This is a genomic window from Pseudomonas savastanoi (genome assembly GCF_020917325.1).
Lineage (GTDB): Bacteria > Pseudomonadota > Gammaproteobacteria > Pseudomonadales > Pseudomonadaceae > Aquipseudomonas > Aquipseudomonas amygdali.
This window is the reverse complement of sequence record NZ_CP076652.1, coordinates 1,036,544-1,092,930: the sequence shown is the minus strand read 5'-3', so window position 1 is coordinate 1,092,930 and position 56,387 is coordinate 1,036,544. Positions and strand designations below refer to the sequence as shown.

General features: G+C 57.2%; 58 protein-coding genes and 1 tRNA gene (1 of these 59 cut by a window edge). 34 read left to right on the top strand and 25 right to left on the bottom strand.

The features are described 5' to 3' along the window. Positions 1–69: 69 nt before the first annotated feature. Positions 70–654 (top strand): TMEM165/GDT1 family protein, encoded by a 585-nt coding sequence (locus KP808_RS04830; RefSeq protein WP_002552184.1) that lies wholly within the window; start codon positions 70–72, stop codon positions 652–654. Positions 655–708: 54 nt separating this feature from the next. Here the strand turns inward: KP808_RS04830 and KP808_RS04825 are convergent, their stop codons facing one another. The 4 genes from KP808_RS04825 to KP808_RS04810 form a co-directional block, all read right to left on the bottom strand. After that, positions 709–1,527 carry a M48 family metallopeptidase gene (locus KP808_RS04825; protein WP_003365550.1) on the bottom strand — a complete coding sequence of 273 codons (819 nt, stop codon included), beginning with the start codon at positions 1,525–1,527 and terminating at the stop codon, positions 709–711. 183 nt (positions 1,528–1,710) lie between these two features. Continuing rightward, complete coding sequence (locus tag KP808_RS04820) at positions 1,711–2,340, bottom strand: SOS response-associated peptidase (RefSeq protein WP_230017544.1); 630 nt, start codon at positions 2,338–2,340, stop codon at positions 1,711–1,713. Positions 2,341–2,369: 29 nt separating this feature from the next. Next, complete coding sequence (locus KP808_RS04815) at positions 2,370–2,630, bottom strand: putative signal transducing protein (protein WP_057421880.1); 261 nt, start codon at positions 2,628–2,630, stop codon at positions 2,370–2,372. After that, positions 2,630–2,812: a CPXCG motif-containing cysteine-rich protein gene (locus KP808_RS04810; RefSeq protein WP_002552181.1), complete on the bottom strand. Its 183-nt coding sequence runs from the start codon at positions 2,810–2,812 to the stop codon at positions 2,630–2,632. Before KP808_RS04810 ends, KP808_RS04815 begins: the two co-directional genes overlap by 1 nt. Positions 2,813–2,918: 106 nt before the next feature. Here KP808_RS04810 and KP808_RS04805 point away from each other — a divergent pair, with 106 nt between their 5' ends. Continuing rightward, positions 2,919–4,082 (top strand): 1-acyl-sn-glycerol-3-phosphate acyltransferase, encoded by a 1,164-nt coding sequence (locus tag KP808_RS04805; protein ID WP_010192881.1) that lies wholly within the window; start codon positions 2,919–2,921, stop codon positions 4,080–4,082. A gap of 305 nt (positions 4,083–4,387) precedes the next feature. Continuing rightward, positions 4,388–4,594: a hypothetical protein gene (locus KP808_RS04800; RefSeq protein WP_057413506.1), complete on the top strand. Its 207-nt coding sequence runs from the start codon at positions 4,388–4,390 to the stop codon at positions 4,592–4,594. Positions 4,595–4,681: 87 nt separating this feature from the next. Here KP808_RS04800 and KP808_RS04795 read toward each other — a convergent pair whose 3' ends face one another. Beyond that, on the bottom strand, positions 4,682–5,263 hold the full coding sequence (locus tag KP808_RS04795) for a YajG family lipoprotein (RefSeq protein ID WP_002552178.1): 582 nt from the start codon (positions 5,261–5,263) through the stop codon (positions 4,682–4,684). 228 nt (positions 5,264–5,491) lie between these two features. Here KP808_RS04795 and KP808_RS04790 point away from each other — a divergent pair, with 228 nt between their 5' ends. Together KP808_RS04790 and mqo are read left to right on the top strand one after the other, a co-directional pair. Continuing rightward, the gene (locus tag KP808_RS04790) at positions 5,492–5,725 is read left to right on the top strand and encodes a hypothetical protein (RefSeq protein WP_219171007.1); all 234 of its coding nucleotides are present in this window, start codon (positions 5,492–5,494) and stop codon (positions 5,723–5,725) included. A 721-nt stretch (positions 5,726–6,446) separates the two neighbouring features. Next, positions 6,447–7,955 (top strand): malate dehydrogenase (quinone), encoded by a 1,509-nt coding sequence (mqo, locus tag KP808_RS04785; protein ID WP_058407978.1) that lies wholly within the window; start codon positions 6,447–6,449, stop codon positions 7,953–7,955. A gap of 102 nt (positions 7,956–8,057) precedes the next feature. Here mqo and KP808_RS04780 read toward each other — a convergent pair whose 3' ends face one another. Next, a complete protein-coding gene (locus KP808_RS04780) occupies positions 8,058–8,954 on the bottom strand; it encodes a homocysteine S-methyltransferase family protein (RefSeq protein ID WP_058402417.1) in 897 nt (298 codons plus the stop codon). 110 nt (positions 8,955–9,064) lie between these two features. On the opposite strand from KP808_RS04780, the gene KP808_RS04775 reads away from it, so the two are divergent. Both KP808_RS04775 and KP808_RS04770 read left to right on the top strand, forming a co-directional pair. After that, positions 9,065–9,886: an ABC transporter substrate-binding protein gene (locus KP808_RS04775; RefSeq protein ID WP_002552174.1), complete on the top strand. Its 822-nt coding sequence runs from the start codon at positions 9,065–9,067 to the stop codon at positions 9,884–9,886. Next, the gene (locus KP808_RS04770; protein ID WP_005746208.1) at positions 9,883–10,716 is read left to right on the top strand and encodes an amino acid ABC transporter permease; all 834 of its coding nucleotides are present in this window, start codon (positions 9,883–9,885) and stop codon (positions 10,714–10,716) included. The genes KP808_RS04775 and KP808_RS04770 overlap by 4 nt, the downstream gene beginning before the upstream one ends. A 173-nt stretch (positions 10,717–10,889) precedes the next feature. Here KP808_RS04770 and KP808_RS04765 read toward each other — a convergent pair whose 3' ends face one another. From KP808_RS04765 to KP808_RS04755, 3 genes are all read right to left on the bottom strand, one after another. Then, complete coding sequence (locus KP808_RS04765) at positions 10,890–11,177, bottom strand: PA4642 family protein (protein WP_002552173.1); 288 nt, start codon at positions 11,175–11,177, stop codon at positions 10,890–10,892. 66 nt (positions 11,178–11,243) lie between these two features. After that, positions 11,244–11,738, bottom strand: a complete 495-nt coding sequence (locus KP808_RS04760; RefSeq protein WP_230017543.1) for a hypothetical protein — start codon at positions 11,736–11,738, stop codon at positions 11,244–11,246. A 66-nt stretch (positions 11,739–11,804) separates the two neighbouring features. Beyond that, positions 11,805–12,362: a hypoxanthine-guanine phosphoribosyltransferase gene (locus KP808_RS04755; RefSeq protein WP_002552171.1), complete on the bottom strand. Its 558-nt coding sequence runs from the start codon at positions 12,360–12,362 to the stop codon at positions 11,805–11,807. A gap of 207 nt (positions 12,363–12,569) precedes the next feature. On the opposite strand from KP808_RS04755, the gene upp reads away from it, so the two are divergent. Next, positions 12,570–13,208: a uracil phosphoribosyltransferase gene (gene upp, locus KP808_RS04750; RefSeq protein ID WP_002552170.1), complete on the top strand. Its 639-nt coding sequence runs from the start codon at positions 12,570–12,572 to the stop codon at positions 13,206–13,208. 4 nt (positions 13,209–13,212) lie between these two features. Continuing rightward, positions 13,213–14,490, top strand: coding sequence for a uracil-xanthine permease family protein (locus KP808_RS04745; RefSeq protein WP_002552169.1), 1,278 nt, complete (start codon positions 13,213–13,215; stop codon positions 14,488–14,490). A 188-nt stretch (positions 14,491–14,678) separates the two neighbouring features. On the opposite strand, the gene hemH is transcribed toward KP808_RS04745, so the two are convergent. Beyond that, positions 14,679–15,701: a ferrochelatase gene (gene hemH, locus KP808_RS04740; RefSeq protein WP_058407982.1), complete on the bottom strand. Its 1,023-nt coding sequence runs from the start codon at positions 15,699–15,701 to the stop codon at positions 14,679–14,681. A gap of 22 nt (positions 15,702–15,723) precedes the next feature. Next, on the bottom strand, positions 15,724–16,626 hold the full coding sequence (locus tag KP808_RS04735) for a TIGR01777 family oxidoreductase (RefSeq protein ID WP_058407983.1): 903 nt from the start codon (positions 16,624–16,626) through the stop codon (positions 15,724–15,726). A gap of 288 nt (positions 16,627–16,914) precedes the next feature. Between KP808_RS04735 and KP808_RS04730 the strand changes: the two genes are divergently transcribed. The 12 genes from KP808_RS04730 to KP808_RS04675 all read left to right on the top strand — a co-directional run bounded on the left by KP808_RS04730 (position 16,915) and on the right by KP808_RS04675 (position 26,976). Next, a complete protein-coding gene (locus KP808_RS04730; RefSeq protein ID WP_122281304.1) occupies positions 16,915–17,901 on the top strand; it encodes an NAD(P)/FAD-dependent oxidoreductase in 987 nt (328 codons plus the stop codon). Further along, the gene (locus KP808_RS04725) at positions 17,898–18,113 is read left to right on the top strand and encodes a TIGR02450 family Trp-rich protein (RefSeq protein ID WP_230017542.1); all 216 of its coding nucleotides are present in this window, start codon (positions 17,898–17,900) and stop codon (positions 18,111–18,113) included. The genes KP808_RS04730 and KP808_RS04725 overlap by 4 nt, the downstream gene beginning before the upstream one ends. Positions 18,114–18,346: 233 nt before the next feature. Next, positions 18,347–19,303, top strand: coding sequence for a YbgA family protein (locus tag KP808_RS04720; RefSeq protein WP_230017541.1), 957 nt, complete (start codon positions 18,347–18,349; stop codon positions 19,301–19,303). Between the two features lie 3 nt (positions 19,304–19,306). Then, a complete protein-coding gene (locus KP808_RS04715; RefSeq protein ID WP_230017540.1) occupies positions 19,307–20,209 on the top strand; it encodes a MerR family transcriptional regulator in 903 nt (300 codons plus the stop codon). A gap of 9 nt (positions 20,210–20,218) precedes the next feature. Then, a complete protein-coding gene (gene phrB / locus KP808_RS04710) occupies positions 20,219–21,667 on the top strand; it encodes a deoxyribodipyrimidine photo-lyase (RefSeq protein WP_230017539.1) in 1,449 nt (482 codons plus the stop codon). After that, on the top strand, positions 21,660–22,082 hold the full coding sequence (locus tag KP808_RS04705) for a nuclear transport factor 2 family protein (protein WP_058402378.1): 423 nt from the start codon (positions 21,660–21,662) through the stop codon (positions 22,080–22,082). Before phrB ends, KP808_RS04705 begins: the two co-directional genes overlap by 8 nt. Continuing rightward, on the top strand, positions 22,079–22,867 hold the full coding sequence (locus tag KP808_RS04700) for an SDR family NAD(P)-dependent oxidoreductase (RefSeq protein WP_044294119.1): 789 nt from the start codon (positions 22,079–22,081) through the stop codon (positions 22,865–22,867). The genes KP808_RS04705 and KP808_RS04700 overlap by 4 nt, the downstream gene beginning before the upstream one ends. After that, the gene (locus KP808_RS04695) at positions 22,864–24,111 is read left to right on the top strand and encodes an NAD(P)/FAD-dependent oxidoreductase (protein ID WP_230017538.1); all 1,248 of its coding nucleotides are present in this window, start codon (positions 22,864–22,866) and stop codon (positions 24,109–24,111) included. Before KP808_RS04700 ends, KP808_RS04695 begins: the two co-directional genes overlap by 4 nt. Beyond that, the gene (locus tag KP808_RS04690; protein ID WP_058402375.1) at positions 24,108–24,908 is read left to right on the top strand and encodes a DUF1365 domain-containing protein; all 801 of its coding nucleotides are present in this window, start codon (positions 24,108–24,110) and stop codon (positions 24,906–24,908) included. The genes KP808_RS04695 and KP808_RS04690 overlap by 4 nt, the downstream gene beginning before the upstream one ends. Next, entirely contained in the window at positions 24,895–26,163 is a 1,269-nt protein-coding gene (locus KP808_RS04685; RefSeq protein WP_122259508.1) for an SAM-dependent methyltransferase, read from the top strand. The genes KP808_RS04690 and KP808_RS04685 overlap by 14 nt, the downstream gene beginning before the upstream one ends. Then, entirely contained in the window at positions 26,156–26,665 is a 510-nt protein-coding gene (locus tag KP808_RS04680) for a DUF2878 domain-containing protein (RefSeq protein ID WP_230017537.1), read from the top strand. The genes KP808_RS04685 and KP808_RS04680 overlap by 8 nt, the downstream gene beginning before the upstream one ends. Further along, positions 26,620–26,976 carry a YkgJ family cysteine cluster protein gene (locus KP808_RS04675; RefSeq protein WP_058402372.1) on the top strand — a complete coding sequence of 119 codons (357 nt, stop codon included), beginning with the start codon at positions 26,620–26,622 and terminating at the stop codon, positions 26,974–26,976. Before KP808_RS04680 ends, KP808_RS04675 begins: the two co-directional genes overlap by 46 nt. 418 nt (positions 26,977–27,394) lie before the next feature. On the opposite strand, the gene KP808_RS04670 is transcribed toward KP808_RS04675, so the two are convergent. The 7 genes from KP808_RS04670 to hemA all read right to left on the bottom strand — a co-directional run bounded on the left by KP808_RS04670 (position 27,395) and on the right by hemA (position 34,479). Continuing rightward, positions 27,395–28,825 carry an IS1182 family transposase gene (locus tag KP808_RS04670; protein WP_230017536.1) on the bottom strand — a complete coding sequence of 477 codons (1,431 nt, stop codon included), beginning with the start codon at positions 28,823–28,825 and terminating at the stop codon, positions 27,395–27,397. Between the two features lie 254 nt (positions 28,826–29,079). Next, on the bottom strand, positions 29,080–29,598 hold the full coding sequence (locus KP808_RS04665; RefSeq protein ID WP_002552154.1) for an acyloxyacyl hydrolase: 519 nt from the start codon (positions 29,596–29,598) through the stop codon (positions 29,080–29,082). 118 nt (positions 29,599–29,716) lie between these two features. Beyond that, positions 29,717–30,532: a glutamate racemase gene (gene murI, locus KP808_RS04660; protein WP_230017535.1), complete on the bottom strand. Its 816-nt coding sequence runs from the start codon at positions 30,530–30,532 to the stop codon at positions 29,717–29,719. Then, on the bottom strand, positions 30,525–31,295 hold the full coding sequence (locus KP808_RS04655; protein ID WP_162181469.1) for a molybdopterin-synthase adenylyltransferase MoeB: 771 nt from the start codon (positions 31,293–31,295) through the stop codon (positions 30,525–30,527). Before KP808_RS04655 ends, murI begins: the two co-directional genes overlap by 8 nt. Further along, positions 31,289–32,122: a peptide chain release factor N(5)-glutamine methyltransferase gene (gene prmC, locus KP808_RS04650; protein ID WP_230017534.1), complete on the bottom strand. Its 834-nt coding sequence runs from the start codon at positions 32,120–32,122 to the stop codon at positions 31,289–31,291. The genes KP808_RS04655 and prmC overlap by 7 nt, the downstream gene beginning before the upstream one ends. Next, positions 32,123–33,205: a peptide chain release factor 1 gene (prfA, locus tag KP808_RS04645; RefSeq protein WP_003404940.1), complete on the bottom strand. Its 1,083-nt coding sequence runs from the start codon at positions 33,203–33,205 to the stop codon at positions 32,123–32,125. Further along, positions 33,202–34,479, bottom strand: coding sequence for a glutamyl-tRNA reductase (gene hemA, locus KP808_RS04640; RefSeq protein ID WP_002552149.1), 1,278 nt, complete (start codon positions 34,477–34,479; stop codon positions 33,202–33,204). Before hemA ends, prfA begins: the two co-directional genes overlap by 4 nt. A 226-nt stretch (positions 34,480–34,705) precedes the next feature. Here hemA and KP808_RS04635 point away from each other — a divergent pair, with 226 nt between their 5' ends. The 8 genes from KP808_RS04635 to ychF all read left to right on the top strand — a co-directional run bounded on the left by KP808_RS04635 (position 34,706) and on the right by ychF (position 41,630). Next, positions 34,706–36,433, top strand: a complete 1,728-nt coding sequence (locus KP808_RS04635) for a tetratricopeptide repeat protein (protein WP_219170997.1) — start codon at positions 34,706–34,708, stop codon at positions 36,431–36,433. A gap of 4 nt (positions 36,434–36,437) precedes the next feature. Beyond that, on the top strand, positions 36,438–37,055 hold the full coding sequence (lolB, locus tag KP808_RS04630; protein WP_058407996.1) for a lipoprotein insertase outer membrane protein LolB: 618 nt from the start codon (positions 36,438–36,440) through the stop codon (positions 37,053–37,055). 20 nt (positions 37,056–37,075) lie between these two features. Then, positions 37,076–37,924 (top strand): 4-(cytidine 5'-diphospho)-2-C-methyl-D-erythritol kinase, encoded by an 849-nt coding sequence (gene ispE, locus KP808_RS04625; protein ID WP_230018812.1) that lies wholly within the window; start codon positions 37,076–37,078, stop codon positions 37,922–37,924. Between the two features lie 37 nt (positions 37,925–37,961). Continuing rightward, positions 37,962–38,036: transfer RNA gene (locus KP808_RS04620), tRNA-Gln, on the top strand. A gap of 45 nt (positions 38,037–38,081) precedes the next feature. Then, positions 38,082–39,023: a ribose-phosphate pyrophosphokinase gene (locus tag KP808_RS04615; protein ID WP_002552145.1), complete on the top strand. Its 942-nt coding sequence runs from the start codon at positions 38,082–38,084 to the stop codon at positions 39,021–39,023. Between the two features lie 124 nt (positions 39,024–39,147). Next, positions 39,148–39,759 (top strand): 50S ribosomal protein L25/general stress protein Ctc, encoded by a 612-nt coding sequence (locus tag KP808_RS04610; protein WP_058400566.1) that lies wholly within the window; start codon positions 39,148–39,150, stop codon positions 39,757–39,759. 164 nt (positions 39,760–39,923) lie between these two features. Next, positions 39,924–40,508: an aminoacyl-tRNA hydrolase gene (pth, locus tag KP808_RS04605; RefSeq protein WP_003317127.1), complete on the top strand. Its 585-nt coding sequence runs from the start codon at positions 39,924–39,926 to the stop codon at positions 40,506–40,508. Between the two features lie 21 nt (positions 40,509–40,529). Further along, on the top strand, positions 40,530–41,630 hold the full coding sequence (ychF, locus tag KP808_RS04600) for a redox-regulated ATPase YchF (protein WP_058400565.1): 1,101 nt from the start codon (positions 40,530–40,532) through the stop codon (positions 41,628–41,630). 126 nt (positions 41,631–41,756) lie between these two features. Here ychF and KP808_RS04595 read toward each other — a convergent pair whose 3' ends face one another. Continuing rightward, the gene (locus tag KP808_RS04595; protein ID WP_058407997.1) at positions 41,757–42,335 is read right to left on the bottom strand and encodes a TetR/AcrR family transcriptional regulator; all 579 of its coding nucleotides are present in this window, start codon (positions 42,333–42,335) and stop codon (positions 41,757–41,759) included. A gap of 182 nt (positions 42,336–42,517) precedes the next feature. Between KP808_RS04595 and KP808_RS04590 the strand changes: the two genes are divergently transcribed. Continuing rightward, positions 42,518–43,174, top strand: coding sequence for a glutathione S-transferase (locus KP808_RS04590; protein ID WP_177342358.1), 657 nt, complete (start codon positions 42,518–42,520; stop codon positions 43,172–43,174). A gap of 94 nt (positions 43,175–43,268) precedes the next feature. Here KP808_RS04590 and KP808_RS04585 read toward each other — a convergent pair whose 3' ends face one another. After that, entirely contained in the window at positions 43,269–44,687 is a 1,419-nt protein-coding gene (locus KP808_RS04585) for a mannose-1-phosphate guanylyltransferase/mannose-6-phosphate isomerase (protein ID WP_230017533.1), read from the bottom strand. A 278-nt stretch (positions 44,688–44,965) separates the two neighbouring features. Here KP808_RS04585 and KP808_RS04580 point away from each other — a divergent pair, with 278 nt between their 5' ends. The 4 genes from KP808_RS04580 (at position 44,966) to KP808_RS04565 (ending at position 50,629) form a co-directional block, all read left to right on the top strand. Then, positions 44,966–46,114 carry a glycosyltransferase family 4 protein gene (locus tag KP808_RS04580; protein ID WP_230017532.1) on the top strand — a complete coding sequence of 383 codons (1,149 nt, stop codon included), beginning with the start codon at positions 44,966–44,968 and terminating at the stop codon, positions 46,112–46,114. A 569-nt stretch (positions 46,115–46,683) separates the two neighbouring features. Next, a complete protein-coding gene (rfbD, locus tag KP808_RS04575) occupies positions 46,684–47,589 on the top strand; it encodes a dTDP-4-dehydrorhamnose reductase (protein WP_230017531.1) in 906 nt (301 codons plus the stop codon). A gap of 8 nt (positions 47,590–47,597) precedes the next feature. After that, positions 47,598–48,479 carry a glucose-1-phosphate thymidylyltransferase RfbA gene (gene rfbA, locus KP808_RS04570; RefSeq protein WP_230017530.1) on the top strand — a complete coding sequence of 294 codons (882 nt, stop codon included), beginning with the start codon at positions 47,598–47,600 and terminating at the stop codon, positions 48,477–48,479. A gap of 242 nt (positions 48,480–48,721) precedes the next feature. Beyond that, complete coding sequence (locus KP808_RS04565) at positions 48,722–50,629, top strand: hypothetical protein (protein WP_326839563.1); 1,908 nt, start codon at positions 48,722–48,724, stop codon at positions 50,627–50,629. A 75-nt stretch (positions 50,630–50,704) separates the two neighbouring features. Here KP808_RS04565 and KP808_RS04560 read toward each other — a convergent pair whose 3' ends face one another. The 5 genes in view from KP808_RS04560 to KP808_RS04540 are tightly spaced (at most 30 nt apart) and all read right to left on the bottom strand, a layout consistent with a single transcriptional unit that may run on beyond the window. Continuing rightward, complete coding sequence (locus KP808_RS04560) at positions 50,705–52,627, bottom strand: hypothetical protein (protein ID WP_230018804.1); 1,923 nt, start codon at positions 52,625–52,627, stop codon at positions 50,705–50,707. A 28-nt stretch (positions 52,628–52,655) separates the two neighbouring features. Further along, on the bottom strand, positions 52,656–53,957 hold the full coding sequence (locus tag KP808_RS04555; protein WP_057401274.1) for an NAD(P)/FAD-dependent oxidoreductase: 1,302 nt from the start codon (positions 53,955–53,957) through the stop codon (positions 52,656–52,658). 30 nt (positions 53,958–53,987) lie between these two features. Beyond that, complete coding sequence (locus KP808_RS04550; RefSeq protein ID WP_230017528.1) at positions 53,988–55,022, bottom strand: lysylphosphatidylglycerol synthase transmembrane domain-containing protein; 1,035 nt, start codon at positions 55,020–55,022, stop codon at positions 53,988–53,990. Next, the gene (gene rfbF, locus KP808_RS04545) at positions 55,003–55,770 is read right to left on the bottom strand and encodes a glucose-1-phosphate cytidylyltransferase (RefSeq protein WP_011167815.1); all 768 of its coding nucleotides are present in this window, start codon (positions 55,768–55,770) and stop codon (positions 55,003–55,005) included. Before rfbF ends, KP808_RS04550 begins: the two co-directional genes overlap by 20 nt. 9 nt (positions 55,771–55,779) lie before the next feature. Beyond that, positions 55,780–56,387: the 3' portion of a glycosyltransferase family 2 protein gene (locus KP808_RS04540; RefSeq protein WP_011167814.1), read on the bottom strand. 355 nt of this gene lie beyond the right edge of the window; 608 of the gene's 963 nt are visible here — the last part of the coding sequence; its start codon lies off the right edge, out of view — the gene reads right to left on this strand; the stop codon is at positions 55,780–55,782.

Genomic DNA, 56,387 nt, shown 5'->3' with positions numbered 1-56,387 from the left:
GAACACCTTACCCGGGGCGGGGAGGTCGTACGTGTCATAGCCGTGTCGACCCGCCCCTTAGGAAACCTGATGCTGGAATCATTCTTAATCCCCACCGCTGTGGTTGCGCTCGCCGAAATCGGTGACAAGACGCAATTGCTCGCACTCATTCTCGCCGCACGCTTTCGCAAACCCTGGCCGATCATTGCGGGCATTGTCGCCGCAACCCTGGCCAATCATGCGGCAGCAGGCGCTGTAGGTGCATGGTTCAGCAGCTTCCTGTCAGACGCAGTGCTGCACTGGATCCTTGCCGCCAGCTTTACCGCCACGGCACTGTGGACACTGGTGCCGGACAAGATGGACGATGACGAAGCCAGCACGGCGCGCAAGTTCGGCCCGTTCATGACCACGCTGATTACGTTCTTCATCGCTGAAATCGGTGACAAGACGCAGATCGCCACGGTGATGCTGGCGGCGCAGTATTCCTATCTGTGGCTGGTCATTCTGGGCACCACGGTGGGCATGCTGCTGGCCAACGTGCCGGTGGTACTGGCGGGCAATTTCGCCGCCGAGAAACTGCCGCTGACCCTGATCCGCCGACTGGCTGCCTGCGCGTTCTTCGTGCTGGCGCTGGTGGCGGTTTACAAGGCAATGCAAGTCAGCGGCTGGGTGTAATGCTGGCCCGTAGCGTTGCAAAGACACTCGCAACGCTACGGGCGACTCATTCACTCAGGATTTGGGGGCAGCCTGATACAGCGGCATGACTTTCGGAATCGCAGCCTGCAACGAAGCGATGCGACTTTCCGAGGCCGGGTGAGTGCTCATGAACTCAGGCTGCGAACCACCGGAGTTCTGGGTCATCTTCTGCCACAGGGTGATCGCCGCATTCGGGTTGTAACCGGCACGTGCGGCCAGTTCCAGACCGAGCAGATCGGCTTCGTTCTCGTTACTGCGGCTGTTGGGCAGTGTCAGGCTGTAGTTGACCACGGTATCTGCCAACGCCAGGCTGTCCTGTCCCAATCCCAGCAAGGCACCTGCGCCCTGCTTGGCCATTGAAACGCCGTATGCCTTGGACATCGCTTCACGCCCGTGCTCGCGCAGGGCATGGGCGATCTCGTGGCCCATGACCGCAGCGATTTCATCGTCGGTCAGCTTGAGGGTATCAATCAGACCGGTGTAAACGAAAATCTTGCCGCCAGGACCACAATTGGCGTTCAGTTCGTCGCTCTTGATCAGGTTGACTTCCCACTGCCACTGCGCCGAATCAGGCCGCAATTTGGGCGCCTGGGCAATCAGTCGATTGGCGATTGCATGAACCCGCTTGGCATTGGCGCTGGTGGTGTCCAGCACCCCTTTGCTGGTCGCCTCGCCAACGGTCTGCTGGTAGGACTGGGCGTACATTTTGTTGACTTCATCCGTGGAGAGCATGCTGAACATGTACTGTTTGCGCTCCACACCGACCGAGTCGCCACTCGTGGTATTGACTGCCTGACACCCGCCGAGCAGCAACGCAGCGCTCAAGGCACAGAAGGCAAATGAAGGACGCATGGTGTATCTCCTTGTTTGTGAAACGGCCATTGCGGGGGCAGACCTCTGCGCCAGATACCGGCCAACTGGCATCTTGGTCTTTGACAGAGGTGGATGGTTCCCGCAGGTATGTCCAGTTTGTATCAGATGCGCTTCAAGGCGGATATCGGATTTGTCTGATTCATCGGTCTTATCCCTGCCCGCCTAACTCAATGGCGTCAGACACTCAGGTGCATTGAGCTTTGGATCGTTGACCAGATTGGCCAGTGGTCGCTCTCGCAATGCGGTCTGTGGGGCTGCCAGCAAGGCTTGCAGGGTCGGCAGCGGCGTGTCGGCGGCCAGCCAGTCTTTCTGGCCCTTGGCATCCAGAATCAATGGCCGACGCTGGGTCGCGGCCGCCTGGGTGACCACCGCGACGCTCAGGTACGTATGCCCCTGCACCGGATAGGCTTCCCAGATGGCGGCGAAAAACAGCGCGGCGCCCTCCCCCGGCGTCAGCCAGAACGGACGCTTGCGCAGCGTGCCGCGCCACTCGTAAAAGCCGTTGGCGGGCAGCAGGCAGCGGCGATGGGTAAAGGCGTCACGAAACATGGGTTGCTCGGCCACGGTTTCGGCGCGGGCATGGGCGGGAGTTTTCGACAGATCGGTGAGCCAGGCCGGGGTCAGGCCCCAGCGCGCGCGCGCCAGCTCGATACCGTCAGCGTTTTCGGCGGCGCGCATGATCAACACCCAGTCGGCTGGCGAAATGTTCCATTGCGCCTGCTGATCGGCGGGAAAACCGGGCAAGGCGGCAAAGGCAGGGGTCCAGCGAAACAGGGCGAAGCGTCCACACATGGGGGCTAATCAGACTCTATTGAAGGTGCTCAGCACACCAGTACATCGGGGAAGTCGTCCGGCTCATCGCCAGACAAGGGCGAAGCGCTATTGTACGCAGTGATCAGCTCGCGTGCCCGTTCGACCTGTGCATCGTCGACCTTGAGCGCCAGAAGCCCCAGCCCCGGCAGCTCGCCCATCGCACCGAGCAGGTCGCGACCGGCGAGATGCGCCTTGATGCCTTCGCTGGCGAGCATTGCCAGCAGCAACTCGGCCTCCATGAGGTTCTCGGGCTCGTAGATCTTTTGCATCACTCGTTCTCGCTGCGAACATCCAGGTTCCAGTCTTCGCCGTCGGTCTGCAGGTCGAAAATGATCGGGCGGCAACAGACCGGACAGTCTTCAATGTACTGTTGATCGCCACCGGACAGGTCCAGTACGGCCTCGACAGGCTCGCCGCAATAAGGGCAGTCGTAACTCTGTAATTCCTGCATCAAGGTCTCCGGGATCAGTTATGCGTATAATTGCCCCATTCTTCAGAAGGCTGTTTTAACAAGTACGTCTTCTTTTTACCCTATCCGATTCCAACAAGAGAGCATGATGGGCGAATTTGATGCCATCCGACCGTACAACGATGCAGAAGTCCCCGCCGTCTTGGCACGCCTGCTGAGCGACAAAGCCTTTCTCGCAATTCTGACCCGATTCCGTTTTCCCCGCCTGGCGGGCGCATTCGGCTGGCTGCTGCAGCCGACACTGGCGCGCAAGCTGCGTCGCGAGTTTGCCGGTATCGACTCGGTCGCCACGCTGCAGGACAAAGTCGAATATTACGTCGACCACACCATTGAGCGCGCCACGGACGGAGTCACCTACACCGGCGTCGAGCAGCTCAAGTCCGGTTGTGCCTATCTGTTTCTGGCCAACCACCGCGATATCGTCATGGACCCGGCGTTCGTCAACTATGCCGTGTACCACGCAGGCCTGCCAACTCCGCGCATTGCCATTGGCGACAACCTGCTGCAAAAGCCGTTTGTCAGCGACCTGATGCGCCTGAACAAGAGCTTCATAGTGCACCGCTCGATTATCGGGCGGCGCGAGAAAATGGCGGCTTACCAATTGCTGTCGGCGTATATCAACCACTCGATTACCAAGGATTGCCAGTCCATCTGGATCGCTCAGGCCGAAGGCCGCGCGAAGGATGGTGACGACCGCACCGAGTCGGCAATCCTCAAAATGTTCCACATGAGCCGCAAGGACGAGCCGTTTGGCGACGTGATTCGCTCTCTGAACCTGATCCCGGTTTCGATCAGCTATGAGTACGATCCGTGCGACAGCGCCAAGGCCCGCGAGCTGTACATTCGTGCAACTACCGGCTCATACACCAAGACGCCGGGCGAAGACGACGTGAGCATTGCATTGGGCATCACTGGCTATAAAGGTCGCGTGCATGTGAACTTCGCGCCGCCGATCACCGAGCACTTCGAGGACACCAAGCAACTGGCTATCGAAATGGACCGGCAGATTCTAGGCGGCTATCGTCTGTTCCCGGTGCATTACCTGGCGTACGCGCAATGGAGCGACGCCGACCCGAGCCTCGACGTACCGCCAGCGTCCGCAGTGTTTGCGGCCGACGAACTCGAACGCGCCAAAGATGAATGGGAAGGTCGCCTGGCAGGCGTGCCGACCGAGCATCGCCCTTACCTGATTCAGCAGTACGCGACACCGGTGCGCAACCAGTACCGGGTCAAGGCCGGGCTGGCGCTTTAAGAACTGCGAACGCCTATCGTGCCCATGCTCCGCGTGGGTACGCCGCTCTGAACGCTCTGCGTCCGGTCTTGAGCGCGTCAGCGCGCCGTGACGCAGAGCGTCACCCAAAATGCATTGACTGAAACACCGCCTTCGCAAGCAAGCGAAGCGTCGCCCGGCTCGCTCCCACAGGGCTTGTTCTGATCCAGGCGGTGTTCCAGAAACATCCTGCATGACAATTCGCTGCCACTGTCACCCAAGCGTAACGTGACACCCTCATTGTGTGGCTCCTCGAGAAACGGACTTCCCTCTTTTTGGAGCTTGTCATGCTGCACGCAAAAAATCAGGATCGCCTTTACCTCATCGCCCAGAGCGATGAACAGCAGGAGTTGATCGACGGTCTGGCCTTCAACGTTCAGGACCGCCATTGGCTGGTCTATTGCGCACTGGGCGGGCACGTTCATCATGACCTGCCGGATATGGATCAGGACACCGGTTTCAGTTTTCTGGATTTTTATCAGCAGGCAGCCTGAGCCTGACAACGACCTCACGGCCTATACCGAATAAAGCAAAAAGCCCGGCCCCCTCAACAAGGGCCGGGCTTTTTTTCGCTGCGGGGATTACTGCGCCAGGGTCGAACCGATGGTCGGGTCCTGGAAGACGCGGGTCAGTGCATCACTCAACACGTCACTCACCAGCTTGGTGTTGGTTTCCTGGTTCGGGGCCATGCCGAAACGCTGATCCAGCGATGCGGCGTAACGGCCACTGTAGCTGCGACCGTTATTGCGTACATCAGCGCGGAACGTCGAGCTGATGGTGGCTTCAGTCACGTACAGACCTTCTTTGGGCGACTGGTACTTCAAGTCTGCCAGGGTCACGGTCAACTGCGGAGCGTTGCCACCCTGAGTCGGCGTAAAGCCCAACAGGCGTACTGCCGCCTCGGCCTGAGCCTGGAGCTTGGGAACGATATCCGCCCCGTTCACGCTGATGGCGCTGGTTTCCGGGTACATGCCGCCACGCGTGCCCAGCGTCGGCCCAGGACGGCCGTCGACTACGCGCACCACCACAGGCTGACCACGCCCTACGGCCGCAAGCTGCGCGTTGAGCTTGGGAGTGGGGCTGAGTTGTTGCGGACTGTGGGCACAGCCCACCAGGGTCAAACTGCTTACAGCAAGCAAACCGAACAAAATGCGACGCAGCATGCTCATTTCTCCATGGGCCAGACACTGAATGTGCCGCAGTATAGCGGCCAGCAACAGCCGCTAACCAGAGGGCGCTGACCGTTAAGCCTCGGACATTCGGCACGTCTCGGGGTTCAGGCAGCAGCTTAGGCAATGATTCGTGCAGCGCAATGTAATCAGGGCGTCACATGCAGTTGGCAGACTCGCCCTCATCGCACAGACGCTCATCCACGTCACAGGAGCTGCGCCATGAATCTGTTCCGGTCTCTGTTCACCACACGCCACCAGCATCGTCATTACGCACGCATTGATCAGGCAGGCATCTGCTGCGCGTTCAAGCATTGTGCGCAACGCCCGTCTGGCGTCGAATGGGTGGAAGTGACCGAGCAACGACTTGCCTGGCTGAACCAGCCACTGCCCGCCAGCGCCCGGGTGACACAGCACAGCGCACGTTCAACGCGCGGCCAGTTGCTCACCGCCTGACCCGATAGAGAATAAAAGTCATTTAAAGCGATCAATTCCTGCCATTTCATCGCTATAATCTCCCCCCGATTATAAGGACGTCTCCTGATCGGGCCTCGCAGCATTGCTAATCACCGTATTAGCGCCTTCGTACTGCCCACAGAGAGCCGCCCACACAGGTCATGTGCGCACGAGTGTGCTCGATGAAAGGTGAAGAATGCTCGAATCGTATCGAACCTTTCTCGCCCGCCAGCGCCTCACTCTTGGTGCCCCTGACCTGCCAGCGCTGTCATCGCAGCCATTTTGAGGTTTGGTTCACGTTCCCAAAAGGACGTGAAAAACGGGTTTCACTACTTCACAAGAGTGTGGCGAGCAAATGAATAGGTACGCGTTTGTAAATGCACCATCAGCCTCTGAACCGGCTCTCTTGAACAGGACTGACCGCGACTGCGCCTCCATCACCGGAGCCTGACGCCATCGACAGGAGCCCATCGGGCGATGGGCTCCCTGACGATGGTCGAATGGCCTTGCGGGCCTGGAAATGCGTTCATGAAACATTGATGAACCATGACCGGGCCTGACCGGGACCTGCGCTTTAAATGCGGAAAATTGCGAAGAATCGGTCAGGCGATCCTGGCCAGGAAAGCGAGGGCACCCTTTTGATCCAGACCCCGAACACCTGGCAACCAGCCTCAGGATCGTATGCCGTCAATTTGGTGCTGCAGATTTTGGAGACGCGTTAATGGCGCATAACGAAGCAGTCGACGTAGTACTGGTCGGAGCGGGCATCATGAGTGCCACTCTGGCGGTATTGCTCAAGGAGCTCGACCCCGGCCTCAAGCTGGAAGTCGTTGAGCTGATGGATTCCGGTGCTGCGGAAAGTTCCAACCCATGGAACAACGCCGGCACCGGCCACGCTGGTCTGTGCGAGCTGAACTACACGCCACCTGCGGCTGATGGCTCTATCGACATCAAGAAAGCGGTGCACATCAACACCCAGTTCGAAGTCTCGAAACAGTTCTGGGCTTACCTGGCGCGCAAGGGCACCTTCGGTTCAGCCCGTTCATTCATCAATCCGGTCCCACACCTGAGCTTTGTGCAAGGCGAAAACGGCATCTCGTTCCTCAAGACCCGTTTTGAAGCCATGAGCAAGCATCACGCCTTCTCGTCGATGGAATACACCGAAGACAAGGCAAAGCTGGCCGAGTGGATGCCGCTGATGATGCCTGGGCGGCCGGCTGATGAAAGAATTGCCGCAACACGCATGATGAACGGCACTGACGTCAACTTTGGCGCACTGACCAATCAACTGCTTAGCCATCTGTCCAGCGCTCCGGGCACGCAGATCAAGTACCGCAGCAGGGTCACCAACCTTACCCGTAACGGCGCAGGCTGGACCGTGAGCGTCAAGGACGTGAACGGCGGCGGCACACGCGAGATAGATGCCAAATTCGTATTCCTCGGTGCAGGTGGCGCAGCATTGCCGCTGCTGCAACTGTCAGGCATCGAAGAGAGCAAGGGTTTTGGTGGCTTCCCGGTCAGCGGCCAATGGCTGCGTTGCGACAACCCGGAAGTGGTCAAACACCATCAGGCCAAGGTTTACAGCCAGGCAGCCGTGGGTTCGCCGCCCATGTCGGTGCCACACCTGGACACCCGCGTGGTCGATGGCAAGAAGTCCCTGCTGTTCGGACCGTATGCCGGCTTCACCACCAAGTTCCTCAAGCACGGTTCGTTTCTCGACCTGCCACTATCGGTACGCGTCGCCAACATCAAACCGATGCTGGCAGTGGCCCGCGACAACATGGACCTGACCAAGTACCTGGTCAGCGAAGTGATGCAATCGATGGAGCAACGCCTGGAGTCGCTGCGCCGCTTCTATCCGGAAGCGAAAGCCGAAGACTGGCGTCTCGAAATCGCCGGTCAGCGCGTGCAGATCATCAAGAAAGACGCGAAAAAAGGCGGCGTGCTGCAATTCGGCACCGAGCTGGTGTCCGCGAAGGACGGCTCGCTGGCCGCCCTGCTGGGTGCTTCGCCGGGGGCTTCTGTCACCGTGTCGATCATGCTGGAACTGCTGGAGCGCTGCTTCCCGGAGAAAACCCGCACCGAGTGGGCTGCCAAACTCGACGAGATTTTTCCGGCTCGGGAAAAGATCCTCGAAACCGATGCGCAGTTGTATAACCGCGTCCGCGCCCAGAATGACGAGGCGCTGGAGCTGGTCGAGAAAAGCAGTCAGGAGCAGAGTTTCGCCTGAGCTGATTGCGTTGCCATGAAAGCCCTGTGCATCTGAAACGCTGTATAAACAAAAAGCCCCGTGGCTCTACCGAGTCACGGGGCTTTTTGTTGCGAACGTCAGTCAGAGGCTTTTGGACAATACAGCGATGTGCTCCGGACCAATGCCGCAGCAGCCGCCGATGTGCGTGGCACCGCGCGTTACCCAGTCTGCCGCCCACTGCTGATAACCCTGCGGGTCAAGGTCTTCGCGCAGCTCATCCAGACCGTCGTTGGCCTTGGCGTCCTTGGGTTGCGGCGGGAAAGCGTTGGCGTAGGCACCAATGGCAATGTCGACGTTCAGGGCTTTGAACACCTCACGCGCCGCATCGATTGCACCACCAATCACCTCTGGCTGGCTGCAGTTGAACAGCAGCGTCGCAACGCCCATCCCGGCAGCAGCCTTTGCCGCATCGGCAACGGGCTCGCCTGAACGCAAACGCGGCACCTCATCGGTATCTTCATCCTGAAGAGTAAACGACAACCAGAACGGTTTGCCGTCATTGGGCAACCCGGCGCGGATGGTTTGCGCTTCAAGAATGCAGCTTTGCGTCTCGGCCAGCCACAGATCGACGTACGGCGACAAACCGGCAACCAGTGGTTTCAGAACATCGGCGGCCAGTTCCGGCTTGTACAGGTCAGGGCGATAGGAGCCGAACAGCGGCGGAATGGAACCTGCCACCTTTGCACGACCGCCAGAAGCGTCGGCCGACTCACGCGCCAGTCGCCCGGCCAGCGCTGCCAATGCCTGACCTTCGCGGGCAAAGCGCTCTTCGCCAATATGAAACGGCACGACGGCATAGCTGTTACTGGTGATGACCTGAGCGCCGCTTTCGATGTAAGCGGCGTGTACCGCACTGACGGCCTCAGGTGCTTCGCTCAATGCCAGAGCCGACCATTCAGGCTGGCGAAACGGGGCACCGCGGCGCTGCAGTTCACGGCCCATGCCGCCATCAAGAATTACAGTTGTGCCTTGCGTCATATGTGATCTGCTTATATGTATATGAAAAAAACTCATTATGAGTCAGTCTTGTATAACGTATTTAATACGGCCCTTTAATCAAACTACAAACACTTTTTCAGGGGATTTCTGTGAACTATCGCGCTCTGCTGGGCATTGGCCTGGTCACTCTGGCTGCCTCCACTCAAGCCCTGGCCGGTGCCACGCTGGATCGCGTGCAGAAAAACAAAGAGCTGGTCAACGTCCTCATGGAAAGTTACCCGCCCTTCTCTTTCCTGAATGACAAGAACGAACTCGACGGTTTCGACGTGGATGTCGCCAAGGCCGTGGCGCAAAAGCTGGGCGTCAAGTTGCGCCTCGAAACGCCCTCCTGGGATGTCATCGCCGCAGGCCACTGGAGCGGCCGTTACGACATCTGCGTGTGCTCGATGACCCCGAGCAAGGCACGCGCTGAAGTCTTCAACTTCCCGGTCGAGTATTACGCATCGCCTGCGGTGATTGTGGTCAATGCCTCGGATGATCGCATTCATTCGGCCAAGGACCTGAGCGGCAAGAAAGTCGGCCTGACCAGCGCCTCGAGCTACGAAAGCTACCTGAACAAGAATCTGGTCATCGATGGTGCGGAAGACAAGCCACTGCAGTACCCGTTCGACGATGTGCAGATTGCCCCGTACGACAACGACAATGTGGCGTTTCAAGACCTGGGGCTGGGCGCTGGCAAGCGGCTGGACGCCATATTGACCAATCTGGTGACGGCAAAACCGCGTCTGGACCAGGACAAGCGCTTCAAGCTGGCGGGCGAAACGCTGTACGAAGAACCCAACTCCGTGGCCATCGAAAAGGACGACCCGGAATGGGACGCCAAGGTTCGCGAAGTGTTCGCCGAACTCAAGAAAGACGGCACGCTGAGCAAGCTGTCGCAAAAGTGGATCGGTGCTGATATCAGCAAATGACTTCCTTCCAGCCCCAACGCCCACCCGAGCAGGCTGATCAAGGCCTGCTCAAGCGAGTTTTCGGTTTCCGTACGCGGCTGTACCTGACCTGGCTGGTCATGTTTGTGCTGTTCGCCGGCTTCTTTCTGAGTTTCGATCTGAAGCTTGCGATCATCCTCGACAAACTGCCCAACCTGATCGGCCTGCACCTGGCTCCCAACGGCTTTCTTCAGGGCGCTGCACTGACGCTGTTTGTTTCGCTGTGTTCGATTGTGGTTTCAGTGCTGCTGGGTTTTGTCACCGCACTGGCGAGGCTGTCCAGCAGTGCAGTGGCGTTCGGCATCGCCAGCTTTTACGCCTCGTTCTTTCGCGGCACGCCGCTGCTGATCCAGATTCTGCTGATCTATCTCGGCTTGCCGCAACTGGGCATCGTGCCCGGCGCCATCACGGCGGGCGTCATCGCGTTGTCGCTCAACTACGGGGCTTACCTGAGCGAGATTTTTCGCGCGGGAATCATCGGCGTCGCAGCCGGACAGCGAGAAGCCGCACTGGCCCTGGCATTGCGCCCTGCGCAGATATTCTGGCGCGTCACCCTGCCCCAGGCCATGCGCACGATCATTCCGCCGACCACCAACCAGTTCATCTCCATGCTCAAGGATTCGTCACTGATTTCAGTGATGGGCGTCTGGGAGGTGATGTTTCTGGCTCAATCGTATGGCCGCTCCAGCTATCGATACATCGAAATGCTGACCACCGCAGCGGTGCTGTACTGGATCATGTCGATCGGCCTGGAGCTGTTGCAGTCCAGGCTGGAACGGCATTACGGCAAGGCGTATCAGGCGCGCAAATAGGGCTGAAACGTTGGTTGATTAACGGATAATACATATTACTGTGGGAGCGAGCCGGGCGACGCTTCGCTTGCTCGCGAAGAGGCGCGTCATTCACAAAAGATTTATCGTCCGAAATAAAGCCTTCGCGAACAAGTTCGCTCCCACCTGAAAAGCGTTTCAGCCAAATTCAGGTTTCAACTACGGGCTTTCTCGATCAGTTCGATGTATTCATCAGCGTTGCGCTGATCCTTGATCAGGGCAATAAAGTCGTTGCCGTGCTCGTCCTTGCCGTCGAAGTCGTGGCCCGCCTCTCTGAAGAACACCAAAAAGCGTTCAAAATCGTTGATGCGCAGCCCACGGTAGGCCTTGATCAGTTTGTGCAGCGACGGCGAGGTAGCATCATACGGCTCGAAGTCGAGGAACAGTTTGATCTGCTCATCGCCGATCTCATCGCCAATCAACTGCTTCTTATCTTTACGCATTACAGGCTCCAGCAGGTCGCAGACACTTTCACGGGCGGGCAGTTTACCCCTCGGCAAGCACAGCGCTCAACGCGCACGTGCAGAGGTGGTATGCAAATCGGCCCAGATATGCCCGTTGGCGTAACTGAGGAACTGGCAATAAACCTTCTCGTTGCGCAGCAAGTCGACCAGTACGCGGTACTGGGCCAGTGGGTAATAAAGCGTCAGGGTGCTGGTTGGCTCGTCGTAGGTCGGCTTTTTCAGGCTTTTGCTATCGCCACCATCAAAGTGCACAAGCACCTGTGAAATGGACGCGCCCTTGTTCAGCGACTTGCCTTTGAGGCGCAGCGACAGCGGGGAAGTGACCGGAATCGGCTGCTGGCTGGATTGCCGCTGGTTACCGGCAACGATGGTGTATTCGGTGACACGCATCAACTGTTGCTGCTCGGGCGCACCCTCACGCAGGCTCAGGTCATCAGGCGGCAGATATTGCTCGTGCATCGGGCTGGCCGATACCGGCGCAGCAACTGTCAGACCAGACAACAGCACCAACGCCACAGCGCCGGGAATCATTAGCTTCATTGAGGGTTTCCATATAATCGCGAATCGACGACCGCCCCTGTTCGCAGAAGCGGTCGTCAGAATGCCTTACATCCCTTTGACGGCATAGATGCCGGCAGCATTACGCCAGTAGCCTTTGTAGTCCATACCGAAACCGAAGATGTAACGGTCGATGCATGGCAGGCCTACGTAGTCGGCCTTCAGGTCCGGGCGGGCCTTGCGGTCGTGGTCTTTATCGATCAGCACGGCAGTGTGCACAGCGCGGGCACCGGCGTGTTTGCAGAAGTCGATGATGGCGCCCAGGGTGTGACCTTCATCGAGGATGTCGTCGATGATCAGCACGTCACGGTCGATGAACGAGACTTCGGGTTTGGCTTTCCAGAACAGATCGCCGCCAGTGGTTTCGTTGCGATAGCGTGTTGCGTGCAGGTAGGACGCTTCCAGCGGGAAATTCAGATGAGTCAGCAGCTTGCCAGAGAAAATCAGGCCGCCATTCATCACGCAGAACACAACCGGGTTGCGTTCGGCCAGTTCGGCATTGATCTGCGCGCCGACGCGGGCAATGGCAGCATCCACTTCGGCCTCGGTGTACAGGCAGTCGGCTTCGCGCATGATTTGACGGATATGCTCGAGATCAGCGGACATGACGCTCTCCAGGTAAGGCAGTTTGAGAAAAGCGGGCAAAGGTACGCATCCGTTCAAGCCAGAGCAAGTGATTCTGGACTAACGTTGCGAGTGTCTTGCAAAAGCCGCGAACGTCGAAGCTTCGTAACGATACTGCACGTGCTTTAAGACAGTAACAGCTGAATAGATTAACCTAGACCGATTTTTGCCCCGCTGGAGCCTTTCCCCATGCCTATTCGTGAGATCCGTCACCCACTGATCCGCCACAAACTCGGCCTTATGCGCCGTGCCGACATCAGCACCAAGAATTTTCGTGAGCTGGCTCAGGAAGTCGGCGCACTGCTGACCTACGAAGCCACCGCCGACCTGACCCTGGAAAACTACGACATTCAGGGCTGGGCCGGTACGGTTTCAGTCGAGAAAATCGCGGGCAAGAAAATCACTGTCGTGCCGATCCTGCGCGCCGGTATCGGCATGCTCGACGGCGTCCTCAGCCTGATTCCGGGTGCCAAGGTCAGCGCGGTCGGCGTGGCCCGCAACGAAGAAACCCTGCAGGCACACACTTACCTGGAAAAACTGGTCCCGGAAATCGACGAGCGCCTGGCAATGATCATCGACCCGATGCTGGCCACCGGCAGCTCGATGGTCGCCACCATTGACCTGCTGAAGAAGGCTGGCTGCAAGGAAATCCGCGCGATGGTTCTGGTCGCGGCACCTGAAGGCATCGCGGCCGTAGAGAAGGCACACCCGGACGTGATGATCTACACCGCCTCCATCGACGAGCGTCTGAACGAACACGGTTACATCATTCCGGGCCTGGGCGATGCCGGTGACAAGATTTTCGGCACCAAACAGAAGGACGCGTAACCCGATGACGCAGCAGGAGTTCAACGATCCACTGTGGCGCACGATTCTTTCCGGCGCGCAAATGCTGTTCGTGGCCTTTGGCGCACTGGTATTGATGCCGCTGATCACCGGGCTCGATCCAAACGTGGCGCTGTTTACGGCAGGCCTTGGCACATTGCTGTTCCAGATTGTCACCGGGCGTCAGGTGCCGGTGTTTCTGGCCTCGAGCTTTGCGTTCATCACCCCGATCATCCTCGCCAAGGGCCAGTTCGGTCTGGCCGCGACCATGGGTGGCGTGATGGCGGCAGGCTTCGTCTACACCTTTCTCGGTCTGGCGGTGAAGATCAAGGGCACAGGTTTCATCGACCGGCTGCTGCCTCCGGTGGTGATAGGGCCGGTGATTATTTCCATCGGTCTGGCCATGGCCCCGATTGCGGCCAATATGGCGATGGGCAAGACCGGCGACGGCGTAGTGCTGATTCCTTATCAGACCGCCATGCTGATTTCGATGCCCGCGTTGCTCACGACTCTGATCGTGGCGGTGTTCGGCAAAGGCATTTTCCGTCTGGTGCCAATTATCTCAGGTGTGCTGGTGGGCTTTGCGCTGTCGTTCTACTTTGGCGTAGTCGACACTAAAAAGATTGCTGACGCGGCCTGGCTGGCACTGCCGCACTTCACCGCACCGGAATTCAATTGGCAGGCGATTCTGTTCATCGTCCCGGTTGCTCTGGCCCCGGCCATCGAGCACATCGGCGGCGTGATCGCAGTCGGCAGTGTGACCGGACGCGACTACCTGAAAAAGCCGGGCCTGCATCGCACGCTGTTCGGTGATGGCATCGCCACGACAGCGGCAGGCCTGTTTGGCGGCCCGCCCAACACCACTTACGCCGAAGTGACCGGCGCAGTGATGCTGACCAAGAACTACAACCCGCAGATCATGATCTGGGCGTCGTTCTTCGCCATAACACTGGCATTCATCGGCAAGTTCGGTGCGTTGCTGCAGAGTATTCCGGTGCCGGTAATGGGCGGGATTCTGTGCCTGCTGTTCGGTTCGATTGCAGCGGTGGGGATGAACACGCTGATCCGCCACAAGATCGACCTGGCCGAAGCACGCAACCTGGTCATCGTCTCGGTGACGCTGGTATTCGGGATCGGCGGCGTACTGATCGGCACCGGCAACGGTCCGAACGACTTTGGCCTGAAGGGCATCGCCCTGTGCGCCATTACCGCGATCATCCTCAATCTGGTCCTGCCAGGACATGACAGCTGGAAGCGCAACAAGCCGGATGATCAGCTGCTGTAATGGCTGGAGCGTGAGGCACGATAGTTTGACTATCGTGCGACGCTCCGCGTCGGCATGCCGTTCTGGACGCTTCGCGTCCGATTTTGAAGCTGTGGCGCTGCACAGATCTGTGACGCAGAGCGTCACCCAAGGCATTCCCACGCTGGAGCGTGAGGAACGATAGTTCTGCGACTATTGCGTGCGGCGCATCACAGCATCAGCGGTGCGCGCTCGCATAGTCTGTTCAGCTCTTTCGCCCAGTTGGGGTCGTCGTTCAGGCACGGTACCAGCACCAGTTCCTCTCCCCCCGCTTCCTTGAACTGCTCGGCACCACGGTCGCCGATCTCTTCCAGGGTCTCGATGCAGTCAGCCACGAATGCCGGGCACATGACCAGCAGCCTTTTCACGCCCTGCGCAGCCAGTTCATCGAGACGCGCCTCGGTGTAGGGTTCGATCCACTTGGCACGCCCCAGACGTGACTGAAACGACACAGACCATTTGCCGTCAGGAATGCCCATGCGCTTGGCGAACGCCGCCGCCGATTGTATGCACTGGGCGCGGTAGCAGGTGGCAAGCACTTCGGCCGGCGCGGTCATGCAGCAATCGTCCTTGAGGCAGTGTTTGCCGGTCGGGTCGAGCTTGTGCAAATGCCGCTCGGGCAAACCATGGAAACTCAGCAGCAAGTGGTCGTAAGGTTGTTCCAGATGCGGCCGCACGCTTTCCACCAGCGCACTCAGGTATTCGGGCTGATCGTAGAACGGCTGCAAAACCGAGAACTGCATCTTCAACGATTTGGCGCGCACCACGCGCTTGGCCTCTTCGATCACCGTCGTCACGGTACTGTCGGCAAACTGTGGATAGAGCGGCGCCAGGGTGACTTTCTTGAAGCCCTGCTCTGAAAGGCGCGTCAGCATCGTTTCGATAGACGGCTCGCCATAGCGCATCGCCAGCTCGACCGGCCCGTGCGACCACTCTTTTTTCATCGCCTGCTGCAGGCGCTTGCTCAGCACCACCAGCGGCGAACCTTCATCCCACCAGATGGACGCATAGGCATGCGCGGACTGCTCTGGCCGCTTGATCAGAATCAGCGAGACCAGCAGCCTGCGGACGGGCCACGGCAGGTCGATCACATAGGGATCCATCAGGAACTGGTTCAGATAGCTGCGCACGTCTGCCACTTGAGTAGAAGCAGGCGAACCCAGATTGACCAGCAACAAAGCGTGATCGGTCATGCAACATCCTATTTCAAAGCGTTCAGTGGCGACCCAGCAAATCCTGCAGGGCAGTGTCGAGTTCGGTGTACTTAAATGTGAAACCGGCTTCCTGCAAACGCTCCGGCCGGGCACGCTGGCCACCGAGCAGCAGTACCGAAAGCTCACCCAGCAATACTTTCAGGGCCAGCGCAGGCATGGGCATGAATGCCGGTCTATGCAGAATGCCTGCCAATACCTTGGCAAACTGACGATTGCGCACCGGTGATGGCGCACAAACATTATAAGGACCCTTTGCTTCATTCATATTCAACAGAAAATCAATCGCCGCAATTTGATCGTCAATGTGAACCCAGGGCATCCATTGCCTGCCATTACCGATAGGCCCGCCCATGCCGAACTTGAAGGGCGGCAACAAGCGCTGCAGGAACCCGGCGCGGTCCGACAGCACCAGTCCGGTACGGATCAGCACCACACGTACACCCAGCGACTCGGCACGTTGCGCGGTTTCTTCCCATGCGTTGCACAACTGACTGGCAAAATCTTCTTTGGCAGGCAGTGAAGTTTCATCGATTTCACGCTCGCCGCTGTCGCCGTACCAGCCGACCGCAGAACCGGAAATCATCAGCGCAGGCTTTTGCGAGCGGGTACCCAGCCAGGTCAGCAGTTGTTCGGTCAGCCCGATGCGGCTTTCCCACAGCAGCAGGCGACGCTTGCGGGTCCAGGGGCGATCCGCAATAGGCGCGCCCGCCAGATTGACGATTGCATCCACCGGCTGCGCACCCAATTCATCAAGGCTGGCAATGCCACGCACCGACGCGCCGCACAGGTTGGCGACATCGGTGGGTTTTCGGCTCCATACCGTCAGTTCATGGCCCTGAGCAGACCAGAAACGGCAGAGCGCTCGTCCTATCAAACCAGTACCACCGGTCAGCAATATGTGCATGGCAGATAACCTCGCGTGGCGTACGTGACAATTGAGTAGTCTTATTTTTACCAGTGGCGATCTCCGTGACGCTTGTCCGGAAAACGAAACTGTCAGTTGAACCATAGGCCACAGCTTAATAGAGCGCAGCCATGAGGCCCTTGCCTTTATGGCTGCCACGTTCGACCCTGAAAGCAGCAATGTGACTCAACAGGCAAACTCCGAAACCACTGCAAGTTATACCAAAGAAGAAGATTGTACAGGTTTTAACTACGGCGTAGTCTGTACAGACAAGGTAACGAGGCCCCTATGACTGTCCCTATCGCAATCATCGGTACCGGTATCGCCGGACTTTCAGCAGCCCAGGCGCTTACATCCGCCGGGCATCAGGTGCACCTTTTCGACAAAAGCCGCGGCAGCGGCGGTCGAATGTCCAGCAAGCGCAGCGACGCAGGTTCGCTGGACATGGGCGCACAATATTTCACCGCTCGTGACCGACGTTTCGCCACCGCCGTGAAGCAATGGCAGGCCCAAGGCCACGTCGCCGAGTGGACACCCTTGCTCTACAACTTTCACGGCGGCAGGCTCAGCCCATCGCCGGACGAGCAAGTGCGCTGGGTCGGCACGCCTGGCATGAGCGCCATTACCCGGGCGATGCGCGGCGATCTGCCGGTTTCGTTCTCGTGCCGCATCACTGAAGTGTTCCGCGGGGAGCAGCACTGGAACCTGCTGGATGCCGAAGGCGAGAACCATGGCCCTTTCAGTCACGTGATCATCGCCACCCCGGCCCCTCAGGCCACTGCCCTGCTGGCGGCCGCACCGAAGCTGGCAAGTGTGGCGGCAGGCGTCAAGATGGATCCGACCTGGGCAGTTGCCCTGGCCTTCGAAACCCCATTGCAAACTCCCATGCAGGGTTGCTTCGTACAGGACAGCCCAATTGACTGGCTGGCCCGCAACCGCAGCAAACCCGGACGCGACGACACGCTTGATAGCTGGGTCCTGCACGCTACCAGCCAGTGGAGCAGGCAGAACCTGGACGCCTCCAGAGAACAGGTGATCGAACACTTGCACGGCGCGTTTGCGGAATTGATCGACTGCGCCATGCCCGCGCCGGCGTTCAGCCTTGCGCATCGCTGGCTGTATGCACGACCTGCCACCTCTCATGAATGGGGCGCGCTATCGGATGCCGACCTGGGCATTTATGTCTGTGGCGACTGGTGCCTGTCAGGGCGCGTCGAAGGCGCCTGGCTGAGTGGCCAGGAAGCAGCGCGCCGACTGCTGGAACACCTGCAATGAATCAGATCAACCCCCGCAAACTGCTGCTGTCGAAATGGACAGCAGCCACCCCGTTCAACCGGGAAAAACACTTTCTGGTGACAGAGCTGTTCAAGGACGAAGAAGGCACCGTGCTGGAAATCGAGCTGCAGGCCGTGCTGACCCAGCGCAGCGAGCGCCTGCCGTGGCAGGTGCTGCAGCAGGCGGATACGTGGCGGATGGGCTGGAAGTAGCTGGCTTGCCCGGATTCAGATGATTATCGTGCCGATGCTCCGCGCCAGCATGCAGTTCGCGGCGCTCTGCGTCACGGAATGCGTGCGAACGCAGCTTTGGCTCTGGCCATTTCGGAGCAGTCTTCAAAACCCTCTACAAAGAATTTGACTTGTACACCTATCCCCCTATGATGAAGACAAGTTGTACAGCGCTAACTATCTGTACAAGTCTTCTGTAGAGGTGACCGATGCCAATGTCCGCAATCGAAAAACCCAAGCTAGGCATCAGTGCCTGCCTGATGGGTGCCGAGGTTCGCTTCAATGGCGGCCACAAGGAATCTCATCTGTGTACGCAGGCGCTGAGCAAGTATTTCGATTTCGTCCAGGCGTGCCCCGAAGTCGCTATCGGCATGGGTATCCCCCGCGAGCCGATCAGGCTGGTAGGCGACGCAGAAAATCCAAAGGCGCTCGGCACAGTCAATCGTGACCTGGACGTTACCGATGCATTGGCGGATTACGGCATACAGATGGCTGAGGAGCTGGGTGATATCTGTGGTTACATTTTCATGCAGAAATCCCCGTCCTGCGGCCTGGAGCGAGTCAAGGTCTACCGCGAAAACGGTGCCCCGGTAGACGGCGGCGGACGCGGTATCTACGCGCAGGCCTTTTGCGAGCGCCACCCCAACCTTCCGGTCGAGGAAGACGGGCGTCTGAATGATGCCGTGCTGCGGGAAAATTTCGTGACCCGCGTGTTTGCCTATGCCGCCTGGCAACAATTGTTGAAAGACGGCGTCACCCGGCGCGCGCTGACCGAATTTCACTCACGCTACAAATACCAACTGATGGCCAACGACCCGGTGCAATACAAGGCACTGGGCAAAATGCTTGGCAGCATGGGCCGTACCGACCCGAACGAAATCGCGCCGCTGTATTTCAGCCAACTGATGGCTGCCTTGAAAAAGTGCGCCACGCGCAGTACTCACACCAACGTTCTGCAGCACCTGTGTGGTTATTTGAAACAAACCATTACCAGTGAGGACAAGCAGGAAATCCAGCAGGTCATCGCCCAGTATCACCAGGGCATCATCCCCTTGATCGTGCCGCTGACCCTGCTCAAGCATCATTTTCGCCAACATCCGGATCCGTATGTAGCGCTGCAGGTGTACATGCAGCCCCACCCGGAAAACCTCAGCCTGCGCAATGCGATTTGACTCATGAATGAAACAGACACAGAGGTGCCGGGCGACTGGCTGCCTATCCGCGAGGTCGCACGGCAGACAGGCGTCAACGCCGTTACCTTGCGCGCCTGGGAACGCCGTTACGGACTGATCGTCCCGCACCGCACCGCCAAAGGCCACAGGCTTTATTCGGACGAGCATGTGCAGCGCGTCATGAAGATTCTGACCTGGCTCAACCGTGGCGTTTCCGTGAGCCAGGTCAAAGGCCTGATCGATGACAACCGCCAGGACGTCCTGCCGCCGACCAACGACTGGGACGCCTTGCGTCAGACCCTGCTGGTGGCGATCGGCGAACTGGCTGAACGCCGGGTCGATGACGTGTTCAATCAGGCCATGTCGCTGTACCCGCCGCGCACGTTGTGTGAACAGCTGCTGCTGCCGCTGCTGGCCGAACTGGAGCAGCGCTGGCAAGGCAAGTTCGGCGCACAACTGGAGCGCACGTTTTTCTACTCCTGGCTGCGCAGCAAGTTTGGCGCACGGATCTACCACAACAACCGCCAGCTCAATGGCAGCCCGCTGCTGCTGGTCAATCAGTCCGATCTGCCGCTGGAACCACACCTGTGGCTCGCGGCCTGGCTGGTGAGCAGTGCCGACTGCCCGGTCGAGGTGTTCGACTGGCCATTGCCGGTCGGTGAGCTGGCGCTGGCCGCGGAATACCTTAAGCCACGTGGCATATTGCTGTACTCCAGCAAAGCCCTGAATGTGGCCCAACTGCCCCGTTTACTGGCCAATATCACCTGCCCTGTGGTGCTGAGCGGACCAACGGTGCAGATCCATAACGCCGAGCTGCTCGTACAGGCTAGCGAGATAGCTGGACTGACCCTTGCCCACGACGCACTCAGCGCGCAGATCGAGCTGGGCAAGCTCGGACTTATCTAAGGACTTCTCATGCAACTGATCTGGCTGCGTAGCGACCTGCGCGTTCACGATAATACTGCCCTGACCGCTGCCATGGAGCGCGGTCCGACGCTGGCGGTTTACCTGCTCAGCCCGGCGCAGTGGCGCAGCCACGACGACGCTGACTGCAAGGTGGATTTCTGGCTGCGCAATCTGGTCGAGCTGGAAAAGGCGCTGGGCGCGCTGAACGTACCGCTGTTGATTCGCGAAGCCGATACCTGGGATCAGGCACCTGAAGTGCTGTCGACACTGTGCACGCAGTTCAAGGTCGAAGGCCTGCACCTCAATCAGGAATACGGCATCAACGAAACACGCCGTGATCAGGCGGTGCAAAAGGCGATGGAAAAAGCCGGTGTGCAGGTCACCAGCTACCTTGATCAGCTGTTGTTCAAGCCGGGCAGCATACTGACCAAGACCGGCAATTATTTTCAGGTGTTCACCCAGTTCAAGAAAGTCTGCTACAACCGGATGCACCAGGCCATGCCGCAGCCGGTGCGCACACCCAAGGCGCAGCAATCACTGTCGATCAAAAGCGATTCGATCCCTGATCAGGTCAAGGGCTTTGCCACGCCCTCGAAAGCATTACGTGACCTTTGGCCGGCAGGCGAGGCCGAAGCCAGACGGCGCATGGCGACCTTCGCCGACGCGCAAATCAGTTATTACAAGAGCGAACGCGACTTTCCCGCCAAACCCGGCACCAGCCAGCTGTCAGCGTACCTGACGGCAGGGGTGATTTCGCCGCGCCAGTGCCTGCATGCGGCGCTGGGCAGCAACCAGGGGGAATTCGAAACCGGCGACGTTGGCACTGTGACCTGGATCAACGAGCTATTATGGCGAGAGTTTTATAAACACACGCTGGTCGGCTACCCTCGTGTATCACGTCATCGTGCCTTCCGCCCGGAAACCGAGGCGTTGAAGTGGCGCGATGCCCCCGAAGAACTGCTGGCGTGGCAAGAGGCGCGTACCGGACTGCCGATTATTGACGCAGCAATGCGCCAGTTGCTGGAAACCGGATGGATGCACAATCGGCTAAGGATGGTCGTTGCGATGTTCCTGACTAAGAACCTGTTGATCGACTGGCGCGAGGGTGAGCGCTTTTTCATGCGCCACCTGATCGATGGCGACCTGGCGTCGAACAATGGTGGCTGGCAGTGGAGCTCGTCCACCGGCACCGACTCGGCGCCCTACTTCCGCATATTCAATCCGTTGTCGCAGTCGGAACGCTTCGATCCGGAAGGTGTGTTCATCAAGCACTGGCTGCCAGAGCTGGCCGATCTGAACAAAAAGCAGATTCATGACCCCGCGTCCATCGGCGGCCTGTTTGGCGCTGCCGACTACCCGAAACCCATCGTCGACCTGAGCAAAAGCCGCGCCCGCGCCCTGGCAGCGTTCAAAGCGCTCCCGGCTCGACAGCCGGCCGCAGGAGTCGAACATGGCTGATTTCCTGCATCGCTTCGCCGAAGGTTTTGCCGCGCTGAACAAGGACAACCTTGATCAGGTCGCCGAGCTTTATAGCGACGACGTGTCGTTCAGCGACCCGATGCACGATATCCACGGCCTTGCCGCCATGCGCCGCTATTTCGGCGAGCTGTACGCCAACGTCCAGGACCTGCGCTTCGACTTTCACGCCTTCGACGAGGTTCGCCCCGGCGAGGGCTATCTGGTCTGGACCATGAGTTATTCGCATCCGCGTCTAGCCGCCGGCCGGACAATTCAGGTAGAAGGCTGTTCGCACCTGAAGTGGCACGACAAGGTTTATCGACACCGGGATTATTTCGATGCCGGTGCATTGCTCTACGAACATCTGCCCATCATGGGTCGAGTCATCCATTGGCTGAAGAAGAGGTTGGGATGAGCACTCCTGTTGCACGACGCATCTGGTTGACCGGGGCAAGCAGCGGCATTGGTCTGGCGCTGGCCAAAGAACTGCTCAACGCCGGACATCGGCTGGCGTTGACCGCCCGTACGCTTGAACCGCTGCAGAACCTGGCGACTGTTTACCCGACCCAGGTGCTGCTGGTGACAGGCGACATCACCGAGCCTGCGCAGGTCAAGGCCATGGCCGACCTGATCGCGCAGCAATGGGGCGCGCTGGACACCGCCATCTTCAACGCGGGTACCTGTGAATACATCGACGTGCGGCAGTTCGAAGCGGCAATGGTCGAGCGCGTGGTGCGCACCAACCTGCTGGCCAGCAGTTATTGCATCGAGCAAGCACTGCCGCTGCTACGCAAGGGGCATCAGCCGCATCTGGTCGGCGTGGCCAGTGCGGTGACCTACCTGGCGCTACCTCGCGCAGAAGCCTATGGCGCCTCGAAAGCTGGCCTGCGTTATCTGTTCGAAGCGCTGCGTCTGGACCTGGCCAGCGAGAACATCGACGTGACCGTGGTCAGCCCAGGATTCGTCGACACGCCCCTGACGCAGAAAAATGATTTCCCCATGCCGATGCGCTGGCCTGTCGAGAAGGCCGCCAAACATATCGCCAGCAAACTGGGGCGCAACAAACGCCCACTGGATATCGCGTTCCCGGCGCTGTTCATTTTCAGCATGCGCGCGCTGGCAATGCTCCCGGCACGCGCCAGACTGGCCCTCGGCAAACGTATGGCGCGGACCGAGTCGTCGAATAAGGATGCGCAATGAAAATCGCCGTCATTGGTAGCGGGATCGCTGGCCTGACCAGTGCCTACCTGCTCAAACGCGCGCATGAGGTGACAGTGTTTGAGTCCTCCGACTGGGTCGGCGGGCACACTCATACGGTGGACGTGCAGGTCGAAGGCCGGGCTTACGCCATTGACACCGGTTTCATTGTCTTCAACGACTGGACCTACCCCAATTTCATTCGCCTGCTGAGTCAGCTGGGTGTTGGCTTCAAGCCCGCCGAAATGAGCTTTTCGGTGCATGATCCGCGCACTGGCGTGGAATATAACGGCAACAACCTTAACAGTCTGTTCGCCCAACGCAGCAACCTGCTGTCGCCCAGGTTCTGGGGCATGCTGCGCGATATCCTGCGTTTCAATCGTCAATCGGTCGATGACCTGGAAAACCAGCGTATTTCGGCCGACACCACGTTGGGCGAGTACCTGAAGAGCGGCGGCTACGGGCAGCGCTTCATCGATCATTACATCGTGCCCATGGGCGCAGCCATCTGGTCGATGTCGCTGGCCGACATGCTCGGCTTTCCCCTGCAGTTCTTCGTGCGCTTTTTCAAGAACCACGGCCTGCTCTCGGTCACCCATCGGCCGCAATGGTGCGTGATCGAAGGTGGCTCCAGAAGTTATGTCGAACCGTTGACGGCGTCGTTCCGCGAGCGGATTCGTCTGTCATGCCCGGTCACACGGGTCGAGCGCGACAGTGACGGTGTGACGCTGCACAGCGCCATGGGCAGCGAACGCTTCGACAAAGTCGTGTTTGCCTGCCACAGCGATCAGGCCCTGGCCCTGCTGGCTGAGCCGTCAAGTGCCGAGCAGTCGGTGCTCGGCGCGCTGCGCTATGCCGAAAACGACGTGGTGCTGCACACCGATACACGACTGCTGCCCGAGCGCAAACTGGCATGGGCCAGCTGGAACTACCGGCTGGGCGGCAGCGAACAGCAATCGGCAGCCGTCACTTATGACATGAACATCCTGCAAGGGATCGACAGCGACACAACCTTCTGCGTCAGCCTCAACCAGACCGCAGGCATCGACCCGGCCAAAATCCTCGGCCGCTACCGTTACGCGCACCCGCAATACAGCCTTGATGCAATCGCCGCGCAGGCGCGCTGGGAAGAAATCAATGGCGTCGACCACACCTGGTACTGCGGCGCGTACTGGGCCAACGGCTTTCACGAAGACGGCGTTGTGAGCGGCTTGCGTGTCGCCCAGGCGTTTGGTGAAACGCTTTGAACAGTGCGCTCTACAGTGGCTGGATCAGCCACCGGCGGTTTGCGCCGCGTGCCCATGAGTTCACCTATCGGATAGGCCTGCTCTATCTGGATCTGGATGAACAGGACAGCGTGCTGGGGCTTTCGCCGCTGGCTGGCAGCAAGCGTTTCGCGCCCTTCTCGTTCCGCGAACGTGACTACCTGCCAGCACTGACCGGGCAAGGCATGAGCCTGATAGAGGCGGTCCGCGAGCAGGTTGGCAAAGCGCTGGGCCGCATACCATCAGGTCGCGTCTGCCTGCTGACCCAGGCACGCAGCTGGGGCTTGTCGTTCAATCCGGTAAGCTTTTTCTACTGCCATGAGGCAGACGGCACACTGGCAGGCATTCTCTGTGAAGTCACCAACACACCGTGGGGCGAACGCTACAGCTATGTGCTGCCCGCGACAGGTGAAGGGCATCAGTATTTCGCAGTGGCCAAGGCCTTTCACGTTTCACCGTTTTTGCCGCGCGACCTTGAATACCGCATGAGCTTCAGCCAGCCCGCCGAGCGGATTGGTGTGCACATGGCTGACTGGCAAGGCGAGCTGAAAATGTTCGACGCCACGCTCAACCTGACCCGTCAGAACCTCAGCCGCCAGACGCTGCATCGTTATTTGATCACTTACCCGTGGATGACCGCCAAAACCTGTTTGGCGATTTATTGGCAAGCGATGCGTCTGCTGGTCAAGCGCATCCCCATTTTTTCTCATCAGGCCGCCGACGGCGAGTACCGTGCTGCCGCCGCTCAAACCAAGGACTCACGCCATGAAAAGCAGTAGCAGTAGTTTTTCTGCCAATCTGGGCACCAATGGTCTGACGGCCAATATTCTGCGCCGAGGTGTGCTGCGACAACTCGCAGGCCTGCGCAATGGCCAGTTGGTGGTTATCGATTCGGGAGAGCGCCATGTGTTCGGCAAGACCGGCGCGTTGATTCAGGCGGAAATTCATATTCTCGATTCCGCAGCCTGGGGCATGGTTGCCAGCAACGGCTCCATCGGCGCTGGCGAGGCGTTTATTCACGGCTACTGGACCACCCCGGACCTGACGGCGGTAGTCCGGGTGTTTGTCAGCAATCTGGATGTGCTGGATGCAATGGAAGGCGGCGTGGCTCGCCTGACCCGCCCGTTCATTCACGCCCTGCACTGGCTCAATCGCAATACGCGCGAAGGCTCGCAGAAAAACATCGCCGCTCATTACGACCTGGGCAACACGCTGTTCGAGCAATTTCTCGACCCGACGATGATGTATTCCGCCGCACAGTTCCTCAGCGAAGATGACACGCTGGAACAGGCGCAGTTGAATAAACTGGAACGCATCTGTCAGAAGCTGGCCCTGAAACCTGAAGATCACCTGCTGGAAATCGGCACAGGCTGGGGCAGCATGGCTATCTATGCTGCGCAGCATTATGGCTGCCGGGTGACCACCACGACCCTGTCCAGAGAACAGTTCGCCTACACCGAGCAACGCCTGATCAAACTGGGCCTGCAGGAACGCGTCACGCTGCTGCTGACCGACTACCGGGACCTGACCGGTGAATATGACAAGCTGGTGTCCATCGAGATGATCGAAGCGGTCGGCCATCGTTTTCTGCCGACGTACTTCAAGCAATGCGCGAACCTGCTCAAAAGCAACGGCATGATGCTGCTGCAGGCGATCACCATCCGCGAGCAGCGTTATGCTCAGGCCAAACGCAATGTGGACTTCATCCAGCGTTACATCTTCCCCGGTGGTGCCCTGCCCTCGGTGGCGAAAATGCTGGACATTGTCGGCAGCGATACCGACATGAACCTGTTGCACATGGAAGATTTCGGCCTGCACTACGCGCGCACGCTGCGCCTGTGGCACGACAACTTCAAACACGCCCACGGCAAACTGGCAGAACTGGGTTACGACGAACACTTCCTGCGTCTGTGGGAGTTCTACCTGTGCTACTGCGAAGGCGGCTTTCTGGAGCGGACCATCGGTACGGCGCAGTTGCTCCTGGCCAAGCCCGATGCCCTGCGCGAACCCTTGCTTGGGCGCTTCAATGCTTAAATCAATCGCCAACGCGCTGCTCTTTCAGATCGGCTGGTTCGCCTGCGTATTGGGCGGTAACAGTTACTGGCTGCTGATTGCAGTCGGCGTGCTGGCGGTGCATTTTCTGTGGATCAGCTCATGGGCAGCCGAAGGCCGGCTGATTCTGACCGTGACCTTGATCGGTATCGTGCTGGACAGTGCCTTGATGACACTCGGCGTTTTTGATTTCGGCACGGGCGGCTATCTCTTGCCGCTGTGGCTGGCGCTGTTGTGGGCGGTGCTGGGCACCACGCTCAATCATTGTCTGGCGTGGACCGCAAAGCCGCTACGGCGCGCCGCCGTGCTGGGCGCTATTGGCGGCCCGATGTCGTACTATGCCGGCTCACAACTGGCTCAGGTCCACCTTCCCCTCGGAGTGTGGCCTGGCATGCTGGTGCTGGGGCTGGTCTGGGCGGGTGTATTTCCCCTGCTGCAATGGCTGGCAGCACGCGCAGCCAGACAATCGGGAGAAACGCTCTGAACGCTACACTCATTCCGCTCGCAGACATTCAAAGCGAAACGGAAGTCACCTGCTCGACCTGCGCAGCCTGCTGTTGCCAACTGGAGGTGATGCTCATCACCGACACGGGCGTGCCTGAGCGCTACATTGATACCGACGAGTGGGGTGGCGAGGTCATGTTGCGTCTGGACGACGGCTGGTGTGCGGCACTGGATCGCAACACCATGATGTGCACGATCTACGAGAAACGCCCGCTGATCTGCCGTGAGTTCGAAGCCGGAGCAGAAGACTGCCTGAACGAACGCAAAGGGATTGCGACGGCTTATCTGTAATAAATGCTGCTGACTTGACGCTCATCATCGTTCCCACGCTCCGCGTGGTAATGCAGTTCGTGACGCTCCGCGTCACCCAGCAGTTCTGCGACTTCAGGTGGATTGAGGTTCGACTCAGGTCACCTTTTCGCCCCTCGGCGAGTTACTTTGATGGGGCCAAAGTAACCAAAGCCCCTCGCTCCTGTTTCCGGCCCGACTTCGTCGGGTTCCTTCGCCCTGTCACTGATCCGGGGGCCGCCGCAACGGGCCATCCTTGGCCCAGAGTGTGTAAAAACCCGTCAGAATGTGGTCGGCGCGAATCGCCTATTGTCGGTTGTCGGGCATTTAGCGCCAAAGAGCTTCTGGTTGAGCTACGGAAACCCTGATTAGCTTTGAGAAGGCGTACCTGGCTTGATAAATAGCCGCAAAAACGACCTTTTCAGGGCGCTAAGGCTCTCATCAAGTCAGGCATGCCGATGATTTTCATCACCCGCTTCAGGTTATAAGCCAGCACGTTCAAACTCATTTCGGTGCTCACTCCGCCAAGCCGGCGCGTCAGAAAGTGCGTTGCACCCATCCACTGCTTGAGAGTCCCGAAGGGGTGCTCCACGGTCTGCTTGCGCAGGGTCATTACCTGCGGCGCGCTGGCCAGGCGGACGTGCATTTCTTCTAGCACTGTCTCATGTTCCCAGCGCCGAACCTTTCTCTCTCGGGCCGGTGTGCATTGCGCCTTTATCGAGCAGACTTGGCAGTTGGAGCGCCAGTAAACGTCCAGCTTCTTGCCCTTGTCGACATAAGAGTTGCGCCAGATCAGCACTTGATTGGCGGGACAGACGTACTCATCGTTGTTCGCATCGTAAACAAACTCTTCATTGCCGAAGCGGCCATCAAATTTGGCCCGCGAGCTCAGCGTTTTCGGCACATAAGCTGTGATCCCTGCCTCATGACAGGCCAGGATTTCTCCGCTTTTGTAATACCCACGGTCTGCCGCCACCGACAACGATTCGACTTGCATCGCCTCACGGGCCTGCAGGGCCATCGAGCTAAGTTGATCACGGTCGTGACCGACATTGGTCACCTCGTGCGCGACGATCAAATGATGCTTGGTATCCACTGCGGTCTGTACGTTGTAACCCACGATACCTTTTCCGCCACTGCTCATCATTGAGCGCGCGTCCGGATCGGTCAGCGAAATTTGTTTGTCCGGAGATTCTTCAAGCTGTACCTCGATGGCCTGCAACGCCTTCATTTGCTCCTTCAATTTGGCGATTTTCTCCTCCAGGCCGCCCTTGGGGTCTGAAGCTTTGGGCTCTTCCCGATCAGCCGCATCCAGCCCCTTTAGATAACGGGCAATGCTTGATTCAATCTCTTCCATCCGACGCTTCAGTTTGGCGCTGGTGAAATTGCGGTCGCGGTGGTTCACCGCCTTGAATTTACTGCCATCGATGGCGACGAAATGTTCCGAGAAAAGCCCCAATTGTTGACACAGCACGACAAACTGCCGACAGACGCCTCGAATGCCCTTACCGTTGTCCTTTCGGAAGTTGGCGATGGTCTTGAAATCCGGCATCAGGCGACCGGTCAGCCACATCAGCTCGACGTTGCGCTGCGCCTCGCGCTCAAGGCGTCGGCTTGACTGGACCCGGTTGAGATAGCCGTAGATGTAGATCTTCAGCATGACTGCAGGATGGTAAGCCGGTCGGCCCGTTTCAGCGGGGACAGCGCTTTCAAAACCCAAGGCGATAAGGTCGAGTTCATCCACAAAGACATCGACCACGCGCACCGGATTGGTGTCGCTGACGTAATCGTCGAGACTCTCGGGAAGCAAGGTACTTTGACCTCGGTGTTCGCCTTGGATGAAGCGTTTCATGGGCAACCCTTGCAATGAAATCCTGAGAAATCATAGCAAAGGTTTACCTTGAGTTTTTACACACTCTGGGCCCGGTGCGGCTTGCTCGGCGTCCTGCCTCGCATCCCCCGGATCAGCGTCAGAACTCAGCCGTCACTAACGTCGCACTCTGCGTTGTCAGTGCCATCGCGATAAAAAAGCATTTTATGCGCAATGGCTTTGGGCAGGGCATTACGTTGTGCTGCAGCGAAGCGTTGGCACGAATGCCAGTCAAATCAGAACGGCATCTTGTAGTGCAGTGCGTAGCTTTCTATACCGTCGTTCGGCTCTTTGATGCCGGCGTTGGAATAGTGAGTCGCGCGGATGCCGACTTCATGCCCGCCCGCGAAGCGCAGGCCGAAACCGATGCGGTCTTCGAAGTTGAAGGCAGAACCGAACTTGCGATCTTCAACCTGGGTGTTCGAGAACACCGAGACGCCGATACCGGCTTCTACGTAAGGCTTGACGTTGCCGTTGCCGAATTCGTAGACCAGAACAGGGGAGAACGACAGGCTGTGGTTATCCTTGTAGTCCTTGCCATCCCAATAGGTGTAAGCGCCATCCCAGTAGCCGGTCAAACGGCCGATGTCGCTTTGCAGCCAGGTTTTATCCCAATCGAACTGCACGCCCAGACGATAAGTCATGGTCGACTCGCCGGTCTGACCGACCGAAAACTCAACACCATCAGCCTGCGCGATTGAAGCTTGCCCTGCCAAAGCGGCCGCAATCACGGCCAGGCAAAAGAGTCTCTTCATGAGAAACGTCCTAAATATATTAAATTGTACGAAAAGTGTTGGAATTCATCAGCCGCTTTTATAGAAGCCGTGGAGGCGACGTTAGTTCACCCCAAAAGCGCCTTTTTTCACGTTTTTTTTACAAACGGAAGCTTCTCACATTGCCAGGACTTTGCGACAAAAAAGGTAGGATTTTTCTGAAATTGTCCGGAATGTCACTAGACCAATACACAGTATCTCGCGCGTCGCCAGTGGCAAGAAGGTTGGAACGCGACAAAAGACGCTGTAACTGACGCGCTACCGCAGCCCCGGTGTCGATCAGGGTGACCGATTCGGGAAGCATCTCCCGCAACAAAGGTTTGAGAAACGGGTAGTGAGTACAGCCCAGAATGATCGTGTCACAGCGCGCTGCCAGCAGCGGCTCGACATAATGCAGCAGCAATTGACGGATTTGCGGACTGAGCAGATCACCGGTTTCGATCAGTTCGACCAGCCCTGGGCACGGCTGGGTTACAACCCGAACATCGTTGGCAAATCGGTCCAGCAACGCCGCAAAGCGGGCGCTTTGTAGCGTTCCGGTAGTCGCCAGCACACCGACAACACCGCTGCGGGTCGCCTCGGCAGCAGGTTTGACAGCAGGCTCCATACCCACAATTGGCCAGTCCGGGTAGCGTTGACGAAGGTGCGCCACGCCCGCCGCCGTCGCGGTGTTGCAGGCGACGACCAGTGCCTTGGCACCCTGCTCGCGGAAGAATCCCGCAATTGTCAGGCACCGTTCGGTAATGAATTCAGGGGTCTTTTCGCCATAAGGAATATGCCCGCAGTCCGCCAGATACAGCAGTGACTCGCTGGGCAGCAACTGGCGGATTTCATTGAGCACTGAAAGGCCACCGACTCCGGAATCGAAGATTGCGACAGGCGCATCGCTGGCATGGCTCATCTGCATGTCAGGCATGTTCGCCCTGCCCGCTTGCTGCACTGCAAACGCTGCACGCCGGGTCGCGCTTGACTTTCAGTTCACGGAAACGGGTACTCAAGGCATCAATCAATAGCAGTCGCCCGACCATTGGCTCGCCAAAACCGGCCAGCAGCTTCAAGGCTTCGAGTGCTTGCAGGCTGCCAACCAGGCCAACCAGCGGCCCGATGACACCGGCCTCGCTGCAGGTCAGTTCGGCTTCGCTGCCGTGACCGTACAGGCAGTGGTAACACGGGCTGTCCGCACGACGCGGATCGAACACCGACAACTGCCCTTCAAGCCGAATGGCAGCACCGCTGACCAACGGCTTGCCGGCAGCGACACAGGTGGCATTGACCGCTTCGCGGGTGGCGAAATTATCCGAGCAATCCAGCACCAGATCGACAGCCTGCACCGCCGCCTCCAGTGAGTCGGTATCCAGCGCTGAGCGATGAGCGACGAGAGTGATCTCGGGATTGATCGCCTTGAGCCGGGCCAGAGCCGAATCTACCTTGGCCTGTCCGATGCTCTGGGTATCATGAATGATCTGGCGTTGCAGGTTGGTCAGGTCGACGTGATCAAAATCCGCCAGATGCAGTTCACCGACCCCTGCGGCGGCCAGATAAAGGGCCACCGGCGAACCAAGCCCGCCGACGCCGACGATCAGCGCGCGACTTTGCTTGAGGCGCAGCTGGCCGTCGATATCAACATGTTGCAGCAGAATCTGGCGACTGTAGCGCAGCAGCTCCTGATCACTCAGCACGGCTTGCATCCGAACGTGATGCGCTCGTGCTCACCCAGATCACGACGCGTCTGGATGCGCTCGAAACCATGACGGATCAACAGTTCGCGCACCGCCGGGCCTTGATCGTAACCGTGCTCCAGCAGCAGCCAGCCATCGGCGCTGAGGTGCACCGGCGCGTCGGCAATGATCGTGCGCAAATCGTCCAGCCCGTCGGAACCGGCAGTCAACGCACTGCTCGGCTCGAAACGCACGTCACCGGCCGACAGATGCGGATCAGCGTCGGCGATGTACGGCGGGTTACTGATGATCAGATCAAACTGACGCCCTTCCAGCGCACTGAACCAGTGGCTGTTGAGCACCTGGGCGTTATCCAGTTGCAGACGTTGCCGGTTGCGTTCGGCCAGCGCGACCGCCTCGGGCACACGGTCCACCGCTGTCACTTTCCATTGCTGCCGGTCGTTGGCCAGCGCCAGCGCAATCGCTCCGGTGCCAGTGCCTAAATCCAGGACCTGAGCCGGGGCAAAGGCAGGCACCAGTTCCAGCGCAGCCTCGACCAGCATTTCGGTCTCTGGACGCGGAATCAGGGTATGCGGCGCTACTTCCAGATCGAGCTTCCAGAAACCTTGCTGACCGAGAATGTAAGCCACCGGCTCGCCCGTGCGTCGACGCTGCAGGTAACCTGCAAAGGCCAGTGCAGCCTCGGTGCTGACGATGCGCTCAGGCCAGGTATGCAGAAAGCTGCGCGGTTTGCCCAGCGCTGCCGCCAGCAGCAGCTCTATGTCGAGCCGCGCGGTCGGTGAATCGGGAAGCTCGGCGCTTCTTAACAAACTTGCGATGATGGTCATTTACTCACCCAGTGCCGCAAGTTGATCAGCCTGATATTCAGCGAGTAGCGGCTCTATCACTGCATCGACCCCGCCCGCCAGAACTTCATCCAGCGAATACAGAGTCAGGTTCACGCGGTGATCCGTCACTCGCCCTTGAGGGAAATTATACGTACGAATGCGCTCGGAACGATCACCCGACCCCACGAGCAGCTTGCGCTCGCTGGCGATGGCGTTGGCCGCCGCGCTGGTCTGCTGATCATTCAGTTTGGCAGACAGCCAGGACATCGCCCGGGCTCTGTTCTTGTGCTGCGAACGCTCTTCCTGGCACTCGACGACAATACCCGATGGCAAGTGGGTAATGCGGATCGCCGAATCGGTTTTGTTGACGTGCTGACCGCCGGCCCCTGAGGAGCGATAGGTGTCGACACGCAGGTCGGCCGGGTTGATCTCGATCGCCTGTTGCTCGTCAGGCTCCGGCAACACCGCAACCGTACAGGCTGAAGTATGAATACGGCCCTGGGATTCGGTCTCGGGCACGCGCTGCACACGGTGCGCGCCGGACTCGAATTTCAGCTTGCCATAGACACTGTCACCTTCGACGCGCGCAATGACTTCCTTGTAGCCGCCATGCTCGCCTTCGTTTTCGGACAGAATCTCGACTCGCCAGCCACGCCGCTCGGCGTAACGCGAGTACATGCGAAACAGGTCGCCGGAGAAGATCGCCGCTTCATCACCGCCGGTGCCCGCCCGGATTTCCAGAAACACGTTACGACCGTCGTTCGGGTCCTTGGGCAACAGCATGCGCTGCAATTGCGCTTCCAGCTCGACCAGTTGCTGTTTTGTTTCGCGAACTTCCTCGACGGCCATTTCACGCATGTCCGGATCGCTGTCCTTGAGCAGCGCCTGTGCGCCCTCCAGGTCACCCTGCACCCTGAGCAACTGCGCGTAGAGCGCAACGACCGGCTCCACTTCAGCGTATTCACGGGAATAGGCGCGAAAGCGTGTCTGATCGCTGATGACTTCGGCATCGCCGAGCAGCGCGGTCAGTTCCTCGAAACGGTCGCTGAGAACATCCAGCTTATTGAGCAGTGAAGCTTTCATTGCGGGGTTTTATCCGTCGAGCCCTCACCGAGGGCAAAAAGTTCCTGGGCCATGGCCAGCGCATCGACGCGACCTTCGGCAGACAGCTTCTTGAGCTGCACGCTGGGTGCGTGCAGCAATTTGTTGGTCAGGCCGCGTGCCAGCTGGATCAATACGTCCTCGGCATTACTGCCGTTGGCCAGCATACGTTGCGCCTTGCTCAGTTCTTCGTCACGCAGCCGTTCGCTTTGCTGACGATAGGCGCGCAACACATCAACCGCCGCCAGTTCGCGCAGCCGCGACATGAAGTCTTCGGCACCCACGCTGACCAGTTGTTCGGCAGCCAGTGCGGCCCCCTGGCGACTCTTGAGATTTTCTGCCACCACTTCGTGCAGATCATCAACGCTGTAGAGGTAAACGTCGTCCAGTTCGCCGACTTCAGGCTCGATATCCCGCGGTACGGCAATATCGACCATGAAAATGGGTTTGTGTTTGCGCAGTTTCAGCGCACTTTCCACGGCCCCCTTGCCCAGGATCGGCAACTGGCTGGCGGTGGAACTGATCACGATATCGCTGTTGACCAGCTCGGCCGGGATATCCGACAGCAACACCGCATGGGCACCGAACTCGGCAGCCAGCATGCTGGCGCGCTCCAGCGTACGGTTGGCAACCACGATACGCTTGACGCCCAGATCATGCAGATGCCGGGCGACCAGAGTAATGGTCTCGCCCGCACCGATCAACAAGGCCTGACTGCGTTGCAGGTCGCTGAAAATCTGTTTGGCCAGACTGACCGCAGCGAAGGCTACGGACACCGGGTTTTCACCAATTGCAGTGTCTGTACGCACCTGTTTGGCGGCGCTGAACGTGGCCTGAAACAGGCGACCCAGTAACGGCCCGACCGTTCCGGCCTCGCGCGCAACGGCATACGCAGACTTCATCTGGCCGAGAATCTGCGGCTCGCCGAGCACCAGGGAGTCGAGCCCCGAGGCGACACGCATCATGTGCCGCACGGCAGCATCGTCCTCATGGACGTAAGCGCTGGCGCGCAGTTCTTCCAGGCTGAGGTGATGGTAATTGGCGAGCCAGGCAAGAATGCTGTCCGCACCGAGATGCTCGTGCTCGATGTACAACTCGCTGCGATTACAGGTTGAAAGAATCGCAGCCTCGCGACTTTCGGTCAGGTGGCAAAGCTGCTGCAACGCCTCCACCAACTGTTCCGGGGTAAATGCCACGCGCTCGCGAACGTCGACCGAGGCGGTCTTATGATTGATACCGAGTGCAAGGAAGGCCATTCAGGGTCGCAGGTGGTGACGTGAAGCCGGTAATTGTCCTACTTCAATAAGCTCAGAACAACCACCACATATTATTGTCCCACTACAATCGATCGTCGCAGCCTGCGTTTTCAGGCTGGCGACACTGCAAACACAAGCATTGCATCAGTTTTTCCGACGGCTGTGGGTTTTGCCAACAGCCTTGTGTCATGATGCTCCCACCGCAGGTAAGCCGCCCTTCTTATATATGAATAGATCCTCCGCGTTGTTCCTTGCTCTTGCCTTTCTAGGCGGCTGCCAGTCAATGGCCCCCGTCTCGTCACAGCCCGTGCCCGCTCAGAAAGACGCCCCTCCCGCGCCTGAAGCCAAGCCGAAGGTCTATGGTTCGTTCACTCAGGACACCCTGGTCAGCCTGTTGAGCGCGGAGCTGGCCGGCCAGCGCAACCGCTTCGACATCGCCCTGGACAACTACGTGACCCAGGCGATCAAGACTCAGGACCCGGGGGTCTCCGAACGCGCCTATCAGATTGCCGAATACATGGGCGCTGATCAGTCTGCACTGGAAACCGCGCTGATCTGGGCAAGAAACGCACCGACCGACCTCGAAGCGCAACGCGCCGCAGCCATTCAACTGGCGCGCGCGGGACGTTACGACGATTCTCTGGTGTACATGGAGAGAGTCCTGCAGGGTCAGGGCGACACGCACTTCGACTTTCTGGCCCTGTCTGCGGCCGAAACCGATCCGGACACCCGCAACGGTCTGCTCAAAAGTTTTGATCGGTTGCTGGGCAAATACCCGAACAACAGCCAGCTGATTTTCGGCAAGGCGCTGTTGCTTCAGCAGAATGGTGACGCCGAACAGTCGTTGAAGCTGCTGGAAGACAACCCGCCCAAAGAAGGTGAAATCGCGCCCATCCTGCTGCATGCCCGTCTGCTGCAAAGCATGAACCGGGGCAAGGAAGCGGTGCCCCTGCTTGAGAAAAGCATCAAGAAATACCCGGACGACAAACGCCTGCGCCTGACGTATGCGCGCATGCTCGTTGAGCAAAACCGCATGGAAGACGCCAAAGTGCAGTTTTCCGCCCTTTTGCAGCAATATCCGGATGACGACGAGCTGCGCTTTTCGCTGGCCCTGGTATGCCTTGAAGCCAAGGCCTGGGACGAAGCAGCTGGCTACCTGGAAGAACTGATCGCCCGTGGTGCACACGTCGATTCAGCGCATTTGAATCTGGGCCGCATCCACGAAGAGCGCGAGGACCCGCAAAGCGCGCTCAACGAATACGCTCAGGTCGGACCGGGCCCGGACTTCCTGGCGGCTCAATTGCGCCAGGCCGATATTCTGGTCAGCAATGGCAACGGCGCAGAAGCTGCCAAACGCCTGGCTGAAGCACGTGCCGAAGAGCCCGATTACGCCATTCAGCTGTACCTGATCGAAGCCGAAACCCTGACCAGCAATGATCAACTGGATCGCGGCTGGCAGGTGCTGAACACGGCGCTCAAGCAGTACCCGGACGACGCCAACCTGCTCTATACCCGCGCCATGCTGGCTGAAAAGCGCAATGATCTGGCGCAGATGGAAAAAGACTTGCGTAGCATCATCAAGCGCGAGCCGGAAAACGCCATGGCGCTGAATGCACTGGGCTACACCCTTTCCGATCGCACCACGCGTTACGCCGAAGCCCGCGAACTGATCGAGAAAGCCCATCAGATCAGCCCCGACGATCCGGCGGTTCTCGACAGCCTTGGCTGGGTGAATTACCGCATGGGCAATCTGGACGACGCCGAACGCTACCTGCGTCAGGCGCTCGAACGCTTCCCCGACCACGAAGTAGCCGCACATCTGGGAGAAGTACTCTGGGCCAAAGGCGAACAGCGCGAAGCCCGGAAAGTATGGGCCAAGGCCCTGGAACAACAACCCGACAGCACCGTCCTGCGCAGCACACTGCGACGCTTGACCGGTTCAGAGACCCTTTGACGTTATGTTTTTGCGCCACGTAATCGTATTCAGCCTCATCGCCCTGCTCACCGGCTGTGCCGGTCTCACTTCCCGCGAAGCCGTTCAGGGCAAGGGCGACCCCGCGCAATGGCGCGAACACAAACAGCAACTGAGCAGCCTTGATGGCTGGCAGATCAACGGCAAGGTCGGTATTCGTGCGCCGAAGGACTCCGGCAGCGGCACCCTGTTCTGGCTGCAGCGCCAGGATTACTACGATATCCGCTTGTCCGGTCCGCTCGGCCGCGGCGCAGCACGACTGACCGGCAGGCCCGGCGCTGTCGCGCTTGAAGTCGCCAATCAGGGCCACTACGAAGCCACGACGCCGGAAACACTGCTTCAGGACCAACTGGGCTGGAAACTACCGGTTTCCCACCTCGTATGGTGGGTGCGTGGCTTGCCGGCACCGGACAGCAAAAGTAGCGTGACACTCGACGGTGACAGCCGTCTGGCCAGCCTTGAGCAGGACGGCTGGCAGGTGGAATACCTCAGTTATGTCGAACAGAATGGCTACTGGCTGCCCGAACGCGTCAAGCTGCACGGTCAGGACCTCGATGTCACGCTGGTCATCAAGGACTGGCAGCCTCGCAAACTGGGGCAATGACCATGACTGCATTACAGGATATGGCCAAGGCCCAGTTGGTTTTGCCTGCTCCGGCAAAGCTGAACCTGATGCTGCACATTCTGGGACGCCGTCCGGACGGCTACCATGAGTTGCAAACCCTGTTTCAGTTTCTCGATTACGGTGACGAACTGGGCTTTACCGTTCGCCAGGACGGCGAGATTCGCCTGCAGACCGATGTTCCCGGCGTTCCGCATGACAGCAACCTGATCGTCAAAGCTGCCCGAGCGCTGCAAAAACAGTCCGGTTGCACACTGGGCATGGATATCTGGCTGGAAAAACGCCTGCCCATGGGTGGCGGTATCGGCGGCGGCAGCTCGGATGCAGCGACCACCCTGCTGGCCCTGAATCATTTGTGGCAGCTCGGTTGGGATGAGGATCGTCTGGCGCAACTGGGGCTGACGCTGGGCGCCGATGTACCGGTTTTTGTCCGTGGACACGCCGCATTTGCTGAGGGCGTCGGGGAAATTCTCACCCCGGTTGACCCCGAAGAACCCTGGTATTTGGTGCTCGTTCCGCAAGTCGCTGTAAGTACAGCAGAAATTTTTTCAGATCCGTTGTTGACACGCGACACGCCTCCCATTAAAGTGCGCCCCGTTCCCAAGGGAAACAGTCGAAATGACTGTAAGGCGGTTGTAGAGAGGCGTTACCCAGAAGTACGTAACGCTTTGAATTTGTTAGGTAATTTTACCGAAGCAAAATTAACCGGAACTGGAAGTTGTGTGTTTGGGGCCTTCCCAAACAAAGCTGAAGCTGATAAAGTCTCGGCCCTTCTTACAGAGACCCTTACGGGGTTCGTAGCGAAAGGAAGTAACATCTCGATGTTGCATCGCAAGCTGCAAATTCTGTAACAGGAATTGAGTGCCAGGCACTCGATTGATTCAATACAGGGGCGTCGCCAAGCGGTAAGGCAGCAGGTTTTGATCCTGCCATGCGTTGGTTCGAATCCAGCCGCCCCTGCCATTTTCTATACTCATCCAGGTTACCCTCAGCCTCTAGGTACTGCGCGTGTCCAAGATGATGGTCTTTACGGGGAATGCCAACCCCGATCTCGCTCGGCGTGTAGTACGTCAGCTGCATATCCCACTGGGTGATGTCTCTGTCGGAAAATTTTCCGACGGTGAAATCAGCACTGAGATTAATGAAAACGTCCGCGGTAAAGACGTCTTCATCATTCAGCCGACCTGCGCACCAACGAACGATAACCTGATGGAACTGGTCGTGATGGCTGATGCCTTCCGCCGCTCCTCAGCGTCCCGAATCACTGCTGTGATTCCCTACTTTGGTTATGCCCGCCAGGATCGCCGTCCGCGCTCCGCACGTGTTGCCATCAGCGCGAAAGTTGTCGCTGACATGCTCACCGTGGTGGGAATCGACCGTGTTCTCACGGTTGATCTTCATGCTGACCAGATCCAGGGGTTCTTCGATATTCCGGTAGATAACATCTACGGCTCCCCCGTTCTGGTGGATGACATCGAAGACCAGCGCTTTGAAAACCTGATGATCGTTTCCCCGGATATCGGCGGCGTCGTGCGTGCACGTGCTGTTGCGAAATCCCTGGGCGTCGATCTCGGTATCATCGACAAACGCCGTGAGAAAGCCAATCACTCTGAAGTGATGCATATCATCGGTGATGTCGAAGGGCGTACCTGCATTCTGGTCGATGACATGGTCGACACCGCCGGCACCCTGTGCCACGCGGCCAAGGCCCTGAAAGAGCATGGCGCAGCCAAGGTCTTCGCCTACTGCACACACCCTGTGCTGTCGGGTCGGGCGATCGAAAACATTGAAAATTCCGTGCTGGACGAACTGGTGGTGACCAACACCATCCCGTTGTCCGCAGCAGCACAAGCCTGCAGCCGTATCCGTCAACTGGATATTGCGCCGGTAGTCGCCGAAGCGGTTCGCCGCATCAGCAATGAAGAATCGATCAGCGCGATGTTCCGTTAACTGACATCACGCAGACGAAAAGCGCCCCGCCCTGACATCCTGTCAGGGCGGGGCTTTTTTGCCCATACCGCCCGAGCGCTGGTCGCAAACGCAACGGCGGATGTGGTTAATTTGGAGATACAACATGAACGAATTTACCCTGAATGCAGAACAGCGTTCCGACCTGGGGAAAGGTGCGAGCCGCCGCCTGCGTCGTCTCGCCAGCCTGGTTCCAGCTGTAGTCTACGGTGGCGACAAAGCCCCTGAGTCCATCAGCATGCTGGCCAAGGAAGTTTCCAAACTGCTCGAAAACGATGCGGCCTACAGCCACATCATCGAGCTGAACATTGGTGGCAAGAAGCAAAACGTCATCATCAAGGCGCTGCAACGTCACCCGGCCAAAGGCCACGTGATGCACGCTGACTTCGTGCGCGTTATTGCCGGCCAGAAACTGACCGCAATCGTGCCGATCCACTTCCTGAACGAAGAAGCTCCAGTCAAGAAAGGCGGCGAGATCTCGCACACTACCACTGAACTGGAAGTGACCTGCCTGCCTAAAGACCTGCCTGAGTTCATCGAAGTTGATCTGGGCGCGCTGGAAGTGGGCGACAACGTTCACCTGTCCGAGCTGAAAGCACCTAAAGGCGTCGAGTTCGTTGCCTTGGCACACGGTACTGACCTGGCAATCGCCAACGTCCACGCACCGCGCATCGTCAAAGACGAAGCAGAAGAAGGTGAAGAAGGCGCAGCCGAGTAATTCATTACTTGGTAACGTCGGAGTTGCTCAGGAAACATCGCGAGCGATAGCAGGCAAGGCGGGCGAGATCGCTGAGTTTACATCATGGTAAATGAGCAGTTTTCGCCCACATTGCCGCTGTCGCAAGCGGTTTAACCCTCAACTCCAAAGGAAGAGCCCCTGTCGTGACCGCCATACAACTGATCGTTGGCCTGGGAAATCCAGGCGCTGAATACGAACAGACCCGGCATAACGCAGGGGCTTTTTTTGTTGAGCGTATTGCTGCGGCGCAGCGAGTCAATCTCGTTCCCGAGCGCAAATTCTTTGGCCTGACCGGGCGTTTTACGCATCAGGGTCAGGATGTTCGTCTGCTGATTCCCACCACCTACATGAACCGCAGCGGCCAGGCCGTCGCGGCACTCGCCGGTTTCTACCGTATTCCGGTTGAGTCGATTCTGGTGGCGCATGACGAACTGGACCTGCCTCCGGGCGTTGCCAAACTCAAAGTGGGCGGCGGCCATGGCGGTCATAACGGCCTGCGCGACATCATCGCGCAGCTCGGCAACCAGAACACATTTCATCGCTTGCGGCTTGGCATCGGCCACCCGGGCGATGCCAGCAAGGTATCCGGCTTTGTCCTGGGTCGAGCGCCACGCGCCGAGCAGGAAAAACTGGACGCCAGTATCGACTTTGCCCTCGGCGTGCTGCCGGATATCTTCGCCGGTGAATGGAACCGGGCGATGAAAAACCTGCACAGCCAGAAGGCCTGACATCACTCGAGGGGAAACACCATGGGATTCAATTGCGGCATCGTCGGCCTGCCTAACGTCGGCAAGTCCACCCTGTTCAACGCCCTGACCAAATCTGGTATTGCGGCCGAGAACTTCCCCTTCTGCACCATTGAACCGAACAGCGGCATCGTGCCGATGCCTGACCCGCGCCTGGCGGCCCTGGCAGCCATCGTCAACCCGAAACGCATCCTGCCGACCACCATGGAGTTCGTCGACATCGCCGGCCTGGTGGCAGGTGCCTCGAAAGGCGAAGGCCTGGGCAACAAGTTCCTCGCCAACATTCGCGAGACCGACGCCATCGCTCACGTGGTGCGCTGCTTTGAAGACGAGAACGTGATTCACGTCTCCAACAGCGTCGACCCCAAGCGCGACATCGAGATCATCGATCTGGAACTGATCTTCGCTGACCTCGACAGCTGCGAGAAGCAACTGCAAAAGGTCACGCGCAATGCCAAGGGCGGTGACAAGGACGCAGTGGTCCAGAAAGGCCTGCTTGAACAACTGATCGCCCACTTCAGTGAAGGCAAGCCAGCACGCAGCCTGATGAAGAGCATGAGCAATGACGAGAAAGTCATCATTCGTGGCTTCCACCTGCTGACCACCAAGCCGGTCATGTACATCGCCAACGTTGCCGAAGACGGTTTCGAGAACAACCCCCTGCTGGACGTGGTCCGCGCCATCGCTGAAGAAGAAGGCGCAATGCTGGTGCCGGTCTGCAACAAGATCGAAGCCGAAATCGCCGAGCTGGATGACGGCGAAGAAAAAGACATGTTCCTCGAAGCTCTAGGCCTCGAAGAACCCGGCCTGAACCGCGTCATTCGCGCTGGCTACGAAATGCTCCACCTGCAGACCTACTTCACCGCAGGCGTCGAAGAAGTCCGCGCCTGGACCGTCCGCGTCGGTGCCACCGCACCACAGGCCGCAGGTGTCATCCACACCGACTTCGAAAAAGGCTTCATCCGTGCCGAAGTGGTGGCCTACGACGACTTCATCCAGTTCAAGGGCGAGTCCGGTGCCAAGGAAGCGGGTAAATGGCGTCTGGAAGGCAAAGAATATGTCGTCAAAGACGGTGACGTGATGCATTTCAGGTTTAACGTCTGATTTAAGTACCTGGCTTCAGGCGCTCCTTAAGACATTGGGCAGTTGCTGAAACCTCGATAAAACCGCACCTTTGTGCGGTTTTATTGTTTCTGCGCACCTCGTTTGCACCGCTTTCAATTCAACGCATCATCTGGACGCCTGGATCTGCCGCACCGGAATCAGTCCCGTCTCCTGATAAGTAAGTATCAGCTCGTCGAACAAACCGATATCACAGCGGGTACGGGCCATCAGTTGCGCACCGGCAACGGCGGTGTAGATGGAACGGGCGCGTCGCTCACAGCTGGCTGAATCGCCCAGTCCTGCGTCAATCAGGACATCGGTCAGCCAGGCCACGTTTGTATCTGCAAACGCCTTTACTTCAACCTTGACCTCTTCGGGCAGGTCTTCGTACTCAGCAGCCATGAAGCTGGCCATGCAAAGTCGGTTGGCATGCTCCAGCGATGTTCGAAATATTGAAGGATAGTGCTGCAGGCTACGGCTGGGATCTGGATCACGTAATGCGTCCAGCACAGCTGCGGTGTCCTGCCAATAGCGTCTCGCCACCGCAGCGCCGAGGTCTGCCTTACTCGGGAAGTGGTAATAGATGCTGGCGTTCTTGATCCCTACCGCCTCGCCGATATTGCGGAAATTGATTCCGCTGTAGCCATGCACCTGAGCAGCCGCTTTCGCAGCCGCCAATATGGCCTCCCGCGCATTTTCACTCACGCTCGACTCCTCAACTTGTCTGATAGTTGCGAATTCTACTCACTGCGCGGACACCTGCCAACTGACAGGTAGGGGATTGACAAGAAAGAGACAAAGGACCAGTCTTTACCTACCAACTGACAGGCAGGTATCTGATAATGACATTCGCAGACTCGCAACTCGATAACACCTCAGTCCCCCTCATGACCATTCATGACTGGTTTGATGGCCCCTACCCCGCTCGCGTAAGAATCGCGCTGGCAGAGAAAGGACTGCTTTCAAGGGTTGAATTCAAATCGGTCAATCTGTGGAAAGGCGAACACAAACAACCAGCGTTTCTGGCCATCAACTATTCCGGAACACTTCCAGTGCTGGAGCTGAATGACGGAACACTCATTGCAGAGTGCACGGCGATCACTCAATACCTGGACCTGGTGACCGGGAGCCCTGTGCTTACAGGTGAAACGGCTGTCGAGAAGGGCCTTATTCACATGATGACCAAGCGTGCCGAGATCGAGTTTCTCGATGCCGTAAGTACGTACTTTCATCACGCTACGCCGGGGCTTGGGCCACACGTCGAGCTTTATCAAAATCAGGAATGGGGTAGCCGCATGCGCGAAAAAGCCGTTCGTGGCATGCGCTATTTTGACAGCATCCTCAAAGATCGACCTTTTGTCGTCGGCGACGCATTCTCCATGGCTGATATCGCAGTGCTGGGCGGCATGATTTTCGCCTCGCTGGTCAAACTTCCAGTGCCAGACGAGTGCGAAGCATTACGTGAATGGCATACCAGGATGCAAGAAAGACCCAGCGTTCAGGAATGGCGAGCGATGGTTGAGCGTGGCGCACCGCAAAGCTGAGTCGGATGAAGTTGTGGTTACCGCCAGACAAAAAAACGCCCCGCAAGCGAGCTTGCGGGGCGTTTTGCCAAACGTGTAGCGGTGCCTGAGAAGCTTACTTCTTCAAACGCCCGTAGCGGTCTTCAAAGCGCACGATATCGTCTTCACCCAGGTACGAGCCCGACTGCACCTCGATGAGCTCCAACGGCACCTTGCCGGGGTTGGCCAGCGAGTGTTTGACGCCCAGCGGGATGTAGGTGGACTGATTCTCGGAGAGGATCAGTTCCTGATCGTCGCAAATCACCTTGGCAGTACCCGATACCACGATCCAGTGCTCGGCGCGGTGGTAATGCATCTGCAGCGACAGGCACTCGCCCGGCAGCACGCTGATGCGCTTGACCTGATAGCGCTCGCCCAGATCGATCGTGTCGTAATGACCCCACGGACGGTTGACCAACGGATGAGTGACAAACTCGGGGCGCTCTTCGGCTTGCAGACGTTTGACCACGTCCTTGACCTGCTGGCTGTTGTGCTTGTTGGCGACCAGGATTGCATCCTTGGTTTCGATGACGATCAGGTCCTCGACGCCGACGGTGGCTACCAGTCGATGGTGCGACTGTACCAGGCAATTGCGGGTATCGATCGCCATCACATCGCCTTCCAGGCGATTGCTGTTGGCATCATGCGGACCTACATCCCAGATAGCAGCCCAGCTACCCAAATCGTTCCAGCCAGCGTCCAGCGGTACGACCAGACCGACAGAGGTGTGCTCCATGACTGCGTAGTCCACGGATTCGTCAGGGCACAGGGCGAACTTCTCGGACGAGACGTGCAGGAAATAGCTGTCGGCTTCGGAGTCTTCCAGCGCTATGCGGCACGCAGACAATATGTCGGAACGATGCTTGCGCAGTTCGGCCAAAAATACCGAGGCGCGGAACATGAACATGCCGCTGTTCCACAGGTAAGCACCCGAAGAAAGGTATTCGGCAGCCATTTCCGGCGATGGCTTTTCCTTGAAGGCTTCAATGGCGAAACCGCCATCGGCAATCGCATCGCCGCAGTGAATGTAGCCAAAACCGGTTTCAGCGTGAGTCGGGGTAATACCAAAGGTCACCAGTCGGCCTGCCTCGGCATGTACCTGAGCAATCTTCACCGCTTGTCGGAAAGCTTCTTCGTCGTGGATGTGGTGGTCAGCAGCCAGCACCAGCAGTATCGGGTCGGTGCCGTCGGCAGTTGCTTCCAGCGCGGCCAAAGCGATAGCTGGAGCAGTGTTGCGAGCCAGTGGTTCGAGAATGACGCGACGGCTGGCCATCTTCGCTACACGCAATTGTTCGGCGACGATGAAACGGTGATTTTCATTGCTGACCACTACCGCAGGAGTGTGCTCCAGGCCATTGAGCCGGGCCAGCGTGCGTTGAAACATCGTTCCCTGATCCTGACCATCTAGGGCAAGAAACTGCTTCGGGAAACTCTGCCGCGACAAAGGCCATAACCGCGAACCGTTACCGCCAGCCAGAATTACAGGGGTGAACATAGACGCTCCATTCTTGGGCCACAAAGGCGTAGCAAAGGCCGCATTATCCGGGTGCTCCAGCAGGTATGCAACATGAAGGCCACCACAATATGCATACCATTCAGCAACTCCCTCGCAGCAACCATCCTGCACCCCGTGCGAGCCGGGCTGACCCATGTTAGTCTTCGCGCCCGATTCCGTACCTGCCTTTGTATATCCACCGCACGCAAGCGCAAATTTGCTGCCTGAGTACGCCATTGAGAAGTGATGCAATTGATCGACATCGAGAACGACAGAACATGGATATAGGCTTGAGCTGCACGGTCTGGGCAAACGGCGAGCGCGCCGGACATCTGGACGGCATCGGCATCTATTCCAGAGCCCTGTGGCAGGGTCTGGACAGGCTTGGTCAGACTGAAGACATGCATGTGAAGCCATATGCCTTTGGCCATGACCTGCAAGTCATGGCCTGTGGCAAACCGGAACAGCTGGCCAGGGATTACCGTATCCATGCAGTGCTCAGCGGCGTACTCAAGCTGCCATTGAGCAACTCGGCGAACATTGCCAGAGACGTGCAGCTCTTCCATGCCACTGACCACCAGATCCCGCTGATCAAGGGCGTGCCTGTCGTCGCCACAATCATGGATGTGATTCCGGTGTTGTATCCGGAATGGATCAAGCAGGACCTCAAGCGCCTGAAAAGCTGGCTGTTCACCACCAGCATCGAGCGCGCCGAGCACATCATCACCATCTCCGAATACAGCAAGCAGGACATGGTTCGTCACCTGGGTATTGCGCCAGAGCGCATCAGTGTCACGCCACTGGGCGTAGACCCTGTGTATTTCGAGCGCATCGACACTGCCGAGCGCGACAGAGTGCTGGCTACGCACGGCCTCAGACCCGGCTTCTTTCTCGTGGTGGGCACCCTGCAACCCCGCAAGAACCTGCAACGCGTGCTTGAAGCCTTCCAGCAACTGCCCGCGCAGGTGCGCAAGGAGCATCCGCTGGTGATTGTCGGTCGTGACGGCTGGAGCAACGAGGAACTGCTGCCGCAGCTTGAGGCCTTGCAGCAAAGGGGCGAAGGCCGCTGGCTGAGTTATCTGCCGCAGAAAGAAGTGCTGTCACTGCTGCAAAGTGCCGGGGCGCTGGTGTTTGCTTCTCTGTATGAAGGGTTTGGTCTGCCGGCTATCGAAGCGTTCGCCGCACAGTGTCCACTGATCGCATCCAATAACTCTTCGCTGCCGGAAGTGACAGGCGATGCCGCCTGGGCTGTTGATCCGCACAACGCCGACAGCATCAGTGCCGCGATGCGCGACGTACTGGAACAGCATGAAGAACGTGAACGCAAGGTGCAGCGCGGGCTGGAGCGTGCGCGCCAGTTCAGTTGGGATGCATGTGCGCAAAAAACGTTGGATATTTACCGTATGGTCTTGGCTAATCGACGTTAGTCCCAGGGCGAGGGCCGAGTGGGGATGAAAGTCTCTTTTCAACGGAAACCCAGCAATTGGCTCGGCTGCTGAATTGTCTCTAGGTCATCGATGGCATTGACGATGACTTAATCAGGACCAGCTTGCCTATAATCACGATGAACGCGGGACTGCTTTCAACGACCGTAAGTCAATTTATTGAACGGTCGACGGGCGCCGCCCTGAATGTTCTGGCAATCCAGCTAACGATCCAACCTTTCAATGACTCCACGTTGCGGGACCACGATCCTGGAGCGAGGCATCTCACAAACTGGCGTCTCTCCAGCTCATCAAAAATGCCATCGACTCGGCGTTACTCAAGCTTTCTACCTATCTGATAATTCATTTGTCGGGTAGCGAGGGCAATTATCGCCGCTATGCTGGTAATGCATCCTTGTTCTATTGCGGTCGGTGTGGAAACAGTAGAAACCCTCGATACAGGCATTCGCAAAACAGTACAGTGGTATCAGGCCAATCAGGAACAAGGTGAGTGGAGTCATGGCTGAATGTTATCTTGACCAGATCGTGCAACAGTGTGAGGCCGCCGACACATGAAAATTTTGCTGTTGGGAAAAAACGGGCAGGTTGGCTGGGAACTGCAGCGTGCTCTGGCCCCATTGGGTGATGTGATCGCGCTGGATCGTCAAGGCACTGATGGCTTGTGCGGAGACCTTACCAATCTGCAAGGCCTGGCTGCCACCGTTCGAATACTGACCCCACATATTATCGTCAACGCAGCGGCATATACCGCTGTGGACAAGGCCGAGAGCGAACAGGATCTGGCCGTGCTGATCAACGGCGACGCACCCGGCGTGCTGGCTCGGGAAGCCGCAGCACTGGGTGCCTGGCTGATTCACTATTCTACCGACTACGTGTTTGATGGCAGCGGCGATAGCCAATGGCAGGAAAACGCACCGACCGGCCCACTGTCGGTCTATGGCCGCAGCAAGCTGATGGGAGAGCAGGCCATTCAGGCCAGTGGTGCCAAGGCGCTGGTTCTGCGCACCAGTTGGGTGTACGCGGCGAAAGGCAACAATTTTGCCAAGACCATGCTGCGCCTGGCGAGCGAGCGCGACTCCCTGAACGTGGTGGCGGATCAATACGGTGCGCCGACCGGTGCCGAGCTTATAGCCGACGTGACAGCGCACATGCTGCACCGGGTATTGGGTGATCAGAACTCGGCGGAGCTGGGCGGCGTTTATCATCTGGCTGCAGCCGGTGAAACGTCATGGCATGGCTTTGCCCGGTTCGTTCTGGAACATGCCGAGCGTAACGGGGTGCAGCTTAAGGTCTCGCCCGACAAGATCGGCGCGATTCCTACAGAAGCGTATCCACTGCCCGCGCCGCGTCCGCACAATTCGCGGCTGGCTTTAGGTAAACTCGAAACCACTTTTCAACTGAAGATGCCGCCCTGGCAACAAGGCGCACAACGCATGCTGGATGAAATTCAGCGCTAAGGACTCTCATGGCTCGTAAAGGAATCATTCTGGCTGGTGGCTCGGGTACCCGTTTGCACCCGGCCACGCTCTCTGTCTCCAAGCAGTTGTTGCCGGTGTACGACAAGCCGATGATCTACTACCCGCTCTGCACGCTGTTGCTGGCCGGGATCCGAGATATTCTGATCATCTCGACACCACAGGACACGCCGCGCTTTACCCAGTTGCTGGGCGATGGCAGCCAGTGGGGCCTGAACCTGTCCTATGCCGTGCAGCCAAGCCCGGACGGCCTGGCTCAGGCGTTCACCATCGGTGCGGACTTCATCGGCAACGATGCGTCGGCATTGGTATTGGGCGACAACATTTTCTACGGCCATGACTTCCAGTCGCTGCTGCTCAACGCCAGCAACCGTGAGTCGGGTGCCTCGGTGTTCGCTTATCACGTACAGGACCCCGAGCGTTATGGCGTAGCCGAATTCGACGAAAGCGGTCGAGTACTGTCGCTGGAAGAGAAGCCCAAGGTTGCCAAGTCGAACTATGCCGTCACCGGCCTGTATTTCTACGACAACCAGGTAGTGGATCTGACTCGTCAGTTGAAGCCTTCTCCACGCGGCGAGCTGGAGATTACCGATCTCAACATGCTGTATCTGGAGCAGAAGCAGCTGCACGTCGAGATCATGGGCCGCGGCTATGCCTGGCTGGACACCGGCACGCATGACAGCCTGCTGGAAGCTGGTCAGTACATCGCCACCCTGGAAAAACGCCAGGGCCTGAAAGTCGCCTGTCCTGAGGAGATCTGCTACCGCGCAGGCTGGATTGACGGCGCGCAGCTTGAAAAGCTCGCACAACCGTTGATCAAGAATGGCTACGGTCAGTATTTGAGGAATGTACTCAAAGAGCGGATATTTTGAGCCCCCCGCCTACCGGGCTTTATCCCGTGACTATTACTGCAGGCCCTTAAAATGGCCTGCAACAAAAGAAAAAACGGCAATAGACGCAGTTTTCCGCATGAGCGGCTTTCAAACGTCAACAGTCAACGGTCACTGCGGGCCTTAGTTTAAAGCAATACAGCACCCGCCAAGGCATTTACTGTTTAGAGGGCGGGGAGCGACCAAGCTGAACATGACCGTACTTCATGGAGACACCTGAAAAAATGAGCGTCCATCAGGAGCCGAGGTTCAATATCTCGACATATGCCACCTACGTGACTATTTTTATATTCACGGCAACGGCAGTGGCAATGTTGACGTCATTACTGTCTGGGCCCAATCAGCTTTTATATTGGAAAAGCGATTATGCCATCTTTTTAATAGACATGTATCACACGTTACAGTTTGACCAAGAGATTGGTATTTCATCGCGTTTTGGCTGGGCACATCCAGGCCCTTTCAATTATTACATGCTGGCCCCTTGGTATTCGCTTTTTGGTGAAAAGGAAGGGGGACTGATAGTGGGGACCTTCCTCTACAATATCGGGTTTATTGCGGCATCCACATGGACAGTTGCCAAGATCAGCGAGAGAAACACGGCGGCCCTGTTTTTGACGACGTTGATCATCTATTCGTCCGTTGCTTTGGGGGCAAGAGTTTTCCTGGATGTTCTTCTACCCTACTCAACCATATTCCCTTGGATATTTGCCCTGTGCATGTCCATTGCCATCATACAAAAACACAGTTACTTCATCCCTCTGCTCGCCTTAACGCTGAGCGGTGTTACACAAATGCACGTTGCATTCTGGATGCCCGCAGTCGTACTGGGATTAAGCACATTAGCGGGTTCGCTTTTATATAAGAGACCGGAACGAAAAGAAATACTACTGTGGATAGCCGCCGCCTGTTTATTCGCAATCACCTGGCTGCCGCCACTCCATGAACTCCATAATCTCTCGAAAATTTTTCAATTCTTCACCTCAAGACCAAGCTCAGACCACTCACTCTTCGATGCAGCTCATGCGCTTGCAGTATTGATGGGAGAACCCATCCAAGGGAGTGCATTGAGTTATGGGGACGCAAAACCGGGGGGATTACCGCTGTATTTGGGGTTACTGACCATTATGGCCTCAATTTTCTGCACCCTTGTAGCGTGGAAAAACAATAATAAACCTGCGCTGATACTGGGATGCCTGGTTCTGATTCAATTGACAACCTATCTGTATGCATTATCGAAAGTCGCGGGCCCCATACTGCATCACAGCATTACATTCATTCCGATGATCAGTGTATTTATTGCACTGCAAGCACTCTTACTTACAAACCAGAAAAGTTCGAACACCCACACAGTTACCACACTGACTATCGCAGGCAGTCTGGCAAGCGTGTTTTTTATAGCAATGCATTATACGCAGATAAATAACGCGACTGTCATAGCCAAAACACCCGACGAGAAAATAGCACGCTTATATACCGACGTAGAAAAAGCAATACATAGCTGTACGGGCACTCCGACCCTTAATATGAATCAACCCATTTGGGAACCTGTGCTGGGTGCAGTATCTGCTGTTTACCGGAGTGGTCAGGCCTTTAGTATAACGCCTTCATTCTGGTCAATTATATTTGGGTGGCGTGTCCCAACAGAGCCTACCCAGTGCATCATAAGTTTTACTCAGAAGAATGAGCGCATTGTTGTAGACGTCGAAGACTTTGAGAAGATCGGTAAAATTGAAGGGGCCGTTGTTATCAATCTTGATGCGTTAGCGTTCGAACCATACGGCACAGCGCTTTTCGACAAGGGGATTTTGCGCGTGTCGTCCGAAGCGTTTACCGATGCTGGTTTTCTATCCCAGGAACTGACGTTACCAGCAGGATCGTACAGGATAAAAGCGACGTTGAATTGGTCAGCCACTTCTGAAAAACCCGACAACAATGCAGGGCATCTTTCGTTTCACGGCAAGAGCATGATTTATGCGATAAACGATTCTACGGCTACAAACACACCTGTCACAGCGTACTTCACATCGGATGGGCAACCATTCAGGCTATCGTTTGGGCTGGGTGGTTGGTCTACCGGGAAAGGATATGTTCAGTTGAAAAGCCTGCAACTAGAGTATTTACAGCCCCAGTGAGTGACTGAAAAAAACACACCGCCCGACAAATGCATGTCGGGCGGTATGGGATCTCGTATCAGCCAGCACACGGCCTCATTTGAAGGTCACTGCTTTTACAAGGACACTGAGGGAGCGTTTATCTTCACTCATACCTAATTGCTGAGGAGAAACCGAATCCGGCGTCGAAAAGGTGATAACCAACTTATCACCGTTCAAAGGCGGTAGTTTAATTTCTGTAGCAGTGACCGCCGACTCGGTCAACACCGAACTGTATTGTTCCACGCCGTTAATGAGAACCTTCACAGCTTGCTTTGGATGCTTGCTGTTCACAAATGGAATCCAGTCTACGACCATCACACTTGGGGGTTGGGCATCAAGAATACAATTAAATTCGGCGCTTCTTCCTACGATCCAAGCTCCGATATTTTCTGCCGAACCAAAACCTTTTAACCGACGCTGGTCAACCAATCCGGCTGTTGAGAAGTCGACACGCCCGCGGCAATAGCTCGACTCGTTGGCCCGCTCCGACAAACACTGCGCACTGGACACTGATACACCGGCACCCGAGAAAATCCGGCACTCTTTCGTGTCATAGCTTTTGACACCCGCGCTTGTAATGACTCGACTGTACTTGGCGTAGTCCTGCAATGAGTGAGCGATGAGCACGTCTGATAGCGCCAGCTCTCTCTGTGTTTTGAAAATAGAGATGGAAAAGAGATAGTCAAAAACTCGCGATCTGCCTTCTAGCCCAATAACGACATCATTTTCTCCGGCCTCGGTAGCAGGCAACTGTAGCGCTATCGCATCCAGTTTTTTCTCTAACCGCACCAGTTCCGAGAGATCGTAAGATTCAAGGGTCGGTATCGATGCGTTAAAAACAACATAAAAGCTGACGGCGACAAACAGAGCATAAAACAACGAGTAATTATTCGACGTATCCGAATCATCCGACGCCTTGCGACAAAATACAGAACCCAACAGAATTGAAAGCGAAACAAAGACGTGGGCAACGATCCCATACACATATTTTTTTACAGCATAGTCCGAGCCCATTCCGTACTTTACGACTACCATTTGCAACAAGCATAAGCACGATACAGCCCCGCCATAGATAGCGAGATATTTTACAGCCGGGTAGCCCAGCATCGGTTTATTCTTGACGTGAAGCATTAACAGCACGACGGAAAGAATAACCCCCAACACGCACAACGTTGCGATACCTGTCGGATAAGTAATATTTAAAAAGCTTAATGTTCCGTCATTTTCTGAAATCTTTCTCATTGAAGAGAAGGCAGGATTTAAAACAACTCCGGCCAAGGCCACAATGGGAATCAGAAGACTGGCCACTGCAGCAGGAACACTGAGTTTCCTTTCAAGAAAGTCCGAATACGCATTAAACAGAACCAGCCCGCCCAAGAGGCCAAGCAGTTCCAGAGTCGGCAGCAGGTGAACGCCTGTATTGAGTGCGATAACACCGATCAAAAAGACATACGCTGTGCCTCTGCCTCTGCGTACCTCAAGAAAAACAGCGACAGCCATGCTTAGAATAGCGACGGCCTGACCTACCAGTTGGGAGTAGAAGTAGTTGCCTACTATCTCCCCGCCGTGTACGTCGAAATGGAATACGTACCTATTGACTACCAGCAGCAAAACAAGCGTTAACGTGGAAGCCCGCGCAACACGCCTGGGAAGCGTGTTAAGCATATAGATAAAGGCACCCCATATGGCAGCAAGCGACAGCAAAGAGACTACCTGCAGCCCCAGGAATGTCGAGTGCAGTGGCCAGCCGACTATCGCAGCCACTATGTGGCTGAGCCTGGGGTAATAATTCATCTCTCCTAACGTGGGATCGTTTGAGTTCACCAGATTAAAATTTTCAGCTATACGATAGGCCAGCGCATAGTGATGTGCCAAATCGACAGACTGACTCCTCAGCACATCAATATTTGACACCAACAACCACCCTGTCACCAGAAGCAGCGTATAGCAGAAAAATCGCGACGGTAATAACTGCATTTGATTCACTCAGACGATCCCTTTCAGATTACAGCTTTTGGGCGATCAAACGACCTTCGCGAATGGCGTAGTTCGTTCCCCGATCCTCTGGATAAATCTGAGCCATCGTCGAAATCAACGCATTATCGAATGGCGTGGATGCATCAGGTACGTACTGAGAGTAATTACGCTCGGTTACCGGCTGAGCATACTCGGAACGCCAGACCTTGAAATCGACGACCCAGTCTTTTTCGAAGTGAGGGAACATCCGCTTCAAATGCGAGAGGGCGAAATCAAGGTACTCATCGTCACTGTAGGCCCACACTGGGTCTTCAGTGGCCAGGTAGCGAGAAAGATAGGCAATGTGAGTGCCCTTGTAATTTTCCGGCGTGTCAAAGTTGGTGTGTTCGATAACACCCACAAACGGGAAGCCCGGATCATTGACGTTGAGCCAGTAGGTATCCGACAGGCTGTGCTTGAGGCGCAGCACCAGGCACATGTTGCCCAGGTACTTGACCCTGCGCAATTTTGCCAGCCACGCATCGTCTGCGGAGTTCTGAAACATGTCCGCAATCAATGGGAACGAAGGCGTGAACAAAAACTTGTTGCCCGCCACTTCACCATCGTCGGTAGTGACGGCAGTGAGCTGTTTGCCTGCGGTGACCAAACCGGTGACTTTGGAGTTGAAGACGACCTCGCTGCCATTGGCACGAATGGCCGATACGAGCGCCTCTGCAAGTCGGCCGAAACCGCCTTTGAAGTAAGCAAGCTCTTCGCCGCCTTTATCGTTGCGCGTGCTGCCGCGCAATACCAGCTTCTTCCACATCCAGACAGCGTTGACAGCCTCTGCATAAACGGAGAACTTGGAGTTGATCAGCGGCTCCCAGACCACCTTGTAAACAGACTTGCCGCACATGCCTTCCAGCCACTCGCGGATACTCAGGTGCTCGATTGTCTTCCAGTCCTTGATACGGCGGACCTGAAAAACAAGAAGCCCGAGACGTATGCGGTCTATAAGGGAGAGCGCCTTGAAGCGAAGCAAATCCAAGGGAGTGGAAAGCTTCCACATTCTTCCATTGAAGTACATGCCGGTTCGCGTTGGGAGCAGAATAACATCGCCTTCCAGCCCCAATTCCTTGACCAGTTCCGGTACAAAGACGTCGTTATTGAACCAGTGGTGGTAAAACTTTTCTACGCGAACGCCATCGTTGAATTCAAAAATCCCGGCCAATCCGCCTGGCGTGGAATCAGCTTCAATAACCTTTACTCGCTTGCCCTGCTTCGACAGCACGTAAGCAGCTGTGAGACCTGTGAAACCGCCTCCCACTATCACCACATCATAGTTATTCATTTACATTTACCAAGGTAGAATTTTTCATGATTATGTCCGCGCTGCTTTGAATAACGCAGGGCGCGACCATATCGCCAATGCCCCAACAATCGTTGTTGGTAGCCAGAGGGCCAGATGTACAATTATCGCGTAGCTGCCTGCTTGAGCAGCAGAACCACCAATAAGCGTGACGGCAGTGAACGCCGCGAGATGAAACGGACCTACATAGCCGGGTGACGACGGTGCCAGGGTAGAAAGCGTTGCGATTGCCATTACCAGCAAGGCCATAAGAGGACTCGCGTCCAACCCCAGGCCCATCAGTGCAAAATAAAACAAGCCCGCCTCACCAACCCATACAAGCACTGACAAACCAAGCATCGTGCCAAGTATGCGAGGCCGCGACATCACATCGAAGCTCGCGAAAAGTCCCCCGACGGCGTGAAAAATCTGCTGCAGCCTGGAGGGCTTGACAGAGCCTGACTGTTCGCCTGCCAATGAATGAAACAGACGCGCGAAGCTGCCGGAAAAGAAAAATCCGACCGTAAGAGCCATACCGCCCAATAAGGCAAGAATGACAGCAGTCTGTCGCAGTGCCGGGGGCACCTCTATCGTTTGTATGGCAAGCACGCCGAGCGCCAGGCAGGCCAACAGAGTGACCAGATCGATAAGCCTTTCCACAACCAGACTTGTAGTCGCTGCAGTCTTGGTGACGCCCATTGCATAAGGAAATACCAAAGCGCGCACGACGTCGCCCAACCGCAACGGCAGCACATTATTGAGCGCGATAGCGCCCAGAAAAGGTGCCGCACAGTTCTTGAATCCTACGTGGGTCCCTGTCGCAGAAAGCATGACAGACCATCGAAAGATACGCACGGCATAGCCGAAGCCCAACGACAAAATTCCCAGTATCAGGTAGCGCCATTGGAAATGCTCAAGTGCTTCCATAACCTCCGAGAACTTCACCAGACGAAAAATTGCGATAAGGCAAATGAGCGTGATGCCCCCGCCAATCACATGTTTTATCCAGCGCCTCTCTTTGGTCTGCGACTTCTGTGTCATGTTTATCTCAAATCCGCCAAGGGGCATTGTTGGTCGCCCACAACGCTTCCAGTTCGCGCTTGTCGCGCAAGGTGTCACAGGGCTGCCAGAAGCCATGATGCTGAAAGGCGCAGAGGTTGCCGTCTTTTGCAAGATTAGTCAGCGGCTCGCGCTCCCAGGAGATGCTGTCGCCGTCGATATACTTGATGACCTCTGGCTCGAGGACGAAGAATCCGCCATTGATCCAGCCAATTTCATCGGCAGGCTTTTCAGAAAAGCTGGAGACATTGTTCTCGGCATCTATGTTGAGCACGCCGAAACGCCCAGGAGGCTGCACGGCAGCCACCGTCGCCAGTTTTCCATGCTGACGGTGAAACGCAACTTCTGCACTGATATCAATGTCTGAAAGGCCATCGCCATACGTGAGGCAAAAGGTTTCATTGTTCAGATACGGAGCCACGCGCTTGAGGCGGCCGCCGGTCATGGTTTCAGCTCCGGTATCGACTAACGTAATCCGCCAGTCTTCGGCCTGGCTGTTCAGAATCTTTTGATCCCCGGTTGCAAGATCAATCGTCATGTCGGACATGTGATTGTAATAGTTGGAGAAAAACTCCTTGATCACATAGCCTTTGTAGCCCAGGCAGATGACAAAATCCTTGATACCGTGATTAGCGTATGAGCGCATGATGTGCCAAAGCAGGGGCTTGCCGCCTATCTCTACCATTGGTTTCGGTTTGGTGTCCGACTCTTCCGCGATGCGAGTTCCCAAGCCACCGGCCAAAATTACAGCTTTCATGTTTTCTCCTTATAACTTGAGATCGGAAGTTTCAAAGTTAAGACTTTGCTGAATGACAGCAACGGGGTCTGCACGCAACACGAGGTAAATACGCAACAGGTATTCACCGATGATGCCCAACAGAAAAGAATTCAGGCCGATGCCGAAGAGAACCAGAATATGGATACTGGCCAGCCCAGGCGGCAGTTCCGGATGAAACAGGCGCAACAACACATAATAAAGAGCGCCCAAGACACTGACAGCCAGAATTATCAATCCCAAGAAAGAAGCCATACGAAGCGGCACTGTCGAGTGGTTGAAAACCGCCGTCAGACCCAACTGAAGCAGCCGGCTGATATTGAATTTGCTGACACCTGCAATACGCGCATCACGATCGTAAGGGATGCCCGTCTGATTGAAGCCAATACCCGCGATCATCCCTCTGAGATAAGGGTTGGCGGTCTTGGTCTTGAGCAACACATTAACGACTTTTCTGTCAATCAGACGAAAATCACCGACGTCACGCGGGATTGGGTGCTCGCTCACTTTATCGATTGCCCAATACCCAAGGCGACGAAAGTTGTTTAATAACCAACCTTCCGGCCTCTTGCGACGGACCCCGTAAACCACCTCATGGC

Bases quoted from the DNA above. Each gene is read 5' to 3' on its own strand.
- prmC (WP_230017534.1), bottom strand. From the start codon at position 32,122: ATGACCATCATCGCAAGTTTGTTAAGAAGCGCCGAGCTTCCCGATTCA.
- KP808_RS04665 (WP_002552154.1), bottom strand. From the start codon at position 29,598: ATGAAGAGACTCTTTTGCCTGGCCGTGATTGCGGCCGCTTTGGCAGGG.
- KP808_RS04810 (WP_002552181.1), bottom strand. From the start codon at position 2,812: ATGCAGGAATTACAGAGTTACGACTGCCCTTATTGCGGCGAGCCTGTC.
- ychF (WP_058400565.1), top strand. From the start codon at position 40,530: ATGGGATTCAATTGCGGCATCGTCGGCCTGCCTAACGTCGGCAAGTCC.
- KP808_RS04730 (WP_122281304.1), top strand. From the start codon at position 16,915: ATGACTGTCCCTATCGCAATCATCGGTACCGGTATCGCCGGACTTTCA.
- KP808_RS04795 (WP_002552178.1), bottom strand. From the start codon at position 5,263: ATGCTGCGTCGCATTTTGTTCGGTTTGCTTGCTGTAAGCAGTTTGACC.
- KP808_RS04735 (WP_058407983.1), bottom strand. From the start codon at position 16,626: ATGCACATATTGCTGACCGGTGGTACTGGTTTGATAGGACGAGCGCTC.
- KP808_RS04580 (WP_230017532.1), top strand. From the start codon at position 44,966: ATGGATATAGGCTTGAGCTGCACGGTCTGGGCAAACGGCGAGCGCGCC.
- KP808_RS04565 (WP_326839563.1), top strand. From the start codon at position 48,722: ATGAGCGTCCATCAGGAGCCGAGGTTCAATATCTCGACATATGCCACC.
- KP808_RS04745 (WP_002552169.1), top strand. From the start codon at position 13,213: ATGACGCAGCAGGAGTTCAACGATCCACTGTGGCGCACGATTCTTTCC.
- murI (WP_230017535.1), bottom strand. From the start codon at position 30,532: ATGCCTGACATGCAGATGAGCCATGCCAGCGATGCGCCTGTCGCAATC.
- hemA (WP_002552149.1), bottom strand. From the start codon at position 34,479: ATGGCCTTCCTTGCACTCGGTATCAATCATAAGACCGCCTCGGTCGAC.
- phrB (WP_230017539.1), top strand. From the start codon at position 20,219: ATGCAACTGATCTGGCTGCGTAGCGACCTGCGCGTTCACGATAATACT.
- KP808_RS04800 (WP_057413506.1), top strand. From the start codon at position 4,388: ATGCTGCACGCAAAAAATCAGGATCGCCTTTACCTCATCGCCCAGAGC.
- KP808_RS04765 (WP_002552173.1), bottom strand. From the start codon at position 11,177: ATGCGTAAAGATAAGAAGCAGTTGATTGGCGATGAGATCGGCGATGAG.
- KP808_RS04805 (WP_010192881.1), top strand. From the start codon at position 2,919: ATGGGCGAATTTGATGCCATCCGACCGTACAACGATGCAGAAGTCCCC.
- KP808_RS04550 (WP_230017528.1), bottom strand. From the start codon at position 55,022: ATGCCCCTTGGCGGATTTGAGATAAACATGACACAGAAGTCGCAGACC.
- KP808_RS04715 (WP_230017540.1), top strand. From the start codon at position 19,307: ATGAATGAAACAGACACAGAGGTGCCGGGCGACTGGCTGCCTATCCGC.
- KP808_RS04560 (WP_230018804.1), bottom strand. From the start codon at position 52,627: ATGCAGTTATTACCGTCGCGATTTTTCTGCTATACGCTGCTTCTGGTG.
- KP808_RS04610 (WP_058400566.1), top strand. From the start codon at position 39,148: ATGAACGAATTTACCCTGAATGCAGAACAGCGTTCCGACCTGGGGAAA.
- KP808_RS04755 (WP_002552171.1), bottom strand. From the start codon at position 12,362: ATGTCCGCTGATCTCGAGCATATCCGTCAAATCATGCGCGAAGCCGAC.
- KP808_RS04725 (WP_230017542.1), top strand. From the start codon at position 17,898: ATGAATCAGATCAACCCCCGCAAACTGCTGCTGTCGAAATGGACAGCA.
- KP808_RS04635 (WP_219170997.1), top strand. From the start codon at position 34,706: ATGAATAGATCCTCCGCGTTGTTCCTTGCTCTTGCCTTTCTAGGCGGC.
- upp (WP_002552170.1), top strand. From the start codon at position 12,570: ATGCCTATTCGTGAGATCCGTCACCCACTGATCCGCCACAAACTCGGC.
- lolB (WP_058407996.1), top strand. From the start codon at position 36,438: ATGTTTTTGCGCCACGTAATCGTATTCAGCCTCATCGCCCTGCTCACC.
- KP808_RS04760 (WP_230017543.1), bottom strand. From the start codon at position 11,738: ATGAAGCTAATGATTCCCGGCGCTGTGGCGTTGGTGCTGTTGTCTGGT.
- hemH (WP_058407982.1), bottom strand. From the start codon at position 15,701: ATGACCGATCACGCTTTGTTGCTGGTCAATCTGGGTTCGCCTGCTTCT.
- ispE (WP_230018812.1), top strand. From the start codon at position 37,076: ATGGCCAAGGCCCAGTTGGTTTTGCCTGCTCCGGCAAAGCTGAACCTG.
- KP808_RS04675 (WP_058402372.1), top strand. From the start codon at position 26,620: ATGGCTGGCAGCACGCGCAGCCAGACAATCGGGAGAAACGCTCTGAAC.
- KP808_RS04790 (WP_219171007.1), top strand. From the start codon at position 5,492: ATGAATCTGTTCCGGTCTCTGTTCACCACACGCCACCAGCATCGTCAT.
- KP808_RS04770 (WP_005746208.1), top strand. From the start codon at position 9,883: ATGACTTCCTTCCAGCCCCAACGCCCACCCGAGCAGGCTGATCAAGGC.
- KP808_RS04820 (WP_230017544.1), bottom strand. From the start codon at position 2,340: ATGTGTGGACGCTTCGCCCTGTTTCGCTGGACCCCTGCCTTTGCCGCC.
- KP808_RS04685 (WP_122259508.1), top strand. From the start codon at position 24,895: ATGAAAAGCAGTAGCAGTAGTTTTTCTGCCAATCTGGGCACCAATGGT.
- prfA (WP_003404940.1), bottom strand. From the start codon at position 33,205: ATGAAAGCTTCACTGCTCAATAAGCTGGATGTTCTCAGCGACCGTTTC.
- mqo (WP_058407978.1), top strand. From the start codon at position 6,447: ATGGCGCATAACGAAGCAGTCGACGTAGTACTGGTCGGAGCGGGCATC.
- KP808_RS04585 (WP_230017533.1), bottom strand. From the start codon at position 44,687: ATGTTCACCCCTGTAATTCTGGCTGGCGGTAACGGTTCGCGGTTATGG.
- KP808_RS04705 (WP_058402378.1), top strand. From the start codon at position 21,660: ATGGCTGATTTCCTGCATCGCTTCGCCGAAGGTTTTGCCGCGCTGAAC.
- KP808_RS04825 (WP_003365550.1), bottom strand. From the start codon at position 1,527: ATGCGTCCTTCATTTGCCTTCTGTGCCTTGAGCGCTGCGTTGCTGCTC.
- rfbF (WP_011167815.1), bottom strand. From the start codon at position 55,770: ATGAAAGCTGTAATTTTGGCCGGTGGCTTGGGAACTCGCATCGCGGAA.
- KP808_RS04830 (WP_002552184.1), top strand. From the start codon at position 70: ATGCTGGAATCATTCTTAATCCCCACCGCTGTGGTTGCGCTCGCCGAA.
- rfbD (WP_230017531.1), top strand. From the start codon at position 46,684: ATGAAAATTTTGCTGTTGGGAAAAAACGGGCAGGTTGGCTGGGAACTG.
- KP808_RS04720 (WP_230017541.1), top strand. From the start codon at position 18,347: ATGTCCGCAATCGAAAAACCCAAGCTAGGCATCAGTGCCTGCCTGATG.
- KP808_RS04815 (WP_057421880.1), bottom strand. From the start codon at position 2,630: ATGCAAAAGATCTACGAGCCCGAGAACCTCATGGAGGCCGAGTTGCTG.
- KP808_RS04680 (WP_230017537.1), top strand. From the start codon at position 26,156: ATGCTTAAATCAATCGCCAACGCGCTGCTCTTTCAGATCGGCTGGTTC.
- KP808_RS04700 (WP_044294119.1), top strand. From the start codon at position 22,079: ATGAGCACTCCTGTTGCACGACGCATCTGGTTGACCGGGGCAAGCAGC.
- KP808_RS04590 (WP_177342358.1), top strand. From the start codon at position 42,518: ATGACCATTCATGACTGGTTTGATGGCCCCTACCCCGCTCGCGTAAGA.
- KP808_RS04780 (WP_058402417.1), bottom strand. From the start codon at position 8,954: ATGACGCAAGGCACAACTGTAATTCTTGATGGCGGCATGGGCCGTGAA.
- rfbA (WP_230017530.1), top strand. From the start codon at position 47,598: ATGGCTCGTAAAGGAATCATTCTGGCTGGTGGCTCGGGTACCCGTTTG.
- KP808_RS04555 (WP_057401274.1), bottom strand. From the start codon at position 53,957: ATGAATAACTATGATGTGGTGATAGTGGGAGGCGGTTTCACAGGTCTC.
- KP808_RS04695 (WP_230017538.1), top strand. From the start codon at position 22,864: ATGAAAATCGCCGTCATTGGTAGCGGGATCGCTGGCCTGACCAGTGCC.
- KP808_RS04670 (WP_230017536.1), bottom strand. From the start codon at position 28,825: ATGAAACGCTTCATCCAAGGCGAACACCGAGGTCAAAGTACCTTGCTT.